The sequence below is a fragment of the Halanaerobium saccharolyticum genome (assembly GCF_003259895.1).
In the GTDB taxonomy this organism is placed as follows: domain Bacteria; phylum Bacillota; class Halanaerobiia; order Halanaerobiales; family Halanaerobiaceae; genus Halanaerobium; species Halanaerobium saccharolyticum_A.
The window spans coordinates 218,819-276,489 of the sequence record NZ_QLME01000001.1 but is presented as its reverse complement, the minus strand read 5'-3'; the positions used below and the strand labels follow the sequence as shown (position 1 = coordinate 276,489).

At 35.5% G+C, this 57,671-nt stretch carries 47 protein-coding genes and 4 pseudogenes (1 of these 51 cut by a window edge); 40 read left to right on the top strand and 11 right to left on the bottom strand.

The annotated features are described in order from the left end of the window. The 3 genes and pseudogenes from C7958_RS01275 to C7958_RS01265 form a co-directional block, all read left to right on the top strand. Positions 1-216: the 3' end of a Wadjet anti-phage system protein JetD domain-containing protein gene (locus C7958_RS01275; RefSeq protein WP_166668450.1), read on the top strand. Its footprint begins 897 nt before the window's first position; 216 of the gene's 1,113 nt are visible here — the last part of the coding sequence; its start codon lies beyond the left edge, outside the window; its stop codon occupies positions 214-216. Between the two features lie 33 nt (positions 217-249). Beyond that, the gene (locus C7958_RS15840; RefSeq protein WP_243834241.1) at positions 250-2,193 is read left to right on the top strand and encodes an SEC-C metal-binding domain-containing protein; all 1,944 of its coding nucleotides are present in this window, start codon (positions 250-252) and stop codon (positions 2,191-2,193) included. A 127-nt stretch (positions 2,194-2,320) separates the two neighbouring features. Continuing rightward, positions 2,321-2,641, top strand: a pseudogene (locus C7958_RS01265) (AAA family ATPase). Between the two features lie 668 nt (positions 2,642-3,309). Here the strand turns inward: C7958_RS01265 and C7958_RS15835 are convergent. The 3 genes and pseudogenes from C7958_RS15835 to tnpA form a co-directional block, all read right to left on the bottom strand. Further along, positions 3,310-3,612 (bottom strand): transposase, encoded by a 303-nt coding sequence (locus C7958_RS15835; protein ID WP_243834243.1) that lies wholly within the window; start codon positions 3,610-3,612, stop codon positions 3,310-3,312. Positions 3,613-3,641: 29 nt separating this feature from the next. Then, positions 3,642-4,460, bottom strand: a complete 819-nt coding sequence (locus tag C7958_RS01255) for a hypothetical protein (RefSeq protein ID WP_243834244.1) — start codon at positions 4,458-4,460, stop codon at positions 3,642-3,644. Positions 4,461-4,465: 5 nt separating this feature from the next. Continuing rightward, positions 4,466-4,680: pseudogene (tnpA, locus tag C7958_RS16190) on the bottom strand (IS200/IS605 family transposase); the annotation flags it as partial. Positions 4,681-4,896: 216 nt separating this feature from the next. On the opposite strand from tnpA, the gene C7958_RS01245 reads away from it, so the two are divergent. From C7958_RS01245 to C7958_RS01170, 16 genes are all read left to right on the top strand, one after another. Continuing rightward, a complete protein-coding gene (locus C7958_RS01245; RefSeq protein ID WP_111570846.1) occupies positions 4,897-5,241 on the top strand; it encodes a hypothetical protein in 345 nt (114 codons plus the stop codon). Between the two features lie 286 nt (positions 5,242-5,527). Next, the gene (locus tag C7958_RS01240; protein WP_111570845.1) at positions 5,528-6,529 is read left to right on the top strand and encodes a LacI family DNA-binding transcriptional regulator; all 1,002 of its coding nucleotides are present in this window, start codon (positions 5,528-5,530) and stop codon (positions 6,527-6,529) included. Positions 6,530-6,740: 211 nt separating this feature from the next. Further along, positions 6,741-8,060, top strand: coding sequence for an ABC transporter substrate-binding protein (locus C7958_RS01235; protein ID WP_111570844.1), 1,320 nt, complete (start codon positions 6,741-6,743; stop codon positions 8,058-8,060). Positions 8,061-8,131: 71 nt separating this feature from the next. Next, positions 8,132-8,998 (top strand): carbohydrate ABC transporter permease, encoded by an 867-nt coding sequence (locus C7958_RS01230; RefSeq protein WP_111570843.1) that lies wholly within the window; start codon positions 8,132-8,134, stop codon positions 8,996-8,998. Continuing rightward, positions 8,992-9,834: a carbohydrate ABC transporter permease gene (locus tag C7958_RS01225; RefSeq protein WP_111570842.1), complete on the top strand. Its 843-nt coding sequence runs from the start codon at positions 8,992-8,994 to the stop codon at positions 9,832-9,834. Before C7958_RS01230 ends, C7958_RS01225 begins: the two co-directional genes overlap by 7 nt. A gap of 46 nt (positions 9,835-9,880) precedes the next feature. Further along, positions 9,881-11,203 (top strand): glycosyltransferase family 4 protein, encoded by a 1,323-nt coding sequence (locus C7958_RS01220; protein ID WP_111570841.1) that lies wholly within the window; start codon positions 9,881-9,883, stop codon positions 11,201-11,203. Positions 11,204-11,261: 58 nt separating this feature from the next. Then, the gene (locus C7958_RS01215) at positions 11,262-13,019 is read left to right on the top strand and encodes a sugar phosphorylase (RefSeq protein WP_111570840.1); all 1,758 of its coding nucleotides are present in this window, start codon (positions 11,262-11,264) and stop codon (positions 13,017-13,019) included. A 6-nt stretch (positions 13,020-13,025) separates the two neighbouring features. Continuing rightward, positions 13,026-14,066, top strand: a complete 1,041-nt coding sequence (locus C7958_RS01210; RefSeq protein ID WP_111570839.1) for a zinc-dependent alcohol dehydrogenase — start codon at positions 13,026-13,028, stop codon at positions 14,064-14,066. Positions 14,067-14,087: 21 nt separating this feature from the next. Further along, entirely contained in the window at positions 14,088-15,083 is a 996-nt protein-coding gene (locus tag C7958_RS01205) for a Gfo/Idh/MocA family protein (RefSeq protein ID WP_111570838.1), read from the top strand. Further along, complete coding sequence (locus C7958_RS01200) at positions 15,076-16,833, top strand: glycoside hydrolase family 36 protein (RefSeq protein ID WP_111570837.1); 1,758 nt, start codon at positions 15,076-15,078, stop codon at positions 16,831-16,833. The genes C7958_RS01205 and C7958_RS01200 overlap by 8 nt, the downstream gene beginning before the upstream one ends. Before the next feature lie 120 nt (positions 16,834-16,953). Next, entirely contained in the window at positions 16,954-17,925 is a 972-nt protein-coding gene (locus C7958_RS01195; protein ID WP_111570836.1) for a D-2-hydroxyacid dehydrogenase, read from the top strand. A gap of 116 nt (positions 17,926-18,041) precedes the next feature. Beyond that, positions 18,042-19,169, top strand: coding sequence for a glycerate kinase family protein (locus tag C7958_RS01190; RefSeq protein ID WP_111570835.1), 1,128 nt, complete (start codon positions 18,042-18,044; stop codon positions 19,167-19,169). A gap of 64 nt (positions 19,170-19,233) precedes the next feature. After that, the gene (locus tag C7958_RS01185) at positions 19,234-20,568 is read left to right on the top strand and encodes a GntP family permease (RefSeq protein ID WP_111570834.1); all 1,335 of its coding nucleotides are present in this window, start codon (positions 19,234-19,236) and stop codon (positions 20,566-20,568) included. Between the two features lie 288 nt (positions 20,569-20,856). Beyond that, positions 20,857-22,152 (top strand): MFS transporter, encoded by a 1,296-nt coding sequence (locus tag C7958_RS01180; RefSeq protein WP_111570833.1) that lies wholly within the window; start codon positions 20,857-20,859, stop codon positions 22,150-22,152. A 51-nt stretch (positions 22,153-22,203) separates the two neighbouring features. After that, the gene (locus C7958_RS01175) at positions 22,204-23,583 is read left to right on the top strand and encodes an MATE family efflux transporter (RefSeq protein WP_111570832.1); all 1,380 of its coding nucleotides are present in this window, start codon (positions 22,204-22,206) and stop codon (positions 23,581-23,583) included. Positions 23,584-23,665: 82 nt separating this feature from the next. Continuing rightward, positions 23,666-24,745 carry a GGDEF domain-containing protein gene (locus tag C7958_RS01170; RefSeq protein ID WP_111570831.1) on the top strand — a complete coding sequence of 360 codons (1,080 nt, stop codon included), beginning with the start codon at positions 23,666-23,668 and terminating at the stop codon, positions 24,743-24,745. 155 nt (positions 24,746-24,900) lie between these two features. Here C7958_RS01170 and mgrA read toward each other — a convergent pair whose 3' ends face one another. Next, positions 24,901-25,893, bottom strand: coding sequence for an L-glyceraldehyde 3-phosphate reductase (mgrA, locus tag C7958_RS01165; RefSeq protein WP_111570830.1), 993 nt, complete (start codon positions 25,891-25,893; stop codon positions 24,901-24,903). A gap of 242 nt (positions 25,894-26,135) precedes the next feature. Here mgrA and C7958_RS01160 point away from each other — a divergent pair, with 242 nt between their 5' ends. From C7958_RS01160 to C7958_RS01115, 10 genes are all read left to right on the top strand, one after another. Next, positions 26,136-27,260, top strand: a complete 1,125-nt coding sequence (locus tag C7958_RS01160; protein WP_111570829.1) for a Gfo/Idh/MocA family protein — start codon at positions 26,136-26,138, stop codon at positions 27,258-27,260. Between the two features lie 80 nt (positions 27,261-27,340). Beyond that, the gene (locus tag C7958_RS01155) at positions 27,341-28,735 is read left to right on the top strand and encodes an SLC13 family permease (RefSeq protein WP_243834245.1); all 1,395 of its coding nucleotides are present in this window, start codon (positions 27,341-27,343) and stop codon (positions 28,733-28,735) included. Positions 28,736-28,886: 151 nt separating this feature from the next. Continuing rightward, a complete protein-coding gene (locus tag C7958_RS01150) occupies positions 28,887-30,320 on the top strand; it encodes a Na+/H+ antiporter NhaC family protein (protein ID WP_111570828.1) in 1,434 nt (477 codons plus the stop codon). A 132-nt stretch (positions 30,321-30,452) separates the two neighbouring features. Continuing rightward, entirely contained in the window at positions 30,453-31,118 is a 666-nt protein-coding gene (locus C7958_RS01145; protein WP_111570827.1) for an HAD family hydrolase, read from the top strand. 175 nt (positions 31,119-31,293) lie between these two features. After that, a complete protein-coding gene (locus C7958_RS01140) occupies positions 31,294-32,355 on the top strand; it encodes a LacI family DNA-binding transcriptional regulator (protein WP_166668715.1) in 1,062 nt (353 codons plus the stop codon). 154 nt (positions 32,356-32,509) lie between these two features. Next, positions 32,510-33,328 (top strand): ABC transporter permease subunit, encoded by an 819-nt coding sequence (locus C7958_RS01135; RefSeq protein WP_111570925.1) that lies wholly within the window; start codon positions 32,510-32,512, stop codon positions 33,326-33,328. After that, complete coding sequence (locus C7958_RS01130; RefSeq protein WP_111570825.1) at positions 33,328-34,167, top strand: carbohydrate ABC transporter permease; 840 nt, start codon at positions 33,328-33,330, stop codon at positions 34,165-34,167. The genes C7958_RS01135 and C7958_RS01130 overlap by 1 nt, the downstream gene beginning before the upstream one ends. 51 nt (positions 34,168-34,218) lie before the next feature. Beyond that, entirely contained in the window at positions 34,219-35,463 is a 1,245-nt protein-coding gene (locus C7958_RS01125) for an ABC transporter substrate-binding protein (RefSeq protein WP_111570824.1), read from the top strand. A 102-nt stretch (positions 35,464-35,565) separates the two neighbouring features. Beyond that, on the top strand, positions 35,566-37,923 hold the full coding sequence (gene yicI / locus C7958_RS01120) for an alpha-xylosidase (protein ID WP_111570823.1): 2,358 nt from the start codon (positions 35,566-35,568) through the stop codon (positions 37,921-37,923). A gap of 134 nt (positions 37,924-38,057) precedes the next feature. Further along, the gene (locus tag C7958_RS01115) at positions 38,058-39,755 is read left to right on the top strand and encodes an AAA family ATPase (protein WP_111570822.1); all 1,698 of its coding nucleotides are present in this window, start codon (positions 38,058-38,060) and stop codon (positions 39,753-39,755) included. Between the two features lie 106 nt (positions 39,756-39,861). Here C7958_RS01115 and C7958_RS01110 read toward each other — a convergent pair whose 3' ends face one another. After that, complete coding sequence (locus tag C7958_RS01110; protein WP_111570821.1) at positions 39,862-40,377, bottom strand: hypothetical protein; 516 nt, start codon at positions 40,375-40,377, stop codon at positions 39,862-39,864. Between the two features lie 335 nt (positions 40,378-40,712). Here C7958_RS01110 and C7958_RS01105 point away from each other — a divergent pair, with 335 nt between their 5' ends. From C7958_RS01105 to C7958_RS01090, 4 genes are all read left to right on the top strand, one after another. Beyond that, the gene (locus tag C7958_RS01105; RefSeq protein WP_166668451.1) at positions 40,713-41,627 is read left to right on the top strand and encodes a 5'-nucleotidase C-terminal domain-containing protein; all 915 of its coding nucleotides are present in this window, start codon (positions 40,713-40,715) and stop codon (positions 41,625-41,627) included. 7 nt (positions 41,628-41,634) lie between these two features. After that, positions 41,635-43,416: an ATP-binding protein gene (locus tag C7958_RS01100; protein WP_111570819.1), complete on the top strand. Its 1,782-nt coding sequence runs from the start codon at positions 41,635-41,637 to the stop codon at positions 43,414-43,416. Between the two features lie 73 nt (positions 43,417-43,489). Next, the gene (locus tag C7958_RS01095; protein ID WP_111570818.1) at positions 43,490-44,167 is read left to right on the top strand and encodes a response regulator transcription factor; all 678 of its coding nucleotides are present in this window, start codon (positions 43,490-43,492) and stop codon (positions 44,165-44,167) included. 160 nt (positions 44,168-44,327) lie between these two features. Continuing rightward, positions 44,328-44,873 (top strand): site-specific integrase, encoded by a 546-nt coding sequence (locus C7958_RS01090; RefSeq protein ID WP_111570817.1) that lies wholly within the window; start codon positions 44,328-44,330, stop codon positions 44,871-44,873. A gap of 89 nt (positions 44,874-44,962) precedes the next feature. Here the strand turns inward: C7958_RS01090 and C7958_RS01085 are convergent, their stop codons facing one another. Then, complete coding sequence (locus C7958_RS01085) at positions 44,963-46,213, bottom strand: alkaline phosphatase (protein ID WP_111570816.1); 1,251 nt, start codon at positions 46,211-46,213, stop codon at positions 44,963-44,965. Between the two features lie 348 nt (positions 46,214-46,561). Here C7958_RS01085 and C7958_RS01080 point away from each other — a divergent pair, with 348 nt between their 5' ends. The 4 genes from C7958_RS01080 (at position 46,562) to C7958_RS01065 (ending at position 50,856) form a co-directional block, all read left to right on the top strand. Then, positions 46,562-46,978: a type II toxin-antitoxin system VapC family toxin gene (locus C7958_RS01080; protein ID WP_111570815.1), complete on the top strand. Its 417-nt coding sequence runs from the start codon at positions 46,562-46,564 to the stop codon at positions 46,976-46,978. A 163-nt stretch (positions 46,979-47,141) separates the two neighbouring features. Further along, on the top strand, positions 47,142-47,984 hold the full coding sequence (hepT, locus tag C7958_RS01075) for a type VII toxin-antitoxin system HepT family RNase toxin (RefSeq protein WP_111570814.1): 843 nt from the start codon (positions 47,142-47,144) through the stop codon (positions 47,982-47,984). A 275-nt stretch (positions 47,985-48,259) separates the two neighbouring features. Next, complete coding sequence (locus tag C7958_RS01070) at positions 48,260-49,330, top strand: glycerol dehydrogenase (protein ID WP_111570813.1); 1,071 nt, start codon at positions 48,260-48,262, stop codon at positions 49,328-49,330. 269 nt (positions 49,331-49,599) lie between these two features. Continuing rightward, the gene (locus C7958_RS01065) at positions 49,600-50,856 is read left to right on the top strand and encodes a hypothetical protein (protein ID WP_111570812.1); all 1,257 of its coding nucleotides are present in this window, start codon (positions 49,600-49,602) and stop codon (positions 50,854-50,856) included. Here the strand turns inward: C7958_RS01065 and C7958_RS01060 are convergent. Then, positions 50,853-52,412 (bottom strand): annotated as a pseudogene (locus C7958_RS01060) (AAA family ATPase). The gene C7958_RS01065 and the pseudogene C7958_RS01060 overlap by 4 nt on opposite strands. 310 nt (positions 52,413-52,722) lie before the next feature. On the opposite strand from C7958_RS01060, the gene C7958_RS01050 reads away from it, so the two are divergent. Further along, entirely contained in the window at positions 52,723-53,232 is a 510-nt protein-coding gene (locus tag C7958_RS01050; protein ID WP_111570809.1) for a winged helix-turn-helix transcriptional regulator, read from the top strand. Here C7958_RS01050 and C7958_RS16035 read toward each other — a convergent pair. Both C7958_RS16035 and C7958_RS15825 read right to left on the bottom strand, forming a co-directional pair. Next, a pseudogene (locus C7958_RS16035) lies at positions 53,229-53,960 on the bottom strand (Fic family protein). The gene C7958_RS01050 and the pseudogene C7958_RS16035 sit on opposite strands and share 4 nt — an antisense overlap. Before the next feature lie 14 nt (positions 53,961-53,974). Further along, complete coding sequence (locus C7958_RS15825; protein ID WP_208320720.1) at positions 53,975-54,169, bottom strand: DUF6364 family protein; 195 nt, start codon at positions 54,167-54,169, stop codon at positions 53,975-53,977. 405 nt (positions 54,170-54,574) lie between these two features. Between C7958_RS15825 and C7958_RS01035 the strand changes: the two genes are divergently transcribed. After that, positions 54,575-55,030: a type III toxin-antitoxin system ToxN/AbiQ family toxin gene (locus tag C7958_RS01035; RefSeq protein ID WP_133960268.1), complete on the top strand. Its 456-nt coding sequence runs from the start codon at positions 54,575-54,577 to the stop codon at positions 55,028-55,030. Here C7958_RS01035 and C7958_RS01030 read toward each other — a convergent pair. After that, complete coding sequence (locus tag C7958_RS01030) at positions 55,027-55,215, bottom strand: antitoxin VbhA family protein (RefSeq protein ID WP_111570807.1); 189 nt, start codon at positions 55,213-55,215, stop codon at positions 55,027-55,029. The two genes, C7958_RS01035 and C7958_RS01030, sit on opposite strands and share 4 nt — an antisense overlap. A 95-nt stretch (positions 55,216-55,310) precedes the next feature. On the opposite strand from C7958_RS01030, the gene C7958_RS01025 reads away from it, so the two are divergent. Beyond that, entirely contained in the window at positions 55,311-55,787 is a 477-nt protein-coding gene (locus C7958_RS01025; RefSeq protein WP_111570806.1) for a UPF0175 family protein, read from the top strand. A 221-nt stretch (positions 55,788-56,008) separates the two neighbouring features. Here the strand turns inward: C7958_RS01025 and C7958_RS01020 are convergent, their stop codons facing one another. Beyond that, entirely contained in the window at positions 56,009-57,601 is a 1,593-nt protein-coding gene (locus tag C7958_RS01020; protein WP_111570805.1) for an AAA family ATPase, read from the bottom strand. Positions 57,602-57,671: the final 70 nt, after the last annotated feature.

Sequence of the window (57,671 nt, the reverse complement as noted above, 5' to 3'; positions counted from 1 at the left end):
GAATATTATCAGCTGCTTTTAGATGAGGCCGATAAGTTTTATCCCTGTCAGAAAAAGCAGAATAAAAACAGCAATGTTTTAACTGAGGCTGCAGCAGAATTTAGATCTCAGGATTTTACTCAATTAGCGGCCAGTTTAGAAAAAGCCTGGGCAAAAGATGTGAGGCTGCCGCAGGAGCTTATAACCTTTGAGGTGTTGAAGAGATATTTTAGTTAAGTTTTGTATAAATATAAATAGGAAGTGATATATGTGAATCAAAAGGGAATAACTATGGACTTTTATTCTGAGAAAGAAAATTTAAGTGATCAGGGTTTTAAGTTTAAAGATAAAGCCCAGGTTGATTTTATGACTGATGTTAAAATATTAATGGAAAAGGCTTATGATGGGCAAACAAGATATAAACTCTACGAGGTGGGTCGTAATGATCCCTGTCCCTGCGGCAGTGGTAAAAAATACAAAAAATGCTGTGCCCGACTTAGAGCAAAACACAGCGAAGAATATTATCTAGATAAATTATCTGAGACAAATGATTTAGACAAAGCTTATGAAGTCTTAATTGAAGCGGAAAAGAATCATCCTCTAGATATCGGATTTATACTAGAACTTATGCTGATGTCCGGTAAAAGAAGAGATTTAGATATAACAAGAGATAAGCTGCTTAAACTCTGGCGGCTGCTGGGAATGGAAATGGGAGAAAATCTGGTTTTGATGCTGATTGGTTTGTTATTAGAAAAGAATGAACTTGATCCGATTGAAGAAATCGAAAAAGACCTGCAGCCTAAAGAAATTAATAATCCAGATCTTCTTTTGTTATTTAGTCTTTTTAATATGGTCAACTTGTATTTTGATCCAGCCGTTCAATATTTAGAAGCGGCTTTCAATAGGGCTGATTCACCGCAGAAGATTGAGGTTTTACAGGAGCTTATGTATTATTTTTACCAGGCTGAAAAGTATGAGATTATGTTTGATCTCTGGTTAAATAATTTTGAAACATTAAATAAATTGATAGATCAGCATGGACTTAAAAATATTCCTCTGGTCAGCTCTCTAAGAAATCTTTTAAGAGATAGTTTTGGTTTTGAGAGTAATCTTGATTTTAATTCTAAAAATAAAATCAGAGAAAAAGCTGATATCTTTTTAAAACTTCATCAAAATATTGAAGCAATAGATGATGAGCAGACGGAGGAAGAGATAAAAGATGTTTTAACAAAAATCGAGACAGTAATTGACGAAATTTCTTTTGGCTCAACTTTATATTTGATGCTTTTGGAAAAATTAATTGGAATAGAACAATATACTGCTGCAGAAAAATATATTGAAAAAGCAGCAGATTTTAATCAGAAAAACTCTGAGTATTTAATGTTTAAGGCCCGCTTGAATTATTATTTAGAAAATCTGACTGAAGCGGAAGAAGATATAAATCAGGCTTTAAAATACTATTCTCCCAAAACCGAATTCGAAAAACTAACACTAATGACAGATAAACTATTAATCTTGATGGGTCAAGAAGATTTTGTTGAAGTAGTTGAACTATTAAAAGAAATTAAGGTAGAAGCTGAGATTCCAATTATATCTGCTTTAGCTAAAGGGCTAAGCCCCCATCCAATCGGTACCTATGTAAAATTATTTAAAAATCTAATAAAGCTTGAGCTTGAAAATCAGATTGATCAAAAGAAATTATATATTGGCACTTTATATAATTTATTTGTGGAAAGAGATATGCTTGGCCTCAGCCTGGCTGAATTAAGAGATGATTTTGAGGAAGTACTTGCTGAGATGGCGGAGAAGTATGATAATCAGCTGGCTCAAATGGCAGAAATATATCTAAAAAGCGAGCAGCTAAGTGAAGAGGAAAGCCTAAAAGAACTTGCAAAAATTAATCAGAGGCAGGCGGAATTTACTGAAGAAGCTGAAATTAAATTTGAATATAATTTAAAAATAAGAAACTATGACTATCTTTTAGAAGAAAAATATTTTGCAGAAGAAAAAAATCTGCTTCAGCCGGGTGATTTTGCTTTTTATAAAATGGTAGCTCTTTTAAACAGAGAAGGTCTAGAAACAGCACTTGATTATTTAACAAATCTCCAAACAGCAGAAGGTATGAAAATTTTCCAGCGAATGATGCAGGAAGGTGAGAGCTTTTTAAAGGAAGAAAGACTTCTAGAAGATCTTAAAAATAAGGATATATTTTAATAGACTAGAACTAAGATAGCAGTTCCTCTTCCGGGAGCTGCTTTTCTAACTGGTACCGCTCTGCAGCTTATGTTATAATAAACTTAAAGTAATTTAAGAAAATTCATTTAGAAGGTGGTGGCATTAAATGATAAAAATACCATCTGGAATCAGTAGTTTTGCATAATTAAGAGATGAAAATTATTTTTACGCAGATAAAACTAAATATATTGAAGTGTTAGAGAGTTATGGTGAGAAATACATATTTTTTCTGCGTCCGCGCCGCTTTGGTAAAACATTATTTTTATCTACCCTGGAAAATTATTATGATCTTAACAAAAAAGAAGAATTATTATATACTTTTTTAGTTAAAGTCCAGAAAGCGATTGAAATATTTATTAATAAGTATAATTTGAATCTTAAATGTCCTGAAAGTCATGATCCGGCCAGTATGCTAAACCTGTATTAAAAAGCCTTGATATTTCAGACTCTGAAATTGATAATTTAATGTCTAAACTACAGGAATATTATAATGGCTATCTCTTTCATCAGGATGCTGAATCTAAGGTATTTAACAGTGACATGGTTTTATATTTCTTTAAATATTATTTAAGACAGAATAAAGAGCTGGACGATTTAATTGATAGCAATATCAGCAGTGACTATCTTGACATCCTCCCCGCTCGTTCGTTAACACTCACAAACGAGGATTCCTTAAAAGAACTTTCACCGAAACTTTCTTTTATATTATGCAATGATAGTTTTGGTATTAGGCCATCGAGGCCGTCACGAGGTTGTCGAATGATTAGAGGACAGTCTATTTCTAGTAGTCCAATTCACTGAAACTTTCTTTTGATTACGCAATGATAGTTTCAGTATTAGGTCATCGAGACCATCTCACTAACCCTACATTGTATTACGCATGGTTGGGTTAGCATTAGGTCGTCGAGACCGTCAAGTCTTCGACTTTAGGCTGTGCCATCAGCCCTCCTGAGATAGCCGACTATGCATTCCACTAACTCTCCTTTTTATAACGCATTGTTGAGTTAGCATGAAGGGCATCGAGCCCTCCTTAATAGCATAATCCTAGTATTATTCTTACTAATATAGGCACTCAGGCACTTAGACTATTACCATCTAAGCAGATTGTTGTTCTAAATATTTATTAGCTATATTTCTGCTTGCATTTAAATCAGAGTGGATATGGTTACCACACTCGCAAGAGTATAGATTAGCTTTGCGGTTAGATTTTTTAACTTTAGCACATTTAGAACAACTCTGGGAAGTGTACTTTGGATTTATATACTCCACTTTAACCCCAGCTAATTCAGCTTTATATTCAACAAACTGTTGCAATTGATAGAAAGTCCAGCTGTGGATGTTTCTATCAGCTCTATTAAGACTCTTAGCAGTATTTCGGATATTCTCTAGATTCTCCATAATTATGGTGCCAACTTGCTCTTGCCGTCTTACGCTCGGCACTTTTTCCGCCTCGCTGCAGACACTAGGCCCACAGGACCGTCGCAGCAAAGCAGATTAATAAGCTGGCGACTAATTTTATGGTTTAAATCAGTCATCCATCTCTGCTCTTTATCATTAATATTTTTAATAACTTTAACTTTTTTAGACTGACCCAGTTTTCTTCTTAATGAACGATACTTTTTGCGGATAAAACCTGCTTGTTTACCAGTATGAAATTGGCGATTAATCTCCTTTCCTTGAGGATTTTTAACACTGGCTACAGCTAATTGTCGCAGTCCAATATCAATTCCCATTATATTAGGGTTACTAGTTTCTTTATTTTTGATTTTTATTGTTACAGCAAAGTACCATTTACCTCTTTTGTAGAAGAGACTAGCTTTACCTAATTTGCAGCCACTATCGATATACTGCTGCAGCTCTTCAAACCTTTCAGTCTGCTTAACAGGAAAGGCGAATCTCTGACATTTAGTAGTATAAAGGGGAATTGAGATTATATGATGATCAATCTTATAATTTTGATTATTATAGCAGACGGGCTGGTTAGCTTTGAACTCTATATTATCTTTATCAGAATCAGATTTTAAGAATAGTTTATAGAGAGCTTTAACTTCCCTAATATTCTGATTTTTAACAGAGGAAGGTAGGTTTATCTCTTTAAAATCAGCAGAGCTCAATTTAGTTTCTCCTGCTTTAAGTTTGTCAGCTATAGTTTGACGATTTTTAACTACTTCTGCAATATTATTTAAGAATATATTTTCTTTTCTTTTAGTTGGTTTTAATAACTCCAGCACATAGGTTAATTGCATATTAATCACCTTTGGTTTTCAATATAGTGTTGGATAATTCCAGAACTAACATTACCAGCAGTAGCTACAAAATAAGCTCTAGTCCATACAGAGCCTTTTATGTTTAACTTTGGAAGGTGCTTTGATATTCTTCTTCCAGTAACTTTAATAATATCATTAGCTTACTGGGAGAATACTTAGGCAAAGCTGATATAAATAGGTGTATATAGGTATTCATCATTAAAATCTCCTAAATATTAGCTGTTAAATACATTATATCACAAACACATGTTCAATTTCAAGGGATTATTATACAAAGTTTTTATTTTCAGCTTGACTAAAAGTTAAAATAGCCGATTCATCCCCGCCCATTAACATAAGCGAGGCTTTCTCGGCTAAATTCGGTAAGTTAGAACAGCTATTTTCTTTAAATCAAGAAGAGAAAACTAATGAGATTTTGGAAAGTATTTTAAATGATGAACTGCAGGATGTGGTGTTTACCAGAGAATTTAGTTTGGATACTCGTTTTGATGCTGATGATTTTAAGTCACTATTATTTTATTTAGGATTTTTAACAATTAAAGAAAAAACTCCAGTTAATATTAAGCTGGGATTACCCAATTATGCCATTAAAGAGATTTATTTTGAATTTTTTAGTAAAATAATTGAAGATTATTCTGGCCGAGAACTTTTTTCTTCAGCGAGCAGAAAGACTGTGGCTGAACTTGCTCTAAACGGTAATATTATGCCTCTAGTTGAAGAAATTGAAATAATTTTAAATTCTTTTAGATGCTTATGGTGAAGCTGAAGAATTTAAGAATAAAATCAATTTTAAAAAGTGGATTATTGTATTTGCTGGGGCGGAAGCTGTCTATTTAGAAGAAATTTAAATAAATTAGACTGGATTTAGTTATTTTTATTCTAAAAATTTCTGGTCAATTTTGGTCAAGCGCTTGACTAATCAAAAAAATAGTACTATAATAAAAATAAATCGAAATAGTAAGATAATTAAAACTAATGAATCAAAAAAATAATTTGTTTAAAATCAATGAACTTTAGAAATAATAGATATAAATGGGGTTTTAAAAATGGCTGTCACACTAAAAGATATAGCAGAAAAAGTTGGAGTAACTGAATCAACAGTTTCTAGAGTTTTAAATGGTATCCCCAAGGCAAGTAAAGAAACCAGAAAGGAAATCTTTCAGGTTGCAGCAGATTTAGGTTATAAGCCCAATCAAATTGCACGCAGCCTGGTAACTAAAAAAACACATACTATTGGTTTAATTATAAGTGATCTTGCAAATACTTATTTTGCCAGGGTGGCCAGTGGAATTGAAAAGATAGCCAGTAAATATGATTACAGCCTGATCATTTCTACTACTGGTGGAGATGAGATCGAAGAATTAAAATACATAAATTTATTAAAAGAAAAGCAGGTTGATGGAATTTTATTTGCCAGTGGTCGGATGCCTAAAAGCTGCAGAAAACTTTTAAGAGAAACTGAAATTCCGACAGTTGTTGTGGCCCGAGAGGTTGAAGAAGAACTTCCTTCAGTCCACATTGATAATGTTAAGGAATCATATAGGGCAGTAAAATACCTGATTAATAATGGTCATCAAAAAATTGCTATGATCAGTGGAAATGCAAATGACAAAGAGTCAGGTCTATATAGAATTCAGGGATATAAGCAGGCACTTAATGATAATAAGCTTGAAGTTCGCGAAGAACTAATTGTTGAGGGAGATTTTAAACTGCAGAGTGGTATCAAGGCAATGGAAAAAATATTAAAAAGAGATAGCTCAATTACAGCTGTTTTTGCAGCCAGTGATGAAATGGGAGTTGGAGCTATTAAGGCAATTAAAAAAGCCGGACTCAAAGTTCCCGAAGATATTTCTGTTATCGGTTTTGATAATAATATAATTTCTTTAGCCAGTGATCCCGAGTTAACTACAATTTCTCAGCCGGAAGCAGAATTGGGCTGGCGGTCAATGGAAATGCTGTATAAAGTAATCAATGGGGAAGAGCTGGAAGAGAAAAAAATATTTTTACCCTGTGAGTTAAAAAAAAGGGGTTCTGTCAGAAAGCTTTAATTTAAGATAATTTAGGCTGGTTTATTAATTTTAATCAGCCTGAAATTATAAATGATAGAGTAGAAGCAGCTTTTTTTACCAATTTAGTCAAACGATTGACCAACAAATTTCGCTATTAATTTTGGAGGTGATAAGAGACTATAAAAATTGAGAGTATAAACGGGAATAGAGTATAAATTCAATTTTTTAAAAATTATTAGGAGGGCTAAAATTGAGAAAAAACAAAATTTTAACACTAATATTATTAACAGTTTTAATACTGACTTTAACAACTGCTGCTTTTGCACAAACAACAGTTGAGTACTGGACAACTCAGACAGAAGAAAATAGAGTAGAGATTATTAATAATTTGATTGATCGTTTTGAAGCTCAGCAGGACGAATATAAAATAGAACTGGTAACTGTTCAGGAAAATGATATCCCAACAAAACTGGCGGCAGGGATGGCTGCCGGACGTCTGCCAGCTATGATCGAAGTTGGGGCAGAAAACATTCTTAAACTTGGTGCTGAAGGTATGCTTGATTCTGAGGCAGTTAATGATGTAGTCAATTCAATTGGTGAAGATGATTTATATGATGGTGCTTTAAAGATGCTTGCAAGTCCAGAAGGTGGATATTTTGGTGTCCCTTTCCACGGCTGGGTTCAGGGTATCTGGTATCGTGAAGATTTATTTGAGGAAAAAGGACTTGAGCCACCTACAACCTGGGAAAGTATTATGGCTGCAGCAAAAGAATTCCATGATCCAGGAAATCAGAAATATGGTATTGTAGTTGGTACAAATAAAGATTCTTATGCGAGACAGACTTTTACTCAGTTTGCACTTTCAAATAATGCTCGTATCTTTGATGAAAATGGTAATTTAGTATTTAACTCTCCGGAAATGGTTGAAACCCTCGAATATTACGCAGAATTAGCCAAATATACACCACCAGGACCAAATGGCTGGCGTGATGCACGTGATCTGTTCTTAGCTGGTCGGGTTCCAATGATGATGTATTCTACCTATATTATGGATGATATTGGTCTGGCCGCAACAGATTATGCTGGAGAAGAAGGAGAAATGATTGCTAATCTGGTAGATAAGACTAACTTTGCCAACACTATGAAGAATAAGAGTGAAGCAGTTTTTGGTCAAATTTCTGGATTTACATTTATCAAATCAAAAGATCAGAAAAAAATTGAAGGAGCAAAAGCTTTTGCAGAATTCTTAATGACAGGAGAAAATTATATTGAATTTCTCCATATGGCTCCCGGTGGAATGAATGCAGTTCGACCTTCTATAGCTAATGATCCTAAGTATTTAGAACACGAATTATTAGAGGTATGGGGAGAAAAATCAGCCCGGATAGCAAGTGGTCTAAACAGCATTGGTAAATTTGGTTATGTTGGTGGAAAAGTATTTCCTGAAATCGGAAACATTGCAAGTCAATTTATTGTTGGTCAGACAATAATGAAAATGACAGAAAGCGGCTGGTCTGCAGAAAGAGCTGCTGAATGGGGACAAAAAGAAATGGAAGATGCTCTAGAATAAACAGAAGAGAACTTTAATTCAATGACCCTGTCGGAGTTATTCCGGCAGGGTTTTAAAAAAGGAGGCAGTTTATGAAAATCAAAACAGATCAGGAAGCAAAACTTGGTTACTGGCTTATTTTACCAACTGTTCTGGCAATTGGAGGTTTAATTCTTTATCCGGTAATCTATAATCTCTGGTTGAGTTTACACAAAGTTAATATGAATCCAAATCTACCTAATACTTTTATCGGTTTACAACATTTTGTTGAGGTTTTAACAGATATAGATTTCTGGACATCTTTTAAGACTTCACTTATTTTCACCTCAACAACTGTTGTAGGAACGACTTTGTTGGGCCTGGGAGTTGCAGTATTGCTTAATCGAAAGTTTCCTGGACGATCAATAGTCAGAGGAATAATTTTATTACCATATGTAACACCAGTAATTTCGGCAGCTTTTGGTTGGAAATATTTATTTAACCCTGTTTTTGGTATGTTCAATTATGTAGTAGTTGATGTCTTAAGTTTGATGCCTCAACATATTAACTGGATTGAATCACCACGCTATGCAATATTTGCAGTAATTATATTTAATATCTGGCGTAATTTCCCTTTTGCATTTTTAATGATTCTGGCAGAACTGCAGTCAATTTCTGGCACCTTATATGAGGCAGCAGAGGTTGATGGAGCAACAGGTTGGCAGAAGTTTAAGCATATTACCTTACCTGAATTAAAATTTGTTATAGGAGCTCTGGTAATTTTGCGTACAATCTGGAACTTTTATAAGTTCTCAGAAGTTTATCTCCTATCATCTTCAGTTGAGGTTTTACCGGTTTATATTTACGAAAAAGCCTTTGCAACTTACAATTTTGGTGAGGCAGCAGCAATATCTGTAATCTTATTTGCCTTTGTATTAGGCTTTATTCTGTATTATGTGAGGAAGGTGTTAGAATGGTAGGAAAAAAGAGTTTAAAAAATAAAATTATTTTTTATGTACTGTTGATGCTGGTTCTGGCCTTTGTTTTAATTCCGTTTATTACAATGATTGGTTCATCTTTTAAACCAGATCAGGAACAGACGGCATTGCCACCAAAATTTATTCCGAATAATCCTACCTTAAAGCATTATAAGGGAGTTTTAAATCCAGAAATATTTCCGTTTTTAGTCTATTTTAAAAACAGTTTGATTGTGGCTTTTCTTTCAGCTGGAATAGGAGTTGTGATTTCTATATTTGGCTCTTACAGTTTTGCGCGGCTGGAATATTCAGGCCGTTCGATTATCCAGCGAGGAGTTTTAATAGTCTATATGTTTGGAGGAGTTTTACTGGTTATTCCTTTATTTCAGATGATCAGTAAAATGGGATTATTTGATACAAGAACCTCTCTGGTTATCACCTATATTGTCCAGACCCTACCAGTATCCTTATATATGTTAGGGAATTATTTTAGAACAATACCAGAAAGTATTGAAGAAGCAGCAATTATTGACGGCTGCAGCAGGCTGGAGGTTATTTACAGGATTGTTTTACCACTTTCGGCTCCAGCAATAGTTTCAGTTTTTATTTATGCTTTTATGATTGCCTGGAATGAATATTTATTTGCTTCAGTGTTTATTAACTCCAGTAGTTTGCGAACACTGCCTTTAGGATTAAATCAGCTTTTCTATACTCAGCATTATATCTGGGGTAGAATGATGGCAGCATCTATTTTAACTGCTGTTCCGGTAATTATCTTATTCCTATCTATAGAAAGATTTATTACCAGTGGCTTGACCTTTGGTGGAGTAAAAGAGTAAGTTTAGAGCAGTTATAATAAAAAAGAAGAAATTTGGAGGTTTAAGAATGAAAATAGCTCTGGCACATTTTCGTACCGGTCAGACTGATGGAGTTTCCTTAGAGATGGATAAGTGGCGCCTGGTTTTAGAAAAAATGGGACATCAGGTAGTCTATATTTCAGGAACTCCTGAAGCTGAAATTCAGATTGAAGAAATGTTTTATAAAAATGAAAAAAATCTAAAGTTCGTTGATAATGCCTACCGCTGTCTGAAGGATTACAACTCCGAAGCAGAACTTAAGGCTGAGATTGAGGCTGAAGCAGCTCAAATTGCTCAGAAGCTGGAAAACGAAATAAAAAGTGCGGGAATTGAACTTTTAGTTCCCAATAATATATTTTCCCTGGGCTGGAATCTACCGGCAGCGATAGCATTTAAACGAGTTATAGAAAAGCTCAATTTAAAAACAGTAGCCCATCATCATGATTTTTTCTGGGAGCGGGATCTCTACAGTAATCCGGTCTGTTCTTTTGTAGAAGAGATACTGGCAGAATATTTCCCACCGGTAATGGAAGAAATTGAACATGTAGTGATTAACAGGATTGCTCAAAAAGAACTTAAAAAAAGAAAGGGACTGGATTCTACAGTAGTTCCCAATGTTTTTAATTTTAAACAGCCTTTATGGCAGCAGGATCAGTATAATCAGGATTTGAGAGCCAGAATGGGAATTAAAGAAAATGATATTGTAATCTTACATGCAACCCGAATTGCCGAAAGAAAGGCAATAGAGCTGGCGATAGAGTTTACGGCTAGACTGCAGCAGCAGGACCTGCAGGGAAAACTTTATGATGGCCGAGAGTTCGGCAGTGAGAACAGGCTTATTTTTCTGCTGCCGGGTTTGACCGAAGGAAATGAAAAGTATATTCAGTTTTTAAAGCAGCAGGCAGCCGAAAGTGAAGTAGAGATCATCTGGGCCACTGATCACTTTGCCCATCAGCGTTCAGCCAGAGGCGGAAGAAAAATTTATTCCCTCTGGGACAGCTATGTAATCTCTGATCTAATTACCTATACCAGTATTAAAGAAGGCTGGGGTAATCAGCTTCTGGAAGCATTATTTGCAAAAAAACCGGTAGTAGTTTTTGAATATCCGGTTTTTAAGAGTGATATTAAGCAATACAACCTAAATCTTGCCTCTCTGGGATCAGAATATCAAAAAAGAGAAGACGGCTATATTAAGATAGAAGAAGATAAATTTGAGCCTGCTTTAAAAGAGGCAGTACGATATTTAAAAGATCAAGATTACCGCCAGCAGGCTGTAGAAGAAAATTTTGAAATTGCCGCAGAAAATTTTTCTTATCAGCGTCTAAAAGAATTACTGGAAAAATTAATTTAGTATCAGAATTTGTTTGAGTATCAGAAAATAAGAATAAAAAATAACTGGAGTGATATTTATGGATTTTAAAATTCCATATTCAGCCCAAGAAAAAATAAAAGAAAAGTTAAATTTCATCTACGGAAAAGAAAAAACAGCAGCATTTTATCCTGTGCTGGAAGATTTTATTCTGGAATTTGCAGCAGAGCATCCGGAGCTGAGAAAGCGAGATCAAGATTCAGCCAGATTAAGCGAAAAAGATAGTGTAGTAATCTGTTATGGAGATCATATCCAAAGTGAGGGAGATCCACCACTTCAGACTTTAAATGAATTTTTTAAAAACCATTTAGAAGAAAGTATCAGCACCATTCATCTTCTGCCCTTTTTTCCGTATTCTTCGGATGATGGTTTTGCAGTGATTGATTATAAGGAGGTTAATCCTGATTTTGGTGACTGGTCAGATATAGAGGCTCTCAGAGCCAATTTTTCCTTAATGTTTGATGCAGTAGTCAACCATATTTCTGCAGAGAGTAAATGGTTTGAGAAATACAAAAAACAGGAAGGGAAATACGCCAATTATTTTATTGAGGCAGATCCAGAAAAAGATTATTCTGAGGTGACAAGACCCCGGGCCAAACCGCTGCTGACTGAAGTTGAGACTGCAGCCGGCAAAAAACATGTCTGGACAACCTTTAGTCCAGATCAGATTGATTTGAATTTTAAAGAAACTGAAGTTCTGCTCGAGATTATAGATGTCCTTCTCTTCTATGCAGCTCAGGGAGCAGAAATAATTCGCCTGGATGCTATTGCTTATCTCTGGAAGGAAATTGGCACCAGCTGTATTCATCTGCCGGAAACTCATAAGGTGATCCAGCTTTTTAAAGAAATTTTCAAGCTGGTGGCTCCAGAAACCTTAATTCTAACAGAAACCAATGTGCCACATGAGGAAAACATCAGCTATTTTGGTGAGGGAGTAGATGAGGCAGATATGGTCTATAACTTTACCCTGCCACCCCTTGTATTATACAGCTTTTTAGAGGAGGATGCCTCCAAACTGACTGAGTGGGCTGCTTCTTTAGAGGAGCTGGAAGCAGGTAATTATTATTTCAATTTCTTAGCCTCTCATGATGGTGTTGGGTTGAGGCCTGTAGAAGGAATTTTAAATGAAAATCAGATTGAAGATGTAGTTAAAAAAGTTAAAGCAAAAGGAGGATTGGTCTCCTATAAAACTAATTCTGATGGTTCAAAAAGCCCTTATGAAATAAATGTCAGCTATGTAGATGCAGTTAGAGATCAAGAAAATGAAATTGAATTACAGGTTAAACAGTTTATGGCCTCTCAGGCAATTATGCTGGCCCTGCAGGGAGTACCCGGTATCTATCTTCATTCGTTGTTGGGATCCGAAAATTATCAGCAGGGTGTAGAAGAAAGTGGGGAAAACAGAAGAATCAACAGAGAGAAATTGGATCGAGACAGGCTTTTAAGTGAGTTAAAAGAGCAGGGTTCATTTAGAGAGCAGGTCTTTAACAGCTACAGACAATTATTAAAACTGAGAAAGGAAAATGAGGCTTTTGCGCCTGAGAGTCCTCAGAACATATTAGAACTCGAGCGGAGAGTGTTTGCAGTCCAGCGGGGAGAAGGAGATCAAAAAATTACAGCTTTGATCAATGTTTCGGATAGACCTATTCAATTAGAAATTAAAACAGATTTAATAAAAGCTGGAAATGGAAGTGTTTTAAGAGATATAATTACAGAAGAGGATTACAAAATTGAAAATAATAGTTTAAAGGTAAAACTAAAACCATACCAAAATAGATGGTTAAAAGCCAGGAGGTAATAGATTATGGGCAAAGTATTAGCGCTAATTGAACCAGGAAAAATTGAATTTAAAGATTATAAAGATGAAGATTTAAATGCAAAAGAAGTGAGGGTTAAAACTCTTTATTCTGGTATCAGTGCCGGGACAGAGTTAACTTCATATAGAGGTTTTAACCCCCATCTGAATAAAAGCTGGAATTCAGACTTAAGAATTTTTGAAGAAAAAGAAAATGAAATGAGCAGCTATCCAATTACAAACTGGGGTTATGAAGAAGTTGGAGAAGTTATAGAAGTGGGCTCTGAGGTAGATAGAGTTGAAATCGGAGAGACAGTCTACGGAACCTGGGGCCACCGAACAACAGCTGTTCTGGCAGAAGACTTTGCTGCTGATCACCGGCTGCCTGAAACCGCTGATCCAATTTATGGAATCTTTTCACATATCGGTTCAATTGGTTTAAATGCAATTTTAGATGCAGATATTCATGTTGGAGAAACAGCAGCAGTCTTTGGTCAGGGAGTACCGGGACAGATTGTGACTCAGCTGGCTAAATTAAATGGAGCCCGGGTTATAGCTCTTGATTTAAATCCAGAGCGGCTTAAGACAGCAAAAAAAATGGGAGCAGATATTGTTCTCAATCCGGCTGAAGTTGAGGCGGCCAAAGAAATTAAAAAACTGACAGCAGGTAGAGGGGCAGATGTTAGTATTGAAATTTCCGGTTCTCTAAAAGCACTCCATCAGGCAATAAAAGCTACCGCCTATTCCGGAAAAACAATTGCTTCTGGATTTTTTGCGGGCAGCTCTCAGGGATTAAATTTAGGCGAAGAATTTCATCATAATCGGATTCAGCTGATCTGTTCTCAGATTTCAGGAGTCAGACCGGAATTGAGCTACCGCTGGGATCGACTGCGGTTAAATCAGACAATAATGGAGCTGCAGCAGTCTAAGAAGATTGATTTAAAGGGGCTGATCACCCAGATAGAAGGTTTTAAAGATGCAGAAAAATTATTTAAAAAGCTGGATCAAAAGCCAAAAGACGCTCTGCAGACAGTACTTAAATTTGATTAAACTGGGAGGTTGAAAACTATTATGCAGAAATTAAATGTTGGATTTTTAGGTGCAGGAGAAATGGCCCGGATTCATGCTGGGATTTTGCGGGAAATCGCCGATGTTGAAATCACAGCAGTCACTTCCCGCCACAAAAGCTCAGCAGCTGATTTGATAAAAAGACTGCAGTTTAAAAAAGCGGATGCCTATTCTGATTTTGACCGGATGCTGGCAGAAAAAGATTTAGACCTGCTCTATATCTGCTTACCTCCGGCTGCCCACCAGGGAGAGCTGGAAAAAGCGGCCCGAAAAGGAATACATATTTTTATTGAAAAACCAATAGCAATTAACGAGAAAAAAGCAGAAGAGATGCTAAAAGCTGTGCAGGAAGCAGGTGTTATTTCTCAGGTCGGCTACCACTATCGTTTTGCTGAAGGAATTCAGAAACTGAAAAAATTAATAGATAGTGGTCAGGCGGGTCGAACAGCACTGCTGCAAGGTTATTATTTCTGCAATTCCCTTCATTCCAGCTGGTGGAGTCAGCTCGAAAAATCTGGAGGCCAGATCTACGAACAGGTGATCCACCTTTATGATCTGGCTCTGCATTTGTTTGGTGATTATCAGAGTGCAGAGGGAATGCTTGCTAATCTATGTCATCAGGAGGTTGAAGGATATACAATTGAAGATAACAGTCTTTCTTTAATTCAGTTTAAATCAGGAGCGATGGGCAGTATAGCCGGTTCCAATTGTGCTGTACCCGGCAGCTGGAAGAAAGCTCTGACAGTAATCTGTGAAAACGTAACTGTTGAATTTGAAAACATAGAAAAAGCTGTATTTAAATATAATCAGCAGGAGGAAGTTGAAACAGAAGTTTTTGAGGCCGATCAGGACCTTTACTATTTAGAGAACAGGGATTTTATCGAGGCTGTAAAAGAAAATAGAGAGGCCCGGGTACCGATCAGTGAAGGCTTAAAGGCAATCAAACTGATCAGCGAAATAAAAGAAAATAATAAAAAGCGGGCTGAGCAAAATGTTTAAGCTGAGTCCGGAAATCTTAAAAATTGAATCTGAGAGTGAAGAGCTGGATTTTGGAGTCGAACATTCTAAAAAAGAGCAGATTGATTATTTTAAAATCTCAATTGAGGCTGAGGAAAAAATTGATTTTCCAGAAGTTACTCTTTCTTTTTTCTATCCTTTTGTCGATATTCAGTCTGTCTGGCATCCAGGGGCCGGACGGGATAAATCGATTGCGGCTGACTGGGAGGATGGATTTGCCGCGAAGGCGGCTTCGCTGGCCCCGGTAATTACATTTTTAAGTCAGAAAGATCAAAATCGCTTAAGCCTTGCTTATTCTGAAGCAATGGAGACTGTAAGATTTAAGATGGGAGTAAACGAAGAAAGTGGACGTTTAAACTGCAGGATAATTCTTTTTACCCAGCCATCTAAAAAACGCAGTCATTATCAGGCAGTGCTTAGAGTTGACACCAGAGAAATCCCTTATTATCAAGCAATAAAAGATATTTCGGCCTGGTATCAGAGCCGAAAAGGTTATCAGCCGGCTTCAGTCCCGGCAGCTGCTAAAGAACCAATGTATTCCAGCTGGTACAGTTTTCATCAGAATTTAAAAGCAGCTGAAATTGAAAAAGAGGCCAAAAAGGCAAAAAAATTGGGCTGTGAGGCAGTAATTGTCGATGACGGCTGGCAGACAGTCGATAATAACCGTGGTTATGCTTTCTGTGGTGACTGGGAGGCTGCAGAATCAAGAATCCCGGACATGAAAAAACATGTTGAGAGAATACATAAACTGGGACTCAAATATTTGCTCTGGTACAGTGTCCCCTTTGTGGGAGTTCATTCTAAAGTTTGGACCCAGTTTAAAGACAAACTGCTTTTTTATGCAGAGTCCAGAGGAGCAGGAGTTCTTGATCCCAGGTATCCTGAGGTTAGAAATTATTTAATTGAAACCTATAAGACGGCTGTTGAAGAATGGGAACTTGATGGACTTAAACTAGATTTTATTGATCAGTTTGCTCAGGAAACAGAAAGTAACTTAAAAGTGGATCCAGGGATGGATTTTGAATCTCTGGATCAGGCAGTGGATAAGTTAATGCTGGAGATTAGAAAAGAGCTGCAGCAGCTCAATCCAGAAATAATGATTGAATTCAGACAGGAATATATTGGACCATATATGCGCAAATATGGTAATATCTTTAGGGTCAATGACTGTCCGGGGGACGCGGTGACCAATAGAGTTGGAACAATTGATTTAAGATTGCTGGCCGGAGAGACGGCTGTTCATTCGGATATGCTGATGTGGAGTTCGGAAGATAGTCCAGAAAGTGCAGCCCTACAGCTGCTTAATGTTATATTTGCTGTACCTCAGTTTTCGATGAAGTTAAGTGATTTAAGTGAAGAACATCTGGCAGTAGCTGATTTCTGGCTCGGTTTCTGGAAAGAATATAAGGAATTGCTGCTGGAGGGAAAACTGAAAGCTTTTTCTCCCGGCCATCTTTATCCTCTGATCAGCAGTGAAAATGAAGAGCAGAAAATAATAGCTGTTTACGATAAAATGCTGGTTCAGCCAGGAAAAAATCTGCCGCCAGAGTTAATTCTGGTTAATGCTACTCTAAATGAGGAGCTGGTGCTGGATTTAGAAACAAAATTTAAGGATAAAAATCTTAAAATTTATAATTCACAGGGTCAGCTGGTGGAAAATAAAAAAATCAATCTGGAAAAAGGACTTCACAAAATTGAAGTCCCACCTTCTTCCTGCCTTATTTTTAAATAATTTTTGTAGAAAGTTAAGCTTCTATTTGTTATCATTTAATTAATGGTGAGGAATAGAAGCTTTTTATTATAAAAAAAATGAGATTTAGACTACAGATATTACAGCAGGAGGTTATAAAAAATGAAAATAGTTGTCTTAGATGGTTATGCTTTAAACCCTGGTGATTTAAGCTGGGAGGGCATAAAGGATTTGGGAGATGTTGAAATATATGAGCGGACTCCGGAAGCTAAGATTCTGGAGAGGGCCCGGGGAGCAGAAATACTTTTGACAAATAAGACCCCTTTGAGCAGGGAAACAATTGAAGCCCTGCCTGAATTGGAATATATAGGAGTTCTGGCCACCGGCTATAATGTGATCGATACTGAAGCAGCGGCTGAGAATGAAGTAGTGGTCACCAATGTACCCACCTATGGCACAAATACGGTGGCTCAGTTTGTGATGGCCCTGCTGTTAGAGACCGCCCACCATGTGGGAGAACATAATAGAGCAGTTAAAAATGGAGGCTGGACTGAGGCGGATGATTTCTGTTTCTGGAATTATCCTCTAATGGAGCTGCAGGATAAATGCCTGGGGATTGTTGGTTTTGGCAGCATTGGTCAGCGGACAGCAGAGCTGGCTCTAGCTTTTGGGATGAAGGTTATTGTTTATGATCGCAGTCCAGAAAAGAAAATTAAGGATCCAGAAATTTTAACAGAAAAGATAGAATTTGTTGATTTGCTGGATCTTTATCGAAGATCTGAGGTAATCAGCCTCCACTGTCCCCTGACTGAGAGTACCGAAGGAATGATCAATCAGGCAACAATTGCCCAGATGAAGGAAGGGGTAATTATCATCAATACAGCCCGGGGTGGTTTAATTGTGGAGCCGGATCTGGCAGCCGCTCTGGAGGCAGGTAAGGTTAAGACTGCTGCTGTTGATGTTTTATCAACCGAACCCCCGGCAGCATCAAATCCGCTTTTAAATTCCGATAAAACAATTGTCACCCCACATATAGCCTGGGCGTCAAGGGAAGCAAGACAGCGCTTAATGGAGACTGTTGTTGATAATCTTAACAGTTATTTAGCCGGCAATGTGATAAATCAAATTAATTAGTAATAATTACTTTTAATAGAAATATAAAAACAATGTATAATAAATTGGAAATGCAGATGAGAATCTGCTATAATCAAAATAGAGAATATTTAGAAAATTAACAGGAGGCGATAATTTTGAAAATATTAGTAGCTCCTGACTCATTTAAAGGGTCATTAACTGCAATGGAAGCTGCAGAGAATATAGGAAATGGAATACATAGAGCTGATTCGGAGATTGATGTTGACTTACTGCCGATGGCTGATGGTGGTGAAGGAACAGTGCAATCCTTAGTTGATGCTACAGATGGAGAAATTATAAAAAAAGAAGTAACCGGACCTCTGGGTAATCAAGTTGAAGCATTTTATGGACTGCTGGGAGATGGAAAGACGGCTGTGATTGAAATGGCAGCTGCCTCCGGCCTGCCCTTAGTGCCTGAAGAAAAAAAGAACCCTCTAAAAACAACTACCTATGGTACGGGAGAACTGATAGCTTCGGCTCTGGAACAGGGAGTGGAGCAGATTATTATTGGAATTGGCGGCAGTGCGACTAATGATGCCGGGGTGGGGATGGCCCAGGCCCTGGGAGCAGAAATTCTTGATGCTGAGGGAAATCAAATAGATTTTGGTGGAGGCAGTTTAGATCAGATAGAAGCAATGAATTTAAATAGTTTAGATTCCAGATTAAAAGATGTAGAAATCTTAGCTGCCTGTGATGTAGATAATCCTCTTTATGGAGAAGATGGTGCTGCTTATGTTTATGCTCCTCAAAAAGGAGCAGACAAAAAAATGGTAGAAATACTTGATCAGAATCTGCGGCACTTCAATCAAATCGCTATCAAAGAACTGGATAAAGATACAAATAAGATTCCCGGAGCAGGAGCAGCCGGGGGACTGGGAGCAGGACTGGTAGCCTTTTTAAATGCAGAACTAAAAGCTGGAGTAGATATTGTACTGGAGATTATTGATTTTGAAAGCCGCTTAAAAGATGTTGATTTAGTTATTACAGGAGAAGGAATGCTTGATGGTCAGAGTATTTATGGTAAAACTCCGGTTGGAGTATCCCGCAGTGCTGCTAAAAAAGATATACCGGTAATTGCAGTTGCCGGAACTTTAGGCAGGGGAGTAGAAAAAGTTTTGGATTGTGGTATTAATGCCTATTTTTCTATTATAGATCGACCGGCTGAATTAAAAGAGATTGTAGATAGAAGTCCAGAACTTTTAGCTAATTTAAGTGAACAAATAATCAGGACAATTCAAATTTAAAAAGGGGGTTAAGAAAAACAATATTATTCGTCCTGATCATATAAAATAAAGGGGGATAATAAAAATGGTACAGGGTCCAATGTTGTTGGTTATTTTAACTGCTGCTATTGCATTCATAATTTTTATGACAGCAAAAGTTAACTTACATGCATTTTTAGTTTTACTGTTGGCTTCGTTTGGTGTTGGTATTTTTTCTGGAATGCCGTTAATTGAAGTGGTAAATACTGTGACTAGTGGTTTTGGTGGAATATTAAGTTATATAGGAATTGTTATTATTGCGGGAACTATTATAGGTACAATCCTAGAAAAATCAAAAGGTACTTTAACAATGGCTAATACAGTACTTGGCTGGGTTGGAGAAGCAAAGTCAGCTTTAGCCATGTCTATAACTGGTGCTATTATTTCGATACCTGTTTTTTGTGATAGTGGTTTTGTAATTCTTTCATCTTTAAATAAGTCACTTGCTAAAAAAGCTAAAATATCAATGTCAACTATGGCTGTTGCTCTTTCAACTGGACTTTATGCAACCCACACTTTAGTTCCGCCGACTCCAGGACCAATCGCAGCTGCCGGTAATCTTGGTGCAGATCTGGGTCTGGTCATTATGTTTGGTGTAGTAGTTGCGATTCCAGCAATACTAGCCGGGTATCTCTGGGCAACAAAATTTGCTTCCAGATACTGGGTTGACGCTGATATAGAGGTTGAGGCGGATGATAAAGATATTAATCTACCATCAGTATTTGATTCTTTTGCTCCAATTGTAGTACCAATACTTTTAATAACCTTAAAGTCGATTGCAGAATTCCCTGCAAATATCTTTGGAACTGGAAATATCCGCACATTTTTAGTTTTCATTGGGGATCCGACAGTTGCTTTATTATTAGGTGTTTTTATTGCTGTTAGACTGCTTCCTTCATTTGATAAAGAATATATAAATGGCTGGGTAGCTAAAGGTATGGTAAATGCTGCTACTATCATAATGATAACTGGCGCAGGAGGAGCTTTTGGTCAGATATTAAAAACAACTCCAATTGGTGATTATTTAGGTGAAGTTCTTTCAACATATAATCTGGGCATCTTTTTGCCATTTATAATTGCAGCTGCGTTAAAAACATCTCAGGGTTCATCTACTGTTGCAATTATTACAACTTCAGCATTGTTAGCTCCAATGCTTCCTTCACTTGGGCTTGATGGATCTATAGCGAAAGCACTTGTTGTTATGTCGATTGGTGCCGGAGCGATGACAGTTTCTCATGCTAATGATAGTTATTTCTGGGTTGTAAGTCAATTTTCTAATATGGATACTGATACTGCCTACAAGACTTATACGACAGCGACTTTAGTTCAGGGAATTGTAACAATTACTTTTGTAGCAATTCTATCTCTGATTTTTATTTAGAATTAAATTAATTAAAGATACCAGATATCTGTTATTTTCCAGCAGATGTCTGGTGTTTTTATGCATTTTTTTATAAGATACTAAAAGAAATTTTAACTTCAAAAAATAAGACCTTAATTTATTTTTAGACTATAACTAATTTAATTTATAATTATTCGGCATTTATTAAAGGTATTTAATCAATTCTCTAGTATTATATATATAAGGATAATTAATTAAAACCTTAAATTAATTCTGGGAAGGAGTTAACGGGTTTCACATAATTTTCTAAGTGCCCGGTACCTAAAATTGATAACTAATTTAATCAAAAAAATCAAAACAAAAGAATCATATAAAATAATCACGGAATTTTCTTTTTTACAGTTTTTCTTCTGGAGCACCTGGGCTATCTATGGTGCTTATTTAGTTTATTACCTGACTGATTTAGGCTACAGCAATATGCGGATTGGAACCCTGATGTCGATCAGAACTTTTATGGGGCTGCTTGGACCTCCAATTGTCGGTTATATCTGTGATCGACTGGAAAGCAGAAAAATAATTTTTATAATCTCAATGGTTTTAATGGCGATTTTTGTCGCCCCTTTAACTTTTTACGGAGATTTGATGCTGGCAATTTCAATTGGAGTTGTCGGTTTTTTATGGGAACCTCAGCAGTCAGTTTTAGACAGCTGGATTTTAGAGACTTCTGCTCATACTGCCCATAATTATGGTTTTATGCGGGCCTGGGGCTCAATTGGTTTTGCAATTATCGTCACAGTCTTTGGTCAGATAATAGAAAGATTTGGCTGGCGGGTCCACTTTCTGGGCTATGGAATAATTGCTTTTATTGTAGTTATCATTGCTTTTAACATTAAAGATAACAGCTACAGTGAGCTGCAGCAGAAGAAAGAATCGGAAACAGCGGTTGAAAATAAGAAGCAGAATAAAAATATTTCCCCGGAAGATAGGGAGCTGGCAGCAGCAAAAGAGGTTGAAGTTGAATTAGAAGATAAAAATATTATGCGTCTTTTTAAAAATCCGGACTATATTTTCATCCTTTTTATTACCCTGCTGATTTTTATTCCCAACCAGATGCTTTTTGTTTACCTGGCACCGATTATCAGATCTGTTGGGGGTAATTCCACTGATTTAGGTTACACCCTATTTTTTAATGCCTTAAGTGAGGCTCCTATCTTTTTTGTGGCTAAATACTTTCTGGAAAAATATAAAACTAACTCACTGCTTTTGTTTTCGGCCTTTTTTTATCTGTTAAGATTTATAATTGCAGCAGCAGCAACTTCTCCGGTTTATTTTCTGTTTTTTGGGATGCTGCAGTCGCTTTCTTTTGGTGTTTTTCTGGTAACAGTACGCTACTATGTTAAACTGGTTGCCCCACCAGCCTTAAAGACTACAGCTCAGAGTATAGCCATGATGTCAGCTTTTGGAGCTGCAGGAATTATTGGCAGTCTTCTGGGTGGTTATTTAATTGATAATTATGGGATGGCGGTGATGTTTAGAGTCGGAATTTCTTTAGCCTTAATAGCGGTACTGGTCCTTGCCTATGTAGTAATCAGGGAGCGAAAGAGTTTAGAAAAAACTGATTAAAGAATATAATTTAGATGTATAATTAATTTTGTTAATAATTAGGTGATTTAAATGAAAAAAATTAAACAGAATAAAAAAATTAATAATCGAGAAGCAATTTTAAATGATTCAATCCCCAAAACACTGTTTAAACTCTCCTGGCCGATTATGGTCGGTAATACAATGCAGGTTTTATATAACCTGGCTGATACTTTCTGGGTTGGGAAACTGGGAGCAGACTCTGTGGCTGCAATTTCAGTTGGTTTTCCCCTTGTGTTTTTATTAATTTCTATTGGTGGAGGGATGACCATTGCCGGGACAACCCTGGTTGCTCAGTATACCGGCTCTGATAACAAAAAGATGGCTGATCATGTGGCCGGTCAGATTTTTACTCTAGTTATTTTTCTTTCAGTAATTTTCGGGACTACCGGCTTTATTTTTGACCGCATAATTTTAGGCTGGATTGGAGCACCTGTAAATATCATGGATGAGGCAGTAGCTTATCTGGATATTATTTTTGGCGGGGTGGCTTTTATGTTTATCTTTTTTGTGTTTACAGCTCTTTTAAGAGGGGTTGGTGACACCAAAACCCCGATGAAGATGATGGTTTTTTCAACAGTGTTTAATATTATTATTGATCCCTTTTTAATTTTTGGCTGGGGCTTTTTTCCTCAATTAGGAGTTAGAGGTGCAGCAATAGCTACAGTCTTATCCAGAGCACTTGCTGGTCTGTATGGAATTTATCTACTATTTGAAGGTAAAAAGGGAATTAAACTTTATGCCAAAAATCTAATTCCGGACTTTGAAGTTCAGAAAAGAATAATTAAGCTGGGCACCCCGTCAGCCGCTGAACAGTCAGTAATTGCTCTGGGAATGACTTTTTTAATGGGTATAGTTTCCGAATTTGGTACCCTGGCCGTAGCTGCTTATGGAATTGGAAACAGAATTTTATCAGTGGTCATGATGCCGATGCGCGGGCTTTCAATGGCAACAACTACGATGGTCGGTCAGACTATGGGAGCTGATGATGCTGATCGGGCTGAGCGGATTGCCTGGACAGCTGTAGGACTGACATTTAGTCTGATGATGGCCCTGATTTTAATTACTCAATTTTTCCCTGCCCAGATCATTTCAGTCTTTAATGATAATCCCGAAGTAGTTGCAATCGGAGTCGATTTTCTTAAGATTGTCGGCTTATCATTTGGTTTTCTGGGAGTCAGAATCGTAATTGGTGGTTCTTTTAGAGGAGCAGGAAACACAGTCGCCGCCATGGTGCTGGCAGTTGTTGCTCTCTGGGGATTTAGAGTTCCTTTAGCCAGACTTTTATCAGAATATTTTCAGATGGGAACCACCGGTATCTGGTGGGGAATGTTTATGTCCAATTTACTGAGTGCAATTATTGGAGCAATCTGGTTTAAAAAAGGAAGCTGGAAAGAGGAAAAGGCAATCTAATACCTCTAGCAGGAAAAAAATGATTTATCTAGAATTAAATATAAGAAGAGGTTAAAATTATAACCAGTGGGGAGTAATTATTATGCAGAGCAGAGACAGGACTGGAGAGAATTTAGAAAATAAAATATTCAGGATTATTTTATTTTTTGGAATTGTAATTTCTATAGTGAATATTATAGTCAATTATCTGGTCGGATTTAGCTGGGGTATTAATTTTAAATGGATTTTGCTGGCAGTCCTATCAGCTGCAATTTTATATTTTATGAAAAAAGATTTATTCGACTTTTTTCAGCTTAAGTTAAGCTATTATTTATTTTTAATTTTTATCTTTCTCCCTTTTGCCTGGTTTCAGTCAGGGGGGAGTAATAATAACAGCCTCTCTTATATATTTTTAATTTTAATTTCTCTTACTTTTTTATTCGAAAAATCAAAACCCAGAAGTCTGCTGCTTTTAAGCCTGATTGCAGTCTTTATGATTATCTTTTCTCTGGAATATTTTTATCCAGAGATAATGGTTGCTCACAGTCAGCAGACCCAGTTTTATGATAAATTAATCCAGACACCGATCGTTCTGACAGCATCTTATCTGCTTCTGCTCCAGTTTGCTAATGCCTATAATAGGGAGAAAAGCAAACTTGGGCTTTCAACTAAAAAGCTGCAGCTGGCCAATCAAAAATTAAAAAAGTTGGCCAATAGGGACAGCCTAACTCAAAAGTTTAACCGGCGGGCTTTTGATCAGGAAATTAAAAATATTTTTAGAGATCAGCTTCATTTTAAAAGGGATATTACGCTGATTTTATTCGATATTGATAATTTTAAAGAAATAAATGATAATTATGGTCATGATATTGGTGATCAGGTTTTAATTGAACTGGCAGACGAATTGGAGAGAACTATGCCTCAACATACTCTGATTTCTCGCTGGGGTGGAGATGAATTTGCAATCATTTGTTATAAAAGTGAGATCGAGACCCAAAAGTATCTTGATGATTACTATCGAAATGTGGAAAACTTAAGTGAGAAAATGAATATTTCGATTACAGTTAGTGCCGGTCTGAGCAGACTTAAAAAAGGTGATCAACTGCAGGAACTATTCAAGCGTGTAGATGATATTTTATATAAGTCAAAAGAAGAAGGCAAAGCCAGATATACAGTTGCTTAATGGCCCAGTTAAAATGTTTAAACTAGATGGATAAAAATATTTTCTATTTTTAACTTAATAAAAATTTTAAAAGGCTAAAGCCCTTAATTGGACTTCAGCCTTTTTGTTATCTTAGAATAATAGTTTTCAGTTATTCTCAGGTACCCGGTACCTTTTTACTCAGCTGCGATTGCTTCAATAGCAGCTAATTCTTCGTTAGTGAAGCCAGTATTATTAAGGGTACCAACATTTTCAATAATCTGCTCAACTTTACTGGTTCCAACCAGAACTGAAGTAACTCCCTGTTCTAAAATCCAGGCTAAAGCCATCTGAGACAGGCTCTGTCCTCTATCAGCAGCAATTTCATTTAGCTGTCTTACTTTTTCCAGTTTTGCTTCGGTAATACTGTCTTTTTTAAGGAAGCCGCTTTCTTTAGCAGCCCGGGAATCTTCCGGGATTCCACCCAGATATTTATCAGTTAATAATCCCTGAGCTAAAGGTGAATAAATAATTGAACCCATTCCAGCATTTTCAAGTGTTTCTAAAAGACTTTCCTCTTCTGACCAGCGATCAAAGATAGAGTAGTTGTACTGATTTAAGAGTAAATTAACTCCCATTCTCTCAGCAACTTCTGCTGCCTTTTTGGTCTGAGCGGCATTATAGTTTGAAATACCTACATATAAAGCTTTACCCTGATCCTGAAGCTGTTTTAAGGCTCCAATTGTTTCTTCTAAAGGTGTGTCTGGATCCGGGCGGTGATGATAAAAGATATCGACATAATCAAGGCCCATCCGCTGCAGGCTCTGGTCAAGACTTGAAATTAAGTATTTGCGGGAGCCCCATTCTCCATATGGTCCCGGCCACATATAATAACCGGCCTTAGAAGAAATAATTAATTCATCGCGATAGGGTCTAAAGTCTTTTTCCATTAAAATCCCCATCGTTTCTTCGGCAGAACCAGCTGGTGGACCATAATTATTGGCAAGGTCAAAGTGAGTAATTCCTAAATCAAAAGCCTTGCGCAGCATCTTGCGGGCATTTTCTAGGGTGTCTACACCCCCAAAATTGTGCCATAAACCTAAAGAAATTGCCGGCAGTTTAAGACCACTGTTTCCCGTATAATTGTATTCCATTTTCTCATAACGATTTTCATCAGCTAAATAAGGCATCAAAAAACCTCCTCTTATGATTTTTTATCTAAATTTTTTCTCATTTCCAAATTTTATTATATCAGAAGTATCATAGTAATTAAATGTAAATCGACTACAATTAGCAGAATAAGTTGGCAGCAATATTAATAGAAAATCCGTTAATTATTTGTTATACGGAATTGGTTTCGAAAAATAAAGGATTATTTAGTTTGAGGTTGAATTTAAATTATAAGTCGAAAAATAGTCGGGAGGCTGATCTAATGAATATAAATTATTCTTTAAGTGGTTTAGGTGGAATTGCTAAAACTCACCTGATGGGACTTAAAAATTTAGCCATGCTGGAACTGGGACTGGATTTTAAAATTAATTTAAGTACTTTAGCAACAAGCCATCCTCAGGAAAAAGGGGAGCTGGCCAGGGAAATTGGTTTTGACAGGGTTGTAGATGATTTTGATAAATTATTAAAAGCTGATGTGGACCTGGTGGATTTATGTACTCCAAATTTTCTGCACGCTGAAGAAACACTTAAAGCTCTGGCTGCTGATAAGCATATTTACTGTGAAAAACCTCTGGCCTTAAATCTCGAGGAAGCAGAGACGATTATGGAGCAGCTGGAAGGAAAAGATTTTAAGAATCAAATAGCATTTGTTTATCGTTTTGCTCCAGCAGTTGCCTATGCTCATGCTTTATTGAAAAACAAGATAATTGGGGAGGTCCAGTTTGCCAAAATAGAGTATTATCATTCTCGCTATTTAAATCCGGAGGTCCCGATCAGCTGGCGTCTAAAAAAAGATAGTTCTGGTGGAGGAGCCTTAGTTGACCTGGGAAGTCATATGATTGATTTAAGCAGATTTTTGCTGGGTGAGGTGGAGAGCCTGAGTGCCTGGACTAAAACTTTTGTAAATTCGCGAAAAACAGCAGCAGGAAAATCAAAAAAGGTTGATGTTGATGACTGGGCAATGCTGATGCTGGATTTTGCCTCCGGTGCCAGAGGAACTCTAGAAGCTTCCAGGGTTTCTCCGGGTAATGAAGGGTTTAGATTTCATATTTTTGGGGATCAGGGAGCAATTTATATTGACTCAGATCAGGAAGATAAGGTCCAGTTATTTGATCAGACACCAGAGGAGATCAGGGTGACCGAAGAAATGGTGGCCGGAGATCAATTTTTAGACAGGCTTTTAGAATTATATCCGGGCTCTAAATCAACTCAGGGGATGATGATTGATCTGCATTTGGTCAGTCTAATTTTCTTTTTCGAGTCTATTGCTAAGGGAAAGGCCAATCCAGGTGTGCCAACCTTTGAAGATGGTTATGAAACCCAGAAGATAATTGAGGCTGCCTACCAGTCGGCTGAGGCTGATGCTAAAAACATTGAAATTAAATAATGTTATTAGCTCAGATTAATCCTGAGCAATTTGCTTTATTTTGAACTTTCTTGTAAAATTATAGATAAGAATATAAACTGATGATGGTGGTGGTTGAAATTAAAGATAAACGCACAATATTTTTATTTGTTGGAATTATCGTAGCTTTACTGATCTGGAATCTCAAGCTTCCCGGTCTTTCTTTAGCCGGACGGAAAATGTTTTCCTTAACTCTGATGACCGTTATTTTCTGGGCGGCCAAGGTGGCTGATTCTGCCTATATAGCAGCCTTGTTTTTAATGTTAATGCTGATTTTTGAGATAGCTCCCCCGGAGGAAGTACTTTCCCTCTGGACTTCCCAGACTGTATATTTAGTTATTGGAGCTTATTTAATTGCAGCTGCAGTTGAACGCTCTGGCCTGGGAGAACGGATTGCCTATAAATTTATCATCCGCTTTGTAGACTCCTATCGCTCCATAATTTATTCTATTTTTGCTTTAACTTTTTTGATGAGTTTAATTATTCCTCATCCCTGGCCCCGGGCTTTTATTATTATGTCAGTTATGTCGGTAGTAATTGAGAATGCCGGGATTAATAAAAATGATGCTTCCAAGATTGGGCTGACAGTTTTTGCAGCTTCAATTCCGATATCAATGATTTTTTTAACAGGAGAGAGCACCCTAAATTTTATGACCCTGGAATTTGCAGGAGTTGATTTAAGCTGGGGAGGCTGGTTTTTATATATGGGGGCCCCGGCAGCACTGGCGGCAACTTTGACTCTCGTGGTAATCCTCAAATTATTCAAACCTGAAGAAGAGGTAGAAATCAATAAGAAGAAAATTGGGCAGAAACTGCTCGATTTAGGAATGATGTCAGCAGAAGAACAGCGGACTGTTTTCTGGCTGATTGCTGCTGTAGTTTTATGGATGACTGATTCGTTTCACGGAGTTGAACTGGGCTGGCTGACCCTGACTATTGCTGTGATGATGAGCTTACCTTTAACCGGAGATGTTCTCAAAAAAGAAGACTGGAATCAGGTACCAATCAAGGTTTTAATTTTCCTGACTGCCGCAGTAGCCATCGGTAAGGTGGGATCCTTAACCGGGATGAATCAGTGGCTGGCAGAGGTTGTCCTGCCCGCAGAAGCACCGGGCAATATGCTCTATTTTGCTTTAATGACAGCAGGGCTTTCTATGTTTTTACATATGTTTCTGGGCAGTGTAATTGCTGTGATGGGAATAGCTATTCCGGCTTTTATTATCTTTGCCGAGAGTTTTGGTATCAACCCTTTAGTACCTGCCCTCTTTGTCTATACTGCAATCGGAACCCATTATATTTTACCATTCCATCATTTAAATATTCTGGTAGGAATGGGAAAAGAAAACGGGAATTATAGAGAAAAAGATGTAATCAAACTGGGAATTCCTCTTACCGCGGTGGCTTTAATTACAATTGTCTTCGAATATTTCTGGTGGCAGTTTACCGGTTTGATTTAATTCGATAAAAAATTACATTTATCTACATCCACCGTGAACCTGTCGATTTTTGTCAGACAATCTGCAAACTAAACTTTTCAGATAATTTATGGTATAATAATAAGCAGTTATTATTTTCAAATATTTTTTAAATAAAAAGAGGAGGGAAAGTATGGAATATGGGATTTGGAGTATTTTACCGCCGGTAATTGCAATTTTACTGGCCCTGACAACAAAACAGGTTTTTATTTCACTTATTTTAGGTATTTTTTCGGGAACATTAATTTTAACAGATTGGTCGCTCTTTGCTGCAATCAATATGACCTTAGAAGAAATTGTAGCTATTTTTTCTGAGGGCTGGATAACCAAAACTATTATGTTTTCATTTTTAGTGGGAGGACTAATAACTGTAATTTCTGCTTCAGGTGGAGTTCAGGGTTTTATCGATTATCTAACGAAAAAAAGAAATATAGTTAAGGATAAAAGAGGAGCCCTGTTGTTAGCTTACATAACAGGACTTGTTATTTTTATAGAGTCCTCAATTACAATTTTAGTCTCAGGTACTGTTGCACGACCTCTGACTGATAAATTTAAGGTATCCCGGGAAAAACTGGCTTATGTCTGTGATTCAACTTCGGCACCGGTCTGTGCACTGATACCGCTTAACGGCTGGGGCGCAATGCTGATGGGAGTTATCGGAGTTCAAATTGCAAATGGAGTAATCGAGGGTAATCCGGCAGCTATACTTGCCAGATCAATACCTTTTCAATTTTATTCCATAATTGCAGTAATCGCAGTTGGTTATTATATTATGACAGGTAAGGACTGGGGACCAATGGCTAAGGCAGAAAAAAGAGCCACAGAAACAGGGATGCTTTTAAGAGAAGGAGCAACTCCTATGGTTTCCGAAGAGGCAACTGCTACCCCTCCCAAAGAGGGAGTTATTCCAAATATGTGGAATATGATTCTGCCGATTGTAGTTTTAATAGCAATGATGCCGATCTCACTTTATATTACAGGTGAGGGAAGTATTCTGCAGGGATCAGGTTCAACCTCAGTTTTCTGGGCTGTAATTACTGCAGTAACTTTTGCCGGTTTTCTTTATGTTTTAAAAGGGTTAATGAACTTAAAAGAATATATTGACTATGTCTATCAGGGTATTGGAGCCATTGTTCCGGTAGCTATTCTTTTAATCACGGCTTTCGCGATTGGAAATGTAATTGGATATTTAGAAACAGGAGAATATATGGCTTCTTTAGTTGAAGGGAGAGTCAGCGGTGCTTTTGGTCCGGCAATAGTCTTTATTATGGCATCTGCAATGGCTTTTGCCACCGGTACCAGCTGGGGAACCTTTGGCATTATGATGCCGATTGGAATTCAGATGGGTGTTGCTCTGGGAGCTCCCCTGTATCCGATAATTGGAGCTGTAATTTCTGGAGGAATTATGGGAGATCACTGTTCACCGATTTCTGATACAACTATTCTTTCTTCCATGGCTTCTGCTTCTGACCATATTGATCATGTAAATACACAGCTGCCTTATGCTCTGCTCAACGGAGCTCTAGCTTTAGTACTTTATCTGGCAGCCGGATTTATAATGTTTTAACTGTGCATGTACCGGGTACGGAACCAAATAATGGAAATTAAAAGGAGGGCTCCTGCAGCTCTCCTTTTTCACTAATATGTGTTATAATAAATAAAAGTGGTTTTAAACTAATAAAATAACGGGTGATTAATAATGATAAAAGCTGTAATCTTTGATATGGATGGAACAATTATTGATTCAGAACCAATTTATGACAAAGTAAATGAAGAAGTTTACGAAAAATATGGACTTGATTTAAAACAGGAAGATCATGACCGGCATCTGGGAGCAAATCTAAAAGATATCTGGACCGATATTCTGGATCGTTATCAGGTTAAGGAAGAGTATGCTCATTATAAGCTGGAAGATTTTATGGAAGATCATATTCACAGCTCCTATCAGGGGCTGGCAGAAGCTGAAGAATTGGAACTGATGCCGGGAGTTGAAGAATGGTTTGAGTTTTTTAAAGACCACGGTTATCAGATGGTTATTGCCTCTTCTTCCTATTCACCAGTAATTGAGCACATCTATCAGCGTTTTGGACTGGATCAGTATATGGAAGGTTATGTTGGCGCTGATTCTATAGAAAATGGAAAACCTGCTCCTGATATTTTTCTCAAAGCTGCAGAAAAGCTGGGGGTTCGGGCAGAAGAATGTCTGGTGATTGAGGACTCACAGCATGGAGTCCGGGCCGCTCATCAGGCAGGAGCAAAAGTGGTAGCTTTTAATCGAGCTCAGGATGAGAGTCAGGATTTGTCGCAGGCGGATCTGATTATTGAAGAATTTAATCAGGAAAATTTAAATAAGGTTTTGGAATAATTAGATTAACTAGTAAAGGCAGTTCTTAATTGAGCTGTCTTTTTTTTAGTTTTAAAGCAGATAAGCGCAAAAAAAAGGAAATTCAATTATTTTGCAGGAGTTTTTAAATTAGTCTTGAATATAGTTAATGAGGTACGTGTTTCAAAACAATAAAATTATTACAGGAGAATTATTTATGGAAATGAAGAATATAACAATCTCGGATATAGCAGAAGATTTAAATTTATCCCGGAGTACAATCGATCGGGTAATAAATAATCGGGGAAGTGTGGCAAAAGAAACCCAGAAAAAAGTTTTAGATTATATAGAAAGGATTAATTATAAACCAAATCGTGCCGCCAAACATCTTGCCAAAAAGACTAATTATACAATTGGAATCTCTTACTTTTTCCCAGAAGGATTTGCGGCCGAAATTAAGCAGGGAATTAACAAAATTTACGATGAATTAAGCCATTATGGCTTAAATATCATTTTAAAAGAAGCCCATTCTGCTGCCGAACAAATGGAACAGTTAAAAGAGATGGAAACAGAAATTGACGCCTTAATGCTTGCCGCCTGGAACCAGGAAGGCCTACTTGATTTTGTAGAAAAATTGATTAAGAATGGTAAAAAGGTGGCAACTTTTAATAGAGATTTAGCTCAGAGTAATAGATTGTTTTATTTTGGCTGTGATTATTATCAGGCAGGTAGATTATGTGGTGAGTTAATGGCCGGATTGGCTGAAGAGGGGAGTGTTGCGATAATAGGAGATATTGAAGACAAAACTGGTTTTAAAAGGATTAAGGGCTTTAAAGAAAGTATTCAAAACTATGGAAACTATAGTGTCCTGGAACCGCAAAAAATTACACAAAATTATGATCTGGATGGAGAATTAAACCAAAAAGCAATAAAAAAAATTAAGGCTATTATTAGAAATAATCAGGATTTAAAAGCAATTTATGTTGTTAATCAGACTTTAAATGCTGCGGCAGAAGCCTTGATTCAGGCAAACATGGTGGGGGAAATTAAGCTAATTGGTTATGACCTTTTTGAGGAATCAATCGAGTTAATCGAAAAAAAGATTGTTCAGGCAGTGATCTGTCAGGAACCATTTAATCAGGGATATTATCCGATCAAAATGCTTTTTGAAAACTTTGCAGATGATCGTCAGCTTGAAAAAGAACGCTATATCACTAAGTTAGAAATCGTAATGAAAGAAAATCTTAAATATTATCAGGGTTATAATTACTTAATATAAAGCCTTAATATATTTTAAGCACAATGAAGTACGTGTTTCATTTAAGTTTCAGAATAATTAAGATGATTAAACGAACCTTAAGGGAGGGTGTTATCAGCCAGTGATTTTTGAGAATAAAAAGGAAAAGTATTTATTTACCTTACCAGCAATTTTTATGGTTAGTATTACAATCTATTTACCTTTTCTGATCAGCAGTTATTATTCTCTCACAGAGTGGAATGGGATTGATAGAGAGGCTAAATTTATTGGACTGGAAAATTTTAAGACAATATTTTTTGAAAATAATCAATTTTTTGATGTTTTAATTTTTACCGGGAACTATACAGCACTTTTTATGTTATTTAGTAATCTTTTTGCTTTGATTATCGCTTTAGTCCTGGTTCAGAAATTGAAAACCGCAAAATTACTGCGAGGGATATTTTTTGTTCCTTATATTATGAGTATGATTATTGTGGGATTTATATGGAAGTTTATATTTTCTCAGGGATTTGCAAGGCTTTACGAAATAACAGAATTGGGATTATTAAACTTAAGCTGGCTTGGAAATTCTGAGCTTGCATTTTATTCAGTAGTATTAGTTGGTGTCTGGCAGCAGCTCGGGTTTTATATAGTTTTATATATAGCAGGACTGCAGGCCATACCAGGAGATCTTCTAGAAGCGGCCACTGTTGATGGGGCTAATATTTTTCAGAAATTTTTCAAAATAACTCTACCTTTACTCGGACCTTCGATTACAGTCTGTATGTTTATGTCTTTAACCAGAGGCCTCAAGGTCTTTGATATTATTCTGGCCTTAACCCAGGGTGGTCCGGGCGGCTCAACCTACAGTGCTACTTTAGATATTTATCGAGAAGCATTTCAGTATAACAATTATGGTCTGGGATCTGCTAAAGCTATTATCTTTTTCATTATTGTTCTAATATTAACTCAAATTGTTTTAAAAATATCCAGACGAAATGAGGTAGAACTATAATGAAAAGAAATAGTCGTCTCAAAATTAATTATTTTATACTGGAAGTTATTGCTATTATTGCTGCTGCTATTTTCATTTATCCGGTGTTTTTAATGTTCATTAATTCCTTTAAGACTTTTAGAGAGGTAATAATCGATGTCATTGCCTTACCTCAGCAGCTAAATATCGATAATTACTTTTATGTAATTGATAAAATGAATTATCCCCGTTTATTTGTTAATAATATTCTTATTACAGCGGTTGGAATTACAGGAATAGTTGCTTTTTCATCTTTAGCGGCTTATATTATCGACCGCAGCCGCAGCAGGTTTACCAGTCTGGCCTTCTTATTTATTATTACTCCAATGTTAATTCCGTTTCAGACATTTATGATTACTTTATTAAAAGTAATGAATATAATTAATCTTTCCGGGAGTCGAGTCGGGCTGGGAATTCAGTACTGGGGTTTTGGAATCCCAATGGCAACCTTTATTTATTTCAATTTCATGAAAACAGTACCCAAAGAAATTGACGAAAGTGCTTTTATTGATGGAGCTACAACTTTTCAGACTTTTATTTATGTGATTTTTCCAATTTTAAAACCGGTTACAGCAACGGTAATTGTTTTAGATGTGATGTGGATCTGGAATGACTTTTTGCTGCCTCTGTTGATGGTTAATGACAGTCAGAAAACTAAAACTTTAGTCTTAGCTGCTTACAACTTTGTCGGTCAGTATAATACTCAATGGCATTATGCAATGACAGCAATGGTGCTGGCTATTGTTCCGTCTTTAATTTTCTTTGTTCTGCTGCAAAAATATATTGTTAAAGGAGTAGTTGCTGGTTCTCTAAAAGGTTAGTAAATATTGATGTTTTTACATCAATAAAAATAATAAAAGGAGTGTTAATCTATGAGGAAAATGGTAGTTTTATTGGTTGCAGTGATGATGTTGGTGGGGACTTTTAATGTGCTGGCACAGACTGCTGAAATTGATATTTTTATTTCAATGCCCGAGTATGCGGATCCAATTAACGAATTAATTGATACCTATCAGGAGGAAGTAAATAATGAGGTAGAGATTAACTATGAGACAACTCAGAGTGATTATCCAACTTTATTAAAAGTTAAATTAAATTCTGGTGATATTCCTGATCTCTTTGCCTCCACTTCCGGTAAAGAAATTGAACTTTATAAGGAATATTCTTATGATCTGTCGGGAGAGCCAATGATGGATACAATGCTGCCTTCTGTTAAAAAAGCGATGGCAGATGCTGATGGTAATGGAGTTTATGGTTTTGCTATCAAGGGAAATTACTTTGGTTTGATCTATAATAAAGATCTATTTGCTCAGGCTGGAATTGAAAAGTTTCCGGAAACAATTTCCGAAATGGAAACTGCAATTGAAAAATTAGAAGCTGAGGGGATAACTCCTTTTACCAGCGGTTTTTCGGAATGGTGGGTTTTTAAACACTTATTTCAGCATTTCTTGGTTGCAGCCGAGGATGATGTTCAGGCTTTAGTTAGAGATTTTGAAAATGGAGAAGCTTCTTTTTCTGATTATCCGGTTTTAGAAGATAACTTCTTTCATTTTGTTGATTTAGTTGTGGAACATGGAGATAACAAAATCCTGGAGTCCTCACTCAACACTGAGATTTCGCAGTTTGCAACCGGTCAGGCAGCAATGGTAATTGGTCAGGGTCCCTGGATTGAAGATAGTTTAATTCAGATTGATCCCGAATTAAATATTGGTTTTACCGGTTATCCTGTCTCAGAAGATCCAGCTGAGAGTCAGGTAATTAGTGGTGCTGATCAGGCAGTTAGAGTTAGCAGTGATTCCGAAGACTTAGATGCTGTTTTAGATTTTGTTAACTGGTGGTATACTTCGGACTATGGTAAAAGCTGGTTTACAGATGTAGCGGGTGTGGTACCACCAATTGAAGTAGAAATTCCAGAAGACTACTATCAGATTATTCAGGAAGGAATTAAAGCTTCAGAGGAAAAAGGTTCTGCTCCTCTGGCTATAATTTATTCAACTGACTCTTTCCACAGTGCTTTTGGAGAAGCAATGCAGACTTATGTTGGAGGAAATGCAACAAAAGCAGAAACTATTGAAACTATTGAAACAAAATGGCAGGAAATAGATGGCAGTAATTAATAATTAAAATAAAACTGCTGAACAGGGATTCTGTTTTAATAATAGGATCCCTGTTTTAAATAATTTTTAAGATGTTGAAATCAGAAATAAAGGAGTGTTTTGATGAAATTCACAGAAGGATACTGGCTGAGAAGTGAAAAGGCAAATCCAATTTATGCTTCTCAGGCCTACAAGGTGGAAGAAATAGAAAATGGAATGAAGATTATTGCTCCGGGGCAGAAAATTGAGTCCCGGGCTCAGACTCTAAACATCGGCACTATAACCCTGGAGTTTAGAGCTGTGGCGGAAAATGTAATTGAAGTTAAAAATTATCACCACCAGGGTTATGATTCAGGTCAGATTGAATTTGAGAAAAATACAGATCCCCGGCCTGTGGAAGTTACAATTACAGAAGCGGAAGCACTGATGGAGGTTGATGAGCTAAAGATCAGAGTTGACCGCGAAAACTGGAAATATCAGTTTGAAACAGAAGGAGAAGTATTAACTTCCTGTGGTTTCAGAAATCTGGGTTATATGCGCTATGACAAAAAAATTTCTTCTATGCTGCCTGGAGATAATTATTTAAAAGCAGAATACGACCCCTATATGCTGACAGAATTATCGCTTGCTCCGGGGGAATGTGTTTACGGACTGGGAGAGCGCTTTACAGCCTTTGTCAAAAATGGCCAGGTAGTTGAGACCTGGAATGAGGATGGAGGAACCTCTTCTCAGGTAGCATATAAGAGTATTCCTTTTTATATGACCAGCCGCGGCTATGGAATTTTTGTTGATCATGCTGACAATGTTTCCTTTGAAGTAGCAAGTGAGAAGGTAGAATATGTAGGCTTTTCAGTCCCGGGAGAGGAGCTGCGCTATAATTTCATTTACGGCAAAAATAACAAAGAGGTTCTCAGCCGCTATACTGAGCTGACCGGAAAGCCGGCCTTACCTCCCGCCTGGTCCTTTGGACTCTGGCTTTCTACTTCTTTTACCACCGATTATGATGAAGAAACTACCAGTTCTTTTATCGAAGGAATGGCAGAGCGTGATATTCCGCTGGATGTTTTCCATTTTGACTGTTTCTGGATGGAAGAGCTTAACTGGACCGATTTAAAATGGGATCAGCGAACTTTTCCAGATCCAGAGTCAATGCTGGAGCGCTATCATCAAAAGGGTTTAAAGGTTTCGGTCTGGCTTAATCCCTATCTGGCCCAGGAATCAGAAATGTTCAAACAGGGTTTAAAAAATAATTACCTGCTCAAAAGAAAAGACGGTAAGGGAATAAAACAGATTGACCACTGGCAGCCGGGGATGGCCCTGGTTGATTTTACTAACCCAGAGGCAGTAAAGTGGTTTCAGGAAAAGCTAAAAGAACTGCTGGAAATGGGGGTAGATGCTTTTAAAACCGATTTTGGCGAAAGAATTCCGGTTGATGTGGAGTATTTTGACGGCTCTGATCCCAATTCAATGCATAACTACTATTCTTATATCTACAACAAAGCTGTGTTTGAAGTTCTAGAAGCTGAAAAAGGTAAAAATGAAGCAGTGTTATTTGCCCGTTCAGCAACTGCAGGCAGTCAAAAGTTTCCGGTTCACTGGGGAGGAGACAGCTCGGCCAGTTATGCTTCGATGGCAGAAACTCTGCGCGGCGGTCTCTCTTTTGCAATGTCCGGTTTTTCTTTCTGGTCACATGATATTGGTGGTTTTGAACAGACAACCACCCCTGATTTATATAAGCGCTGGGTTCAGTTTGGGCTGCTATCTACTCACAGCCGGCTGCATGGTTCCGAGAGTTACAGAGTTCCCTGGCTTTTTGACGAAGAGTCTTCTGAGGTTTTAGAAAAATTCACTAAACTAAAAATGAGATTAATGCCCTATCTTTATTCGATGTCGGTTAAGGCTCAAAATACTGGTGTTCCAGTAATGAGGCCTCTGATTTTAGAGTTTGATCAGGATCCAGCAGTTAAATATCTTGATATGCAGTACATGCTGGGTGATTCACTGCTGGTGGCTCCAATTTTTAATAAAAATGGTAAGGCAGAATATTATCTGCCGGCAGGGAAATGGACCCATTATCTAAGTGGTGAAGTTAAAGAAGGAGGACGCTGGTACCAGGAAGAATATGATTATTTTTCTCTCCCACTATTTGTCAGAGAAAACAGCTTAATAGCGGTTGGTGCAAGAGATGATCAGGCTGAATATGATTTTCTTAAGGGAGTTAGTCTCCATTTGTATCAGCTGCAGGCAGACCAGGAAGCTGCCGCAGAATTAGTAAATTCTGATGGGGAAGTTGTTAACCGAGTTTCAGCTATAAGGAATGGTGACAGGTTAGAATTCAAACTGGAGCGGCTGGAAGAAGATATGAAGCTCATTTTGCATTCTATTCCTGAAGTTAAAGCACTAGAGGGTGGAAGCTATGTCCCAGAGGATAACAGGATTGTCATCACTCCAACGGAGAAGAAGATAATTGTTGAAATATAAAAGTAGATATATAATAATTTAAGTGAGACAGCTCTGAGAGGGGCTGTCTTTTTCTAACTGGTAGAGTAAAGCTGGCTGTGTTATAATAAATTTAAGTGAACTAAAGAATTTTTCTCAGGGGATGGTGACTGTTAATGCTAAAAATACCATATGGGATCAGTAGTTTTGCAGAGTTAAGAAACGAAAACTATTTTTACGCTGATAAAACACAATATATTGAACTGCTGGAAAGTTATGGGGAAAAGTATATTTTCTTTTTACGCCCCCGCCGTTTTGGTAAAACTTTATTTTTATCAACTTTAGAAAATTATTATGATCTTAATAAAAAGGAAGAATTTACAGAGTTGTTCTCTGATCTGTATATAGAAAAAAATAAAACAGAGCTGGCTAACAGTTATCATATTTTACGTTTTGATTTCTCAAGTGTAGCTACAGCTTCTGAAGAAGAATTATTATATACATTTTTAGTTAAAGTTCAGAAAGCAATTGAAGTATTTATAAATAAATATAATCTAGATCTACAATGTCCCGAAAGTCATGATCCGGCAAGTATGTTAAATCTGTTTATGGCCCGAGTCCAGGGGGAAATTGATCAGGAAATATATGTTTTGATCGATGAGTATGATCAATTTGCAAATGAAATGCTGGGAGAAGAGAATTCTAAATTCAAAAAGGCGGTTTCGCAAACAGGTTTTGTCCGCAGATTTTATCAGGCTTTAAAAGAGGCAACAGCAGATGGGGTAGTAGATCGTATTTTTGCAACCGGGGTCAGCCCAATTACTTTAGATAGTATGACCAGTGGTTTTAATATTGCTGCTAAATTGACTCGAGAACCTGATTTAAATGAAATGATGGGTTTTACAGCTGGAGAATTGAAACCATTGTTAAACAGTCTGGATATTTCTGAATCAGAAAAAAAGAGTTTAATGGATAAATTAAAAGAATATTATAATGGCTATCTCTTCCATCAGGATGCTAAATCAAAGGTATTTAACAGTGATATGGTTTTATATTTCTTTAAATATTATCTGCGGCAGCATAAAGAGCCAGAAGATTTAATTGACAGTAATATAAGCAGTGACTATCGAAAATTGGAGCAGCTATTTGCTTTAAATGAAGAAGAAAAAACTAATGAGATTTTGGAAAGCATTTTAAATGAAGAACTACAGGATGTGGTATTTACAAGGGAATTTAGACTGGACAACCGCTTTAATGCAGACGATTTTAAGTCACTATTATTTTATTTAGGGTTTTTAACAATTAAAGAAAAGACTCCAGTTAATATTAAGCTGGGGCTACCTAATTATGCGATTAAAGAGATTTATTTTGAATTTTTCAGTAAAATAATTGAAGATTATTCGGGGCAAGAAATTTTTTCTTCAGAAACCAGAAAAACTGTAGCCGAACTTGCCTTAAATGGAAATATTGAGCCTTTAGTAGAGGAAATCGAAGTAATTTTAAATTCTTTATCAAACCGGGATCTGATTTTATTTGATGAGAAATATATAAAATTATTATTTATCAGCTATTTAATTCTGAGCAAGTTTTATAATGTAAAAAGCGAATATGAGGTTGAAACTGGATATATAGATCTGGTATTATTTAAAAAGGAAATAGAAGCTGTTAACTATGAAGCCTTGATTGAATTAAAATACATTAAAAAAAGTGATTATCAAAAGCAGAAATCAAAATTACTGTCTAAAAAAATTAAGGAAGCAAAAGAGCAACTGCTTAGTTATGGAGAGGCTGAAGAATTTAAGCAGAAAGAGAACTTAAAAAAATGGATAATTATCTTTGCCGGTGCAGAAGTTGTTCATCTGGAAGAAATATAATTTGATCAAATAACAAAAGGCTCTATCTCAAGCTGAACGTAAAGCTTTGTAGATAGAGCCTTTTAGTTAGAATAGGAGTGGCAATTAGGCAAATTTATATTTAAATTTAGTTATTCAAAAAATCTTTAAATTCAGCAGTTAAATCCTGAACCTCGGTTAACTCTTGCTCATCAGCTTTCTCACCTAATACAACCTTATCATTAATTAATAATAAATTAATATTCTGACTGGCTGCAAATTTTTCCAGATCTACTTTAGTTGCTTCGACTACCAATTGGTGGTATTTTTCTTTTAATTTCATCAGATTTTCTTCGGTATTTTCGCCATTTTCAATTTCTTCTTTTTCAAGCTGATATTCATTATATATTTCCTGGGTTTGCGGATGGACTGCCATTAGTTCTTCAAAATTAATCATTCCAGTGGTTTTCTCAGCTGTATTTTCCTCATTTTGTTCAGCCTGATCATTATTTTGCTCTTCCGTATTTTGATCATCCATATTTTGAGCTATTTCGAATTTGTCATCCTGCTGTGCCAGCTCTTTTTGATTTTGAGCATAAATAACTCCTGTAAAAATCAGTAAAACCGCCAGTCCGAAAATAATTATCTTTGATCTTCTAAACATAATTAATCATCCTTTCTTTTTTTGAGTTAAACCTTAATTTTTGTAGACTAGAGAAAAAACAAATTGTAAGTCGTCTTTCTTTTATAATTAGTTTTAACTATTATTTTTAATTACTTTTTCTCTATCACCTCCTGACACTTAATATAATAGCAGTAGAATTTAAGCAAAGTATGAGCAAAGTTTGAATTATTATTTAAGTTCAGCAATTAATTTTTTCTGCAGGCTATTTATTCTTAAAATCACTGTCGCTTTACTCTTTTTTGCCAGATTGACTAAAAGTTTTTAATAATATAGTATTATAATAGAAAAGATTTAAATGAAGGAGAATGATAAGCGTGGGTAAACTATCGGTTTTTCTGGCTGTACTATTACTTTTATCGTCACCACTGCTTCTGGCCGCAGATGATAAGAAGATTGAAGTAAATGGTGACTCCATAAACTTAGAAGATGATCAACAAATTATGGAATTAAAAAATGAAATTGAAAAAAAGAGTGAATTAGAAAAAGATATGTTTATTGGCAGCACTGTAGTTTTCTTAAATGGAGAGGCAGATCAGATAAGGAGCTGCGAAAGCAATTTAGGTGCTTTGATTACAGATGCAATTTTAAATAAAGTTGAAGCAGATCTGGTGCTGATTAACAGCAGGACAATAAATTCTTCTATTGATAAAGGCTTGATCAGTGTCAGAGATGTTAGAGAAGCAATCCCTGCCAAAGATGAGGTTGTTGTAAAGAAAATAAAAGGTAAGCAATTACTTAAAAGCCTGAGTCATTCAGTTTCTAAATATCCGGAAACAGCTGGCTTTTTTCCTCAGGTAAGTGGGATAAAGATTATCTTTGCCGGAGGTCTAGAGCTAGAAAATGAGGTTATCCGAGCTACAATTAATTCTAAACCGTTAAAAGCAGAAGCCGAGTATCTAATTGCAACCAATGATTCCCTGGCAGCAGGAGGAGACGGTTTTGAAGAGCTGGAAAAGGCAGAGGAAATTAAAAATACGGGTCGCCTCGATCAGATCTTAATAGAATATCTGCAGCAGCAGGAAATTGTAGAAAATATTGAAATGAATAGGATAATACCAGTCCGAAAAGAAGGAAATAATTATCTTTATCAGGTTCAAAAAGGAGATTATCTGTATTTAATTGCAGAGAAATTTTCAGTTTCCATTGCTGAGATTATGGAAGCAAATGGACTCCAGAATAGAAATTTAATTTACCAGGGACAGCAACTAATAATTCCTGGACTAAGGTGAGTTATAAATGAAATTTAACTTAGAAAATAATACCTTTTTTACAAAACTAATATTCAGATTTTTAGTGATCACAATGATTGTCATTTTAATTTTCGGTTTTTCTGTGATTACCTATTTTGAAACTTTTTTTATTGAGCAGAAAGAGAGTCAAATTCATAAAAATAGTTCTGCAGTTATTGATTATCTTGCAGATTCTAAGGCAGAAGGAAATAAACAGGAGATTGTAAACTGGCTCAGCATAATTGGGGAATTAAATGAGGGGCATGCCTGGTTAATTAATGATCAGGGGATTTTAGAATTTAGTTATCCTTATTCTTTTGATGAAGAAAGAACTTTTTCTGGTTATGAGACCATTTTTGAGGGGAATACAATTTCGAGAGAGGTTAATACTGACGATTTTGAGCTGACAATGCTTTTTGTAGGGATGCCTGTTGAATATCAGGGTGAGGTGATAGCTGGTCTGCTGGTTTTTACCCCGATAGAAGAAATCAACTCTATAATCGAACATATAATAAAAATTATGCTTTATATTTCGTTATTTGCACTTATTTTTATACTCTTTGTTTCCTATTATTTTTCTCGCTCACTTGCTAATCCACTGCACAATATGGGACTTGTTGCTGCCAGGATAAGCCAGGGTGAGTACGGTAAAAAAGTAAAAATCAAGGAACAGGGAGCAAGTAAGGAAATTAAAATTCTCTCTGAGAGTATTAATCTAATGTCCGGAAAGCTGCAAAAGACAATTAAAAGCCTGGCGGAAGAAAAAAATAAGCTTAAGTATGTCTTATCCGGAATGGAAGAGGGGATTCTTGCTGTTAATAGTTCAGGCGAGATTATTCTGGCAAATCAATCAGCTTCTAAATTATTTGATTTTAAAGATGATATCAGAGGCAAAAAAATTGGTGAGCCTGACCTACCATCCGATATAATTAATGTTTTTAAAGAAATCACCGAAAAAAAAGATTTTGACAGTCAGCAGTTAGTTATAGCAAGAGAGGAGACAAATCAGTATTATCTGGTCCATTTTACCTCAATTAAACTGGATGATGGTAGTTTCTGGGGGGGAGTGGCAATTTTTCATGATATCAGTGAGCGGTATCGGTTTGAGCAGCTGCAGCGAGAATTTGTGGCAAATGTTTCGCATGAGTTAAAAAGTCCGCTTTCTTCAATTAAAGGTTCAGTTGAGATTCTCCTTGATGATATCATAGATGATCCAGCTGAAAAAAAAGAGTATTTAAAAATGATTTTAAAGGAAAGCAATAGTTTATCTCACCTGATTGATGAGACTCTAACTCTGGCTGAATTTGATGCAGGTGGAGTTGAATTAAATAAAGAAAAGATTAATATCAGGAATCTTTTTGAAAATCTGCAGGTCTTTTTTAAGAATATTAAAAAGGAAAAGCAGAGCTTGGACATCGAGCTGGACGAGGACTTATCAGTTTATGCTAATCACGAAAAAATAAGGCAGGTTTTAATTAATCTTTTAAGCAACAGCGTTAAATATTCTGCTGTTGATGGAAATATAATTTTAAGAGCAGAAAAAATTAAAGAACAGATAAAAATTTCTGCTGCAGATAATGGAATTGGAATTCCCGAGTCGGAACAGCAGAACATCTGGGAGAGATTTTATAAAGTAGATAAGGCGAGAACTCCCGGTGAGCGGAGCAGCGGCCTGGGGCTGGCAATTGTAAAACAGATTGTTAAAGAACATCAGGGGCAGGTTTTTGTTGAGAGCAGCAGTGGTGAGGGGTCTATTTTCAGTTTTACTATTCCCGAGCCTGATCACTAAAAAATGTTTTTTGATTCCATCATATTTTCATCACATAAATTTGATAAATTAAGTAGTGAGGTGATGGCGGCTTATGAATCAAAATAAAATTTTAATTATAGATGATGACCTGCAGATCTGTAAGATTTTACGGGATTACTTTACTTATGAGGATTTTGAAGTTTTTACAGCCCATGATGGTAAGGAAGGTTTAAAAAAAATAAATGAATTAACTCCGGACATTTTAATTTTAGACTTGATGTTACCCGAAAAAAACGGTCTGGATATCTGTAGAGAACTGAAGCCTCATAATAATCTACCGATTATTATTTTGAGTGCCAAAAATAGAGAAAACGATCGGATAAAAGGGCTGGAATTGGGTGCAGATGACTATGTGACCAAACCATTTAGCCCTAAAGAAGTTGTGCTCCGGGTTAAAAATGTTTTGCGCAGAATGAATAAAAATCGAAAGCAGGAAGAATTGAAATTTCCCAATTTAGTGATCAATAAAAAACAGCGGCTGGTCAAAGTTAAGGGCAGAGAAGTTTCTTTAGCGCCCAAAGAATTTGATTTATTATGGCAGATGGCTTCTTCTCCAAAAACAGTTTTCAGCCGGGAAAAGCTTTTAGAGCTGGTCTGGGAGTTTGATTATTTTGGTGGAATTAGAACGGTTGATACTCACATTAAAGCTGTCCGGAATAAGCTGGGAGCAGAAGCCGGCGAATATATTCAGACGGTCTGGGGAATTGGATATAAGTTTGTTGCTCGCTGAAAAAGTAAAGCTGCCCGGAGGATAGTGGTGGCTTTATTTTTTGCTTTAATTAGATAAATTTGTAAATAATACTTAAAATTTCTTCTCAGAAGTGTTATAATATAGATAAAGTAAAACTTTCCCAACAAATCTTATTAAATGACTGCAGAAGGGAGACCTGATGAATAAAGTTGAGCCGATCAGAGATAAGGATAAAATTGAAGAGATAAAAAATATTTTGCGTCAGCAGAGCTACCGCAACTATATTCTTTTTGTGCTGGGAATCAACACCGGGCTGAGGATTAGTGATATGCTGAAGCTGAAGGTCGAAGATGTGCGCAATAAAAGCCATATTGTAATCAGAGAGCAGAAAACTTCCAAAAATAAACGCTTTTTGATTAACTCAAACCTGCGCCGGGAACTGGAAGACTACTGCCAGGATATGCGAGGAGAAGAGCATCTGTTTCAGAGCCGGATTGGGACAAATAAACCGCTGACCCGCTTTCAGGCCTACAGAATTTTTAGTGAAACTGGTCGCAAAGCTGGCCTGGATAACATTGGCTGCCATTCGACCCGTAAAACCTTTGGTTATCATCATTACCAGAAGAACAAGGATGTGGCACTGCTGCAGAAGATGTTTAACCATTCTTCTCCCAGTATTACCTTAGACTATATTGGGATTACTCAGGATTTAATGGATGAGTCGATCGAGAAGTTTTCGCTTTAGCTAAAAATGAAAATTTGCTTTTAAATTTATTAAGCTCTACCGTAATCGGTAGAGCTTAATAACTAATCAAAATTCAATTTTATTTTAGATTACTGCATAACTTTTTTCATAATTTTAAAAATGTCTGTATTATCCAGCGGTTGAGCTACAAGTTCACTACCGGGTCCCTGGCTCCAGGTAGGAACATCGCCTCCAGTATGGTCTTCACTGGTCCAGCTGGATTCAATTTTTTCGCTCTGGCTGCTTAAACTTCCATATGGTCCGGCAATTCTAAATCCACCAGTATCATGATCTGGAGCAATTATTACTAGAGTCTCTGATTTACGCAGAGGACTCTGCTCAAGCCAGTCAAGGACTGTCTCAACAGATTTATCAAAGCCCAGCATTTCAGCCAGTTCATAGTTAAGAGCATTACCATGTCCTGCCCAGTCTATTTGGGATCCCTCCACCATTAAGAAAAATCCATCAGAATCTTTTTCCAGAGTTTTAAGTGCGGTTTCTGTCATTTCAGCCAGAGTTGGTTCTCCTTCTGGATATTCCGGGAAAGCATTACCTTCACTGTCTTTAAGTCCAAATTTATTTAGTCTAAATAACTCAGGAGTTTTACCTTCATCATAAGCTGTAAACATGCCAAATATTTTGTCACTTTCTTTATTTTGAGCAAGTCTCATTTCTGACTCATTATCAACTGTCAGATAGCCATTTTTCCTGGCTAAATCTGCCATTGCTTCATTACTCTGAAGATTATTATATGATTTTTCAAACTGCTGAGCGTTATATTCATCACTGGTACCATAGACTCCTCCACCCAGCACAACATCCACTTCAGTTTCCTCTATATACTGGCGGGCAATTTCTGCTCCAGCGTATCTAACAGGTACATGAGCTCCAAAGGTTGCCGGTGTAGCATGAGATATCTGAGATGTAACTACCAGACCTGTGGCTTTATTTAAATCCTCAGCAATCTCAAGAATTGTTTTAGACTTTTTTTCTATATCCATAAGTTCTCCCTTGACTGAATGAGCACTTACTTCGCGATTATTATGTTTTTCTCCGGTTGCCATTGCAGAACCGGCAGCAGCGGAATCGGTAACAATAGAATCAGCTGAATATGTTCTGATATAACCAACATTATTGAGTTTTTCCACTGCCAGAGGTTCACCATCAGGCCCATTTTTAAGTATTCGGGCTGCAGTTACAATATCCATGCTCATTCCATCTGGAATCATGAAAATAACATTTTTGGCAGTACTGGCATCAGCAGCATTTACAGCAGCAAAAGATGTAACTGTGAGTAAACAAATAAATAGAAATAATATTAAAGACTTCTTAAATTTCATCTAATATTTCCCCCTTTGATGATTAAGTAAATTGTTTTTGAAATTTTCAGTTTCAGAACTACTTTTTACCACATATTTAATTAAGAATAATAAATTTTACTGTTTTCACCCCCATAAGATTTTGTTTTTCCATTATTCTATCTTAAATATATTATTACAGGTAATTATTACGAAATCATTACCAGCATGTTAAATTGTGGTAAATTCTAAGAAATAGTTAAATTTATATGATTAATGGAAGACCTCTTAAATCAAGAAATTCATATTATAATATTGTAAATTAAATGGTTTGGTAATACAATAGTATTACGGAGGTTAGGCTGATGCTTAGTTTGAGTGATAAAATTCATGAAAAATACTCTCGTTGATGCTGGTCCTCTGATTGCTCTTTTTGATAAAGATGATATTTACCATCAGCAGATTTTAGAATTTTCAAAGTCGTATAATGGCTATTTATATACAACCTGGCCGGTAATAACTGAAGCTCTGCAGGTGCTGAGTTTTTCGGTAGAAGTACAGTTAGATTTTTTGAAATGGCTGGATAGAGGTGGATTAAAAGTTTTGAACTTTGATCAAAGTATTTTAAAGCGGGTGATTAGTTTAACTAAAAAATATAACGATTTACCTGTCAATTTCGCTGATGCTTCACTGATAGCTGCTGCAGAAAGAGAAGATATTAAGGACATTATTTCTCTTGATTCTGATTTTGATGTTTATAAAACAGAAAAGAGTGCTTTTTTTAATAATATCTTTCTCAGCAGTTAAATTAAGATTATAATCAGGTTTAAATAAAGAGGGTGTAAATTATGCTGTCTGAAAATACAGATGTGCTTAAAATTAAGCTTGAGAACCTGGAAGAATATATTAATGATCTGGATGAGTATAGAGATTATATAAATTAAAGCCTTCAATTTAGGACGGTGAGATCATGGAAAAGTTAAAAAGAAAACTTGAGCCTGAGCTTAAAGAAAATGTAGCTGATTTTTTAAAAAAAGAAGCAAATGTTAGGCTGGCATACATTTTTGGCTCTTATGGCACGAAGTATCAAAATACCGATAGTGATCTGGATTTAGCTGTGTTTTTTGATGATCCACCGGAGATCCTCGAGCAGATGGAGCTGGCAGCACGCCTGGAATTGGAATTAGGAAAATATGATATTGATTTAATCAATTTGAATAATGTTAAGCTAGATTTTAAGTATGAAGTAGTTAAAGGTGGAGAGTTAATTTACAGCAGAGATGAAATTGAGACTGCTGAGTTTAAAGAAGAGGTTTTAAGACTTGGTCCTGAAGCTGAAGAAATTAAATATAAATTTCAGCAGGAGTATATTACAGCAATAAAGGAAAAAACATCAGGAATAAATCATAAACGGATAGCAGAAAAGCTAAGATTCATCAGAGCTAATCTGAAAAAGTTGAAAGAACTGGCTGAACTTGAACAGATAAATTTTTTGAGTGATTACAGGAACTTTGATGCCGCTAAATATAATCTGCAGGCAGCAGTAGAAGCTATGCTGGATATAGCAGCCCATATTATTTCTCGAGAAGGATATACAAGTCCTAATACAAGTGCTGATTCTTTTAGAATACTTGCTGATGAAGGGATTATCACGGAAGATTTACTGTTAAAGTTTGTTAAAATGACTAAATTTAGAAATAGAATTGTTCATCTTTATGATCAAATTGATGAAGAATATATTTATCGGATTATAAATAATAATCTGTCAGATATAGAAAGTTTTGTTGATTTGATTGCCAATAGATATTTCTAATTTGTTTCTAATATTTTTTTAAAGTATTTTTAATCAATAGCTGCTATTATATAATTAAGCTAAAAGAAATACAGTTTATCCCCTTTTTGAAGCTGCTGCAGAGAGCAGCTATAACATAAATTAAAGTACTAGATACTTTTCTCCTTGTTTTTACCGCCCTTTTCCCGGGGCGGTTTTTTATGTTTAATAAATTTCTAATCAAAAATTAACTTGTTAAAAACTAATATTTATTCTATAATTAAATTGTGAAATAAATATCAAAAGGAGTGATAATGATGACAAAAGTAATGACATCTCCAGGGAAGTATGTTCAGGGCAAAAAAGTAATTGAGGAAATGGGAGATTATATCAAAGATCTAGGAACTAAGGCCTTAATCATTGCTGATCCAATTGTAGAAGAACTCTTTTTTGATCAATTAGAAGTGGGACTAAAGGATTTAGATTATGAAATTGAATATTTTAATGGCGAATGCTCAAAAGTAGAAATCAAAAGACTGGAAAAAAAGGCTGTAGAAAAAGGAGCAGAAATGGTAATCGGAATGGGTGGGGGAAAAACTCTAGATACAGCTAAGGCAGCTGCTCATTATGCTGATTTACCTGTAGTAATTGTGCCCACAATTGCTGCTACAGATGCACCATGTAGTGCCTTATCTGTTATTTATACTGAAGAGGGAGTTTTTGAAGAATATTTATTTCTACCCAGAAACCCGGATGTAGTAATGATTGATACAAAGATTGTAGCTCAGGCACCGGTCAGATTCTTAGTTTCAGGAATGGGAGATGCGCTGGCGACTTACTTTGAAGCTGCTGCTTCTGCACTTACTAAAACTACTGCAATGTCAGGCGGTGCTCCGACAATGACAGCTCAAAATCTGGCTGAACTCTGCTATAATACTCTGCTTAAGTATGGGGAAAGTGCTAAAAAAGCTGCTGAAGCCGGTGTAGTAACAGAAGCTTTAGAAAAAATAGTAGAAGCCAATACTTTACTAAGTGGGCTGGGTTTTGAAAGTGGAGGTTTAGCTGCGGCTCATGCCATTCATAATGGATTTACAGTTCTGGAAGAAACTCATGCTAAAACTCATGGAGAAAAAGTTGCCTATTCTACTTTAGTCCAAATGGTAATGGAGGACAGAGATCCAGTAGAAATTGAAATGGTAAGGAATTTCTGCAGAAGAATTGGGCTGCCTACTACACTTGCTGATCTAGGGATTACAGAGATTAGTGAAGAGAAAATTATTCAGGTGGCCGAAGCCAGCTGTGCTGAAGATGAGACAATTCATAATATGCCTTTTGCAGTAGATGCCGAGATGGTCAAAGATGCTATTCTGGCAGTTGACGCACTTTAAATTAGTGTTTCTAAACAGCTGATTTGATATAAATTGACAGTTTAACTAGGATTAGATATTTTATGAACTCTAATGATTTAAATAATTAATATTTATTTTAAAACGCCTTTTTGCTTATATGATCCCCTTATGGTAGACAGATTAAATAATAAAAATCTGTTTATCAGAAAGGGGATTTTTTATTTATAAATCTCTTTTTAGGTGGTATAATACTTATATACAATAAATAATACCTATAGTCTTTATTCGGACCTTAAAAGGGGGTCAAAATGGAAAAGAAAACACTATCTCAAAAGCTTTATTTTTTGGAAGGAATGTCAGTCGATAAGATTTCCAGTCTGCTGGATTTAAGAAAATCAGAGGTAGAGGATTATATTAAGCAGCAGGATAATTTTCAGATTAAGAGTGGGCAGGGAAACTATGAATTTAGAGTATTGAAAGGAGATTCAATTTCCAAATACAGTGCGGCTAATTATAAACCATTTTTTGATTCTATACTTGATCAGTCGAATATTATAAGTGATTTTGAAAGATATTACAGAAAATATGATATTCTGGGCATACCAGAGATTAGAACTTTTCTGAAATATTTTTTTGGAGATGCTTTAAGTACTGATAATTATAAGGGTAGTTTTAGATATATTTTTGAAATTAAACCCAAAGAGATAGATGAGTATCAGGATGAGATTTTTTTGTTTTCAATTCTTGATATTAAAGGTGGTTTGAATTTTCATATTTTTAACAAGCAAGAACAGGATAATCCAGCAGAATTATCAGAGTTTGAGATTGAAATCATTGAGTTTTTCTTTATAGCCTTAATTAAAAATGCTGCCAATTTTGTTAGAGAAAATGAGCTTCAGATTAAGGGCTTTTACGATACCATATATGATCCACCATGTATTTACGGATATCAGAACAATGAAGCCTTTTTTAAAAGTTTTGATAATAGGGATGATTTTAATCTTGAGCGCCGAGAATTAGAAAAAGAGCTGAACAAAGAAATAGAAATTATGGGTGAGAAAAATATTCCAGCAGCTCAAATGATCGCTCAGGCCAATCGAGAAGTTCAAAACTATGAGCTGACAAAATTGTATGAGAAAGTCTATATTAACATTGGAGATGTGATACTGGATAATAGATTTATTCTCAGAAAATATCCCGAGATCTATAAAGTTCTGCATGACCTGACAAAATACTGTCTTCTGGTTAATTTATTTTTAGATTTAGACAAAGATTTAACTGAACAGAGGGTTAACAGATATTTTAAAGCAGAAACTGTTGAAACAATTTCTGATGAGGTGATCATTTTACTGGCTGAAGCAACTAAAGATTTTTTAGAGGCTAATTATTCTATCAAAGCTCTGGATTATATTTTCTCCAGCTATAGGAAGGAAGTCAAAGAGATGCTGGAAGCAGATGACTATCAGGCTATTAAAAAGATTAATGATGCTGTAATAGAAGAAAGAATCTACCCTGAATTTTTTGGTTACAAAGTAGTCGGCTTCTGGGAGAAATTAACGAATTAACTTTTAATCTCAACCTCAGCCAGTTCTCTTTGTTGAAGATCAAAATTTATTGAAATATAAGTAGAATCCTTTTCAGTTTCAGATTCTGCTTTAAGCTGCCTAAATGTTTCTTCATCCTGCCCATAGTGAAAAGAAAGCAGAAAATGATTATCCTCGGTTTTTGCTTTAAATTCTACTGATTCTTCAGTGTTTAATATTTGGGAAGATATTTTTAGATAGAGACTGCTTAGAGCTTTTGCAATTAAATAGAAAATTTGCTGGTAGAATTCTTTAACTGATTCTGACTCATTAATTTCCACTTCTTTCAGATCATCAATTATTGAATTGAGATATTTTTTAAACTGCTGCTTATCATTTTGAACAAGAGATTTTCTTAAATAGTAGATGTCGACAGTATTAATTTTGTCTTCAGTCATAAAATCCAGCAAATTAATTAAAAAATTGCTTTCCACCTCAAAGTTCGGAAAACTCAATTTAACTAAACCCTCAGCTGAAATTTCCTTAATCGTTAAATATCCGGTCTGATACATAAAAGGAATAAGTGTTAACTCTTTGATGCTGGACGGATTCAGTTTGCTTTTTTCCACTCTTAAATCTTCAAACTTTGTAATACTAAAATCTTTTCTCTGAATAAGATGGAACAATAATTTAGGTGAGCCGCTGTTAAACCAGTGATTATCAAAAGAACCAAAATCTAAAACTCTTGCTGCTGCAAAAGGATTATAAACCTTAATATTTTTTTCGGTAAAGCGGTAGCCGAAGTAATGCTCTTTAAAAGTTTTTTTTGCTTCTCTTGTTGTAAGTTCATATTTGGCTTTAAGTTTGGAAAAATAAGGAGTTAAATACTCGTCTAATTCTGCTTCGGTAAATCCGGGCAGCTCTGCAAATTCAGGATCCTGATCCAGTTCAACTAAGTTAATTGAATCAGGAAAAATTGAACTGCTGCCAAATTTAATAATACCGGTTAGATAAACTTTTTCCAGATACTCTGCGAGCTCTTCTAAATTTTGATAAAAGGATTTTAGTGATTTTTGAAATCTGCTGTATTTTTCAAAATCAAATTGATAGCTGTAAGAATCAATCAGACTTGCAAATACGGGCTTATCATATTCATCAATTAGAATCACAACTTTTTTATCAAATTTTTGATATAATTTTAGGATTAGGTTTTTTAACATCCTGGGAGCTGTATCGGTTTCAAGTTTTAGATTATATTTTTTTGCTGCACTCTCTAAGGAATAGCCCATTGATTTATCCAGGCTTTCTGTGTTTATTGCGACAACAGCACAAAAATCAAGGTGGATAACTGGATATTCCTCCCACTGCCAGTCCTGATTATAGATATCTAAGCCGGTAAAAAGATTTTTTTCACCCTGCTAGAAACTCTTTAGGGTATTAACAAATAATGACTTGCCAAAACGGCGGGGACGGTTGAGCAGAAAAAACTTTTCCTTACTGCTGGCGATTTTGTAGACAAACTCTGTTTTGTCGATATATAAAGAATTGCTTTCTATAATTGACTTAAAATGAGCCCGGTCAGTTACTAAATCTTGCATTAGTTTACCTCCATCTATTGATTATCCAAAGCATCTAAGACATCTTTGTGTTCATCATATATTGATGATAATTTTTGGTCAAGTTGACTTTCGCAAAGGATTATATCAAGTCGGTTTTGACAAAAATCACAATTAAGACTCCCTATATTGATTTTTAATATTGGCTTAAATTCAATTTTTATATTTATAATTTTCACAGTAGGTGATATAATATATTTAAAGTTGATATTATCACTTATAGTGGGTTAAAAAAATTTGCAAAAAAAGAAGACTTTAAAAAAGCAGTAATAAAAGATCAGGAGTCGTTAATATGGAAGAAAAAATAACAGATATTTTAAATATATTAAACAGCAAAGATAGTCCTTCTCAGCGGGAAATAGCAAAAGAGGCCGGTATTTCTTTAGGTCTGGTTAATACCCTGCTTAAAAAGTGTGCTAAAAAGGGTCTGATTAAAATTGAAAGGCTTAATTCCCGGAATATTAAATACATCTTAACCCCGGCTGGTATTAAAGAAAAAACTAAAAAGACTATTAGATATGTTAAAAAATCTTATCAGGCAATCAAAGAAATTGAGGCTGAGGTGCTTAAATTGGCAGCTAGGGCTGAAAAAGAGGATAAAGATCTTTATCTCTACAGTGATCAACAGGAAGATGAGATTCTGGATCTAGTTTCTTTAGTCTTAAGGGAAAATAATTTGGAGTTTGAAGTATTTACTGCAGAAGAAGAGCTGTCCCGGATTAATAAAGAGGAGAGTCTGCTTCTGCACTGGGATCCGGATTTAAAGGTGGAGCATCTAGAACCGGTAAATATCTTTATTTAACTAATTATATCTAAATAGATGTCTAAACTTCTATTTAAAGATGCAGATACTAAGTCAATGAAGTCACTATAGTCGTCAGTAGTATGAGCTATATCTAAGCTTTCATAATATTTAACTCTATCTTCATTTCTGATAATGATTATTTGATAACCAGCTTTTATTAACTCAAAATTCAATAATATCCTGGCTGTTCTACCGTTTCCATCAATAAATGGATGTATTTTAACAAAATCAGTGTCTAATCTGGCAGCTCTTTCTATAGTATGAAAAGTTGAGCCTTTATCATAATATCAATTAATTAGTCCTTCCATTTGATCGTGAATAAAAACAGGTGCAGGAGGAACATGCTCCGCGCCACTTATTACTACTTTTTCATTTCTGTATTTACCTGCATTTTCATCATCTATGCCTTTAAGTATTAGATAGTGTATATTTTTAATTTGTCTTTCTGAAAGTTTCTCATTTTTATTTATAATATCCTCCATATAATTAATAGCTTCTTTATGATTTACAACTTCTAAATGTTCCTTTAATGTTTTTCCACCAATTGTTATACCATCCTCCAGCACTACTTTTGTTTCTGATAAGGTTAAAGTGTTACCTTCAAGTGCATTTGAATTATATATCCATTCCAAAAGGAGTTTTTCTCTTAAGCTTTTTAAAGTGTTTTTTGGTAGTGGGCTCTTTTCATCCATTTTTCTCTTTTTCTGATCAATAGTATCAAACATTATTAAGGTCCTCCTTAGATATCTGAAATCTTTAAATCTTTTTTATCCGGAATAGGTTCATCTTCAAAGGCACCATATAGTTTTTCTATTCTTTTATCTAATTTCTGTTCTTTAGTCCCTTTTTCCTGCTGCTTTTTTAATTCAGCTAAATATTCTTCTACAATATGGGAAATAGACTGATTGGTTTTTTTTTGAAAAATTATGAGCAAAATCTATAAGATCGTCATTAATACTTAAAGTGAGTTTCTTTTTCATTAGTATCACATCTTCACTTATATAATTATATTATGACACGTAGTTGTAATCAACGGCAGAATTTAAGCTGTTTTTACCTGGCTTTCGCCTGATGGAACGCCTGATGGAACCATTGACATAGTCAAATTTAAGGTATATAATTAATATATAAGGTAGTTTCCCGAAAGCAACGGAAAACTGAAAAACAGAGAATATTGCTTAGGTGTATGGTTGACCTACGCAAATGACGGGGTCGTAAAAAATAATATCATTTTATAAACCAAAACAAAGCAATTAGTTTCCCGAGAGTAGCGGAAAACTTTAAAAGAGAGAATACTACTCAATTGTATTCCTCCATTAAGGAGGATTTTTTTTAAAAGTTGAATTATATGTTTCTGGCATCAATCTCGGATGATTTTTTTGATTTATGCGCTTTTGATGAAGAGCTATTATATAATAAAAATAATCGTCCTCATTTAATAATACTAAAATTAAAATATAACAATTCCAGGCATGATTTTGCTGTTCCATTAAGATCAAATCTTCAAAATCATCTTCCAAAATCTGAGTATTTTTCACTGCCGCCGCGTTCAACTACAAAGAACAATAGAATTCATGCAATACACTTTTTGAAAATGTTTCCAATTAAAAGAATTTACCTGGAAAAATTCAATATAGAAGGCAACAAACATTATAAATTAATTGAAAATGTGATTAAAAAAAATGAAAAAGAGATTGTTGAAAAAGCACAAAAATATCTGGATAAATATCAAAATGGATATAAGCATAGATTTGCCACTAATATTGATAGAATTTATTTAACAATTAATGCTTAATCTGACTGTTTGGCTTTTATATGCTCAGTTATACTAGTGATTGCTTCTTTACTTGATATTTCTCCCTTCAAATATTTTTCTCCGATGATTATACTAAGTTCATCCACTTCAATATTTTCTACAGCCAATGATGCTCTGACATTTTCTATTGCCTCTTTAATTTCTTTGCTGCTCATTCTTTTCATTTGAGATTATCCTTTCTTTATTAATTATATTTAGAATGATATAATATCAGTATAATAGCTTTGGCTTAAAAGATCCATTAAAAGGGGAAATAATTATGAGTCTCAAAATAGAGATTGAATTGCCCGAAGAAATATTTTTGAGTTTACGCCTGGATGAAGATGAAGTTATTAAAGAAATGAAAAGAACCCTGGCAGTTAAATATTTTAAAGAGAGAAAATTGTCCATAGGCCAAAGTGCTGAACTTGCCGAAATGACAGAAGAGGATTTCATTAAACACTTAGGAAGTCAGAATATTTCTATTTTTAATATTGATGATCTGGATGAACTGAAAAAGGATTTGGGAAATTGTTCAATCTGCAAAGGTGATTTAGAAATAGGAAATGCAAATCATATTGCTGATCTTGATAATTTCATTATTATTATTAAAAATGTTCCTGCTAATGTTTGTAAACAATGTGGCGAATATTATTTAGAGCAGGATGTTGCTTTAGAAGTTGAAAAGATTATTGATAGTTATAGAGAAAATGCTGCTGAAGTAATAATTATTAACTATTTCGATTTAGTGGCTTAGTAATTTAATATGACATATGACTGAGAGCGGTTATTATAAGCAATATACTGCTCTCTTTTTGTTTTAATGATAGAAATACAAAAAGATCATTGAGTATGAATATAAAATTATAGATTATAATGGACTTAATAATATTTCGTGGGGACATTCAGGAAGAGTTTAAAAATATACTAAATGAGTAGGTTTAATAAAAAGAAAAGAGCAGAATGTTCTGCTCTAATTTAATCTATTTCTTCAATTTTAATATCTTTTATATTTCTTTTTCCAGTGTCGAAATTGATGCCAATTAAAACTAATTTCTTGTCTTTAATTTTAAACCTCTCAGCATAATTTTCATCTTTTATTTGCTGTAAAGCTATCTCAGCATCTTGATTTGCCTTAAATTCTATAATATAAATATTAGTGTCAGTTTCAATTATGCTATCAATTCTTCCTTCAGATGTTAGAACTTCTGAGTAAACATTTAAATTGTTATCTGTTAATAGGGTAGTTATCAGATAAAAGAGGCTGTTGTAATAAGCTTCTCGTTCTTGAAGAGATTTTGGAATATTAATATTAACCAGGCCTGCAAATATTGATTTCATCTGTTCTATAAATTTTTCGAGATTTTTATTTATAAGTGATTTTTTAATATAGTAGATAAGGGGTAATTCAATTTTTTCATTAGTAAATTCATCTAAAATATTTTGAGTTAAACTTTTTTCAATTTCTAGATTAGGATAACCAAGTTTATAAATTTCTTTGTTTTTAATTTTTTTAATTGTTAAATATCCAGTTTGGAATAATAAGGGAATAAGTTTAAGTTTTTTAATATCAGTCGCATCTAACTTACTTTTATTAACTTCCAGATTGTTTAAATTAGTAATCTGAAAATTTTCTTTCTTAATTAATTCTATTAGGAAAGTAGGGGTCCCACTTTTAAACCAGTAATTATCAAATCTAGTATTTTTTAAAGCGGAGCCGACTGAAAAAGGATTATAAACTCTACTATCTTTTTCTGTAAATCGAAAACCATTATACATTTGCTTGAATTTTTTTCTGCATTCTGAGATAGTTAAACCATTTTTTTCTGCGAGTTTAGCAAAATGTGGTTTAAAATATTTATTTAATTCTGCTTCAGTATAACCCATTATTTCAGCAAATTTACTTTCCTGATCAATTTCAAATAAATTATTTAAAGTTGAAAATATAGATAACTTACTGAACTTAGATACACCTGTAATAAAAACCTTTTCTAAGTAGCCTTCAAGTGGTTTTAAATAGTCATAAAGCATTTTAAGATAATCCTGATTTTCGTCTATAACTTTAAAATTAGCGTTGTTTTCTTTTAAAGGAGACTTAAGATTAGAAATTATAGGTTTATCATATTCATCGATTAAAATGACAACATCCTGATCAAATTTATTATAAAGCTTTTCTATTAACTCTGGAAACATATAGTATGCTTCTTCAACTATTAGGTCGATATTATATCTGGCAGCAATTTTACTAAAAATCTTTTGTAAACTTTTATTTAAAACTTCTCTGTTTTCTGAAGGTATCATATTAAAATCCAGTCTAATAATCGGATGTTCTTCCCAATTCCAATCTTGATTAAAGATATAAAGCCCTTCAAAAAGTTCTTTTTTACCCTGATAGAATTTTTCTAGAGTATCTACAAAAAGAGTTTTGCCAAAGCGTCGCGGTCGAGAGAGAAAAAAGTATGGTTCTCTACTACTTATAATTTTATATAAAAACTCGGTTTTATCTACATAAATAAAATCATCTTTTATTATTTCTTCAAAATTCGCTTTTGAAACAGTAATATCCTTCATCTTTGACACCTCCAGCTTTAATTAATTATACTTTAAAATTCAATGATTATCAATTAAACTGCAGAAGAAA

Coding starts and splice junctions, on each gene's coding strand:
- C7958_RS01210 (WP_111570839.1), top strand. CDS start 13,026: ATGGGCAAAGTATTAGCGCTAATTGAACCAGGAAAAATTGAATTTAAA.
- C7958_RS01095 (WP_111570818.1), top strand. CDS start 43,490: ATGAATCAAAATAAAATTTTAATTATAGATGATGACCTGCAGATCTGT.
- C7958_RS01195 (WP_111570836.1), top strand. CDS start 16,954: ATGAAAATAGTTGTCTTAGATGGTTATGCTTTAAACCCTGGTGATTTA.
- C7958_RS01225 (WP_111570842.1), top strand. CDS start 8,992: ATGGTAGGAAAAAAGAGTTTAAAAAATAAAATTATTTTTTATGTACTG.
- C7958_RS01230 (WP_111570843.1), top strand. CDS start 8,132: ATGAAAATCAAAACAGATCAGGAAGCAAAACTTGGTTACTGGCTTATT.
- C7958_RS01200 (WP_111570837.1), top strand. CDS start 15,076: ATGTTTAAGCTGAGTCCGGAAATCTTAAAAATTGAATCTGAGAGTGAA.
- C7958_RS01240 (WP_111570845.1), top strand. CDS start 5,528: ATGGCTGTCACACTAAAAGATATAGCAGAAAAAGTTGGAGTAACTGAA.
- C7958_RS01110 (WP_111570821.1), bottom strand. CDS start 40,377: ATGTTTAGAAGATCAAAGATAATTATTTTCGGACTGGCGGTTTTACTG.
- C7958_RS01025 (WP_111570806.1), top strand. CDS start 55,311: ATGAGTCTCAAAATAGAGATTGAATTGCCCGAAGAAATATTTTTGAGT.
- C7958_RS01050 (WP_111570809.1), top strand. CDS start 52,723: ATGGAAGAAAAAATAACAGATATTTTAAATATATTAAACAGCAAAGAT.
- mgrA (WP_111570830.1), bottom strand. CDS start 25,893: ATGCCTTATTTAGCTGATGAAAATCGTTATGAGAAAATGGAATACAAT.
- C7958_RS01065 (WP_111570812.1), top strand. CDS start 49,600: ATGGAAAAGAAAACACTATCTCAAAAGCTTTATTTTTTGGAAGGAATG.
- C7958_RS01255 (WP_243834244.1), bottom strand. CDS start 4,460: ATGCAATTAACCTATGTGCTGGAGTTATTAAAACCAACTAAAAGAAAA.
- C7958_RS01160 (WP_111570829.1), top strand. CDS start 26,136: ATGAATATAAATTATTCTTTAAGTGGTTTAGGTGGAATTGCTAAAACT.
- C7958_RS01175 (WP_111570832.1), top strand. CDS start 22,204: ATGAAAAAAATTAAACAGAATAAAAAAATTAATAATCGAGAAGCAATT.
- C7958_RS01030 (WP_111570807.1), bottom strand. CDS start 55,215: ATGAAAAGAATGAGCAGCAAAGAAATTAAAGAGGCAATAGAAAATGTC.
- C7958_RS01145 (WP_111570827.1), top strand. CDS start 30,453: ATGATAAAAGCTGTAATCTTTGATATGGATGGAACAATTATTGATTCA.
- C7958_RS01070 (WP_111570813.1), top strand. CDS start 48,260: ATGACAAAAGTAATGACATCTCCAGGGAAGTATGTTCAGGGCAAAAAA.
- C7958_RS01135 (WP_111570925.1), top strand. CDS start 32,510: ATGGTTAGTATTACAATCTATTTACCTTTTCTGATCAGCAGTTATTAT.
- C7958_RS01115 (WP_111570822.1), top strand. CDS start 38,058: ATGCTAAAAATACCATATGGGATCAGTAGTTTTGCAGAGTTAAGAAAC.
- C7958_RS01130 (WP_111570825.1), top strand. CDS start 33,328: ATGAAAAGAAATAGTCGTCTCAAAATTAATTATTTTATACTGGAAGTT.
- C7958_RS01205 (WP_111570838.1), top strand. CDS start 14,088: ATGCAGAAATTAAATGTTGGATTTTTAGGTGCAGGAGAAATGGCCCGG.
- C7958_RS01090 (WP_111570817.1), top strand. CDS start 44,328: ATGAATAAAGTTGAGCCGATCAGAGATAAGGATAAAATTGAAGAGATA.
- C7958_RS01140 (WP_166668715.1), top strand. CDS start 31,294: ATGGAAATGAAGAATATAACAATCTCGGATATAGCAGAAGATTTAAAT.
- C7958_RS01085 (WP_111570816.1), bottom strand. CDS start 46,213: ATGAAATTTAAGAAGTCTTTAATATTATTTCTATTTATTTGTTTACTC.
- C7958_RS01080 (WP_111570815.1), top strand. CDS start 46,562: ATGAAAAATACTCTCGTTGATGCTGGTCCTCTGATTGCTCTTTTTGAT.
- C7958_RS01170 (WP_111570831.1), top strand. CDS start 23,666: ATGCAGAGCAGAGACAGGACTGGAGAGAATTTAGAAAATAAAATATTC.
- C7958_RS15835 (WP_243834243.1), bottom strand. CDS start 3,612: ATGGAGAATCTAGAGAATATCCGAAATACTGCTAAGAGTCTTAATAGA.
- C7958_RS01220 (WP_111570841.1), top strand. CDS start 9,881: ATGAAAATAGCTCTGGCACATTTTCGTACCGGTCAGACTGATGGAGTT.
- C7958_RS01215 (WP_111570840.1), top strand. CDS start 11,262: ATGGATTTTAAAATTCCATATTCAGCCCAAGAAAAAATAAAAGAAAAG.
- C7958_RS01100 (WP_111570819.1), top strand. CDS start 41,635: ATGAAATTTAACTTAGAAAATAATACCTTTTTTACAAAACTAATATTC.
- C7958_RS01150 (WP_111570828.1), top strand. CDS start 28,887: ATGGAATATGGGATTTGGAGTATTTTACCGCCGGTAATTGCAATTTTA.
- C7958_RS01185 (WP_111570834.1), top strand. CDS start 19,234: ATGGTACAGGGTCCAATGTTGTTGGTTATTTTAACTGCTGCTATTGCA.
- C7958_RS01020 (WP_111570805.1), bottom strand. CDS start 57,601: ATGAAGGATATTACTGTTTCAAAAGCGAATTTTGAAGAAATAATAAAA.
- hepT (WP_111570814.1), top strand. CDS start 47,142: ATGGAAAAGTTAAAAAGAAAACTTGAGCCTGAGCTTAAAGAAAATGTA.
- C7958_RS01155 (WP_243834245.1), top strand. CDS start 27,341: ATGATGGTGGTGGTTGAAATTAAAGATAAACGCACAATATTTTTATTT.
- yicI (WP_111570823.1), top strand. CDS start 35,566: ATGAAATTCACAGAAGGATACTGGCTGAGAAGTGAAAAGGCAAATCCA.
- C7958_RS01125 (WP_111570824.1), top strand. CDS start 34,219: ATGAGGAAAATGGTAGTTTTATTGGTTGCAGTGATGATGTTGGTGGGG.